The organism is Streptomyces griseoaurantiacus, from assembly GCF_036189845.1.
Classification (GTDB): Bacteria; Actinomycetota; Actinomycetes; order Streptomycetales; family Streptomycetaceae; genus Streptomyces; species Streptomyces griseoaurantiacus.
On the sequence record NZ_CP108326.1, the window covers coordinates 904,610 to 962,280 of the forward strand.

45 protein-coding genes and 2 pseudogenes (2 of these 47 running past the window's edge) are annotated in these 57,671 nt (G+C 69.2%); 25 read left to right on the plus strand and 22 right to left on the minus strand.

Going from position 1 to position 57,671, the window contains the following annotated elements; translation table 11 throughout:
• Nucleotides 1-537, minus strand: the 5' portion of a protein-coding gene (locus OHB09_RS04120; protein ID WP_319349931.1) for a DUF6397 family protein. 501 nt of this gene lie to the left of the window's left edge; only the first 537 of its 1,038 coding nucleotides appear in the window; the start codon lies at nt 535-537; its stop codon lies beyond the left edge, outside the window.
• A gap of 270 nt (nt 538-807) precedes the next feature.
• Complete coding sequence (locus OHB09_RS04125; protein ID WP_006144301.1) at nt 808-1,221, minus strand: roadblock/LC7 domain-containing protein; 414 nt, start codon at nt 1,219-1,221, stop codon at nt 808-810.
• A gap of 211 nt (nt 1,222-1,432) precedes the next feature.
• Between OHB09_RS04125 and OHB09_RS04130 the strand changes: the two genes are divergently transcribed.
• Together OHB09_RS04130 and OHB09_RS04135 are read left to right on the plus strand one after the other, a co-directional pair.
• Nucleotides 1,433-2,032 carry a class I SAM-dependent methyltransferase gene (locus tag OHB09_RS04130; RefSeq protein ID WP_191852642.1) on the plus strand — a complete coding sequence of 200 codons (600 nt, stop codon included), beginning with the start codon at nt 1,433-1,435 and terminating at the stop codon, nt 2,030-2,032.
• A gap of 119 nt (nt 2,033-2,151) precedes the next feature.
• Complete coding sequence (locus tag OHB09_RS04135; RefSeq protein ID WP_191852643.1) at nt 2,152-3,090, plus strand: hypothetical protein; 939 nt, start codon at nt 2,152-2,154, stop codon at nt 3,088-3,090.
• 234 nt (nt 3,091-3,324) lie between these two features.
• Here the strand turns inward: OHB09_RS04135 and OHB09_RS04140 are convergent, their stop codons facing one another.
• Together OHB09_RS04140 and xylA are read right to left on the minus strand one after the other, a co-directional pair.
• Nucleotides 3,325-3,507 (minus strand): hypothetical protein, encoded by a 183-nt coding sequence (locus tag OHB09_RS04140; RefSeq protein ID WP_006144296.1) that lies wholly within the window; start codon nt 3,505-3,507, stop codon nt 3,325-3,327.
• 453 nt (nt 3,508-3,960) lie between these two features.
• Nucleotides 3,961-5,127, minus strand: a complete 1,167-nt coding sequence (xylA, locus tag OHB09_RS04145) for a xylose isomerase (RefSeq protein ID WP_093590037.1) — start codon at nt 5,125-5,127, stop codon at nt 3,961-3,963.
• 206 nt (nt 5,128-5,333) lie between these two features.
• Here xylA and xylB point away from each other — a divergent pair, with 206 nt between their 5' ends.
• The 6 genes from xylB to exaC all read left to right on the plus strand — a co-directional run bounded on the left by xylB (nt 5,334) and on the right by exaC (nt 12,604).
• Nucleotides 5,334-6,773: a xylulokinase gene (gene xylB, locus OHB09_RS04150; RefSeq protein WP_328921625.1), complete on the plus strand. Its 1,440-nt coding sequence runs from the start codon at nt 5,334-5,336 to the stop codon at nt 6,771-6,773.
• A gap of 82 nt (nt 6,774-6,855) precedes the next feature.
• Nucleotides 6,856-8,064 carry an ROK family transcriptional regulator gene (locus OHB09_RS04155; protein WP_191852645.1) on the plus strand — a complete coding sequence of 403 codons (1,209 nt, stop codon included), beginning with the start codon at nt 6,856-6,858 and terminating at the stop codon, nt 8,062-8,064.
• Nucleotides 8,065-8,296: 232 nt separating this feature from the next.
• Nucleotides 8,297-8,896 carry an N-acetylmuramoyl-L-alanine amidase gene (locus OHB09_RS04160; RefSeq protein ID WP_191852646.1) on the plus strand — a complete coding sequence of 200 codons (600 nt, stop codon included), beginning with the start codon at nt 8,297-8,299 and terminating at the stop codon, nt 8,894-8,896.
• A gap of 154 nt (nt 8,897-9,050) precedes the next feature.
• The gene (locus tag OHB09_RS04165; RefSeq protein WP_328729906.1) at nt 9,051-10,325 is read left to right on the plus strand and encodes a GAF domain-containing protein; all 1,275 of its coding nucleotides are present in this window, start codon (nt 9,051-9,053) and stop codon (nt 10,323-10,325) included.
• 79 nt (nt 10,326-10,404) lie between these two features.
• Nucleotides 10,405-10,899 (plus strand): hypothetical protein, encoded by a 495-nt coding sequence (locus OHB09_RS04170; RefSeq protein WP_319119391.1) that lies wholly within the window; start codon nt 10,405-10,407, stop codon nt 10,897-10,899.
• 181 nt (nt 10,900-11,080) lie between these two features.
• On the plus strand, nt 11,081-12,604 hold the full coding sequence (gene exaC, locus OHB09_RS04175; protein ID WP_319119392.1) for an acetaldehyde dehydrogenase ExaC: 1,524 nt from the start codon (nt 11,081-11,083) through the stop codon (nt 12,602-12,604).
• A 162-nt stretch (nt 12,605-12,766) separates the two neighbouring features.
• Here the strand turns inward: exaC and OHB09_RS04180 are convergent, their stop codons facing one another.
• From OHB09_RS04180 to OHB09_RS04190, 3 genes are all read right to left on the minus strand, one after another.
• Nucleotides 12,767-13,006 carry an integrase gene (locus OHB09_RS04180; RefSeq protein WP_328729903.1) on the minus strand — a complete coding sequence of 80 codons (240 nt, stop codon included), beginning with the start codon at nt 13,004-13,006 and terminating at the stop codon, nt 12,767-12,769.
• The gene (locus tag OHB09_RS04185) at nt 13,003-14,184 is read right to left on the minus strand and encodes an ISAs1 family transposase (protein WP_450272426.1); all 1,182 of its coding nucleotides are present in this window, start codon (nt 14,182-14,184) and stop codon (nt 13,003-13,005) included. The genes OHB09_RS04180 and OHB09_RS04185 overlap by 4 nt, the downstream gene beginning before the upstream one ends.
• A 427-nt stretch (nt 14,185-14,611) precedes the next feature.
• Complete coding sequence (locus tag OHB09_RS04190) at nt 14,612-15,127, minus strand: hypothetical protein (RefSeq protein WP_319119394.1); 516 nt, start codon at nt 15,125-15,127, stop codon at nt 14,612-14,614.
• 1,390 nt (nt 15,128-16,517) lie between these two features.
• Here OHB09_RS04190 and OHB09_RS04195 point away from each other — a divergent pair.
• From OHB09_RS04195 to OHB09_RS04215, 5 genes are all read left to right on the plus strand, one after another.
• Nucleotides 16,518-17,705: a hypothetical protein gene (locus OHB09_RS04195; RefSeq protein WP_319119395.1), complete on the plus strand. Its 1,188-nt coding sequence runs from the start codon at nt 16,518-16,520 to the stop codon at nt 17,703-17,705.
• A 236-nt stretch (nt 17,706-17,941) separates the two neighbouring features.
• Nucleotides 17,942-18,655: a hypothetical protein gene (locus OHB09_RS04200; RefSeq protein WP_328729897.1), complete on the plus strand. Its 714-nt coding sequence runs from the start codon at nt 17,942-17,944 to the stop codon at nt 18,653-18,655.
• Nucleotides 18,656-18,940: 285 nt separating this feature from the next.
• Entirely contained in the window at nt 18,941-19,783 is an 843-nt protein-coding gene (locus OHB09_RS04205) for a vWA domain-containing protein (RefSeq protein WP_055704885.1), read from the plus strand.
• 25 nt (nt 19,784-19,808) lie between these two features.
• Complete coding sequence (locus tag OHB09_RS04210) at nt 19,809-20,663, plus strand: hypothetical protein (protein WP_319119612.1); 855 nt, start codon at nt 19,809-19,811, stop codon at nt 20,661-20,663.
• Nucleotides 20,664-20,995: 332 nt separating this feature from the next.
• Complete coding sequence (locus OHB09_RS04215; protein ID WP_319119611.1) at nt 20,996-22,909, plus strand: hypothetical protein; 1,914 nt, start codon at nt 20,996-20,998, stop codon at nt 22,907-22,909.
• Between the two features lie 433 nt (nt 22,910-23,342).
• Here the strand turns inward: OHB09_RS04215 and OHB09_RS04220 are convergent, their stop codons facing one another.
• The 5 genes from OHB09_RS04220 to OHB09_RS04240 all read right to left on the minus strand — a co-directional run bounded on the left by OHB09_RS04220 (nt 23,343) and on the right by OHB09_RS04240 (nt 29,726).
• Complete coding sequence (locus tag OHB09_RS04220) at nt 23,343-25,226, minus strand: UvrD-helicase domain-containing protein (protein ID WP_319119610.1); 1,884 nt, start codon at nt 25,224-25,226, stop codon at nt 23,343-23,345.
• Nucleotides 25,226-27,496: an ATP-dependent nuclease gene (locus tag OHB09_RS04225; protein ID WP_319126354.1), complete on the minus strand. Its 2,271-nt coding sequence runs from the start codon at nt 27,494-27,496 to the stop codon at nt 25,226-25,228. The genes OHB09_RS04220 and OHB09_RS04225 overlap by 1 nt, the downstream gene beginning before the upstream one ends.
• Nucleotides 27,497-28,094: 598 nt before the next feature.
• Complete coding sequence (locus OHB09_RS04230) at nt 28,095-28,796, minus strand: restriction endonuclease (protein ID WP_406255579.1); 702 nt, start codon at nt 28,794-28,796, stop codon at nt 28,095-28,097.
• 43 nt (nt 28,797-28,839) lie between these two features.
• On the minus strand, nt 28,840-29,514 hold the full coding sequence (locus OHB09_RS04235; protein ID WP_319117288.1) for a restriction endonuclease: 675 nt from the start codon (nt 29,512-29,514) through the stop codon (nt 28,840-28,842).
• Nucleotides 29,514-29,726 (minus strand): hypothetical protein, encoded by a 213-nt coding sequence (locus tag OHB09_RS04240; RefSeq protein WP_319117289.1) that lies wholly within the window; start codon nt 29,724-29,726, stop codon nt 29,514-29,516. Before OHB09_RS04240 ends, OHB09_RS04235 begins: the two co-directional genes overlap by 1 nt.
• Nucleotides 29,727-30,283: 557 nt before the next feature.
• Between OHB09_RS04240 and OHB09_RS04245 the strand changes: the two genes are divergently transcribed.
• Complete coding sequence (locus OHB09_RS04245) at nt 30,284-31,660, plus strand: IS1380 family transposase (RefSeq protein WP_328729893.1); 1,377 nt, start codon at nt 30,284-30,286, stop codon at nt 31,658-31,660.
• A gap of 451 nt (nt 31,661-32,111) precedes the next feature.
• Here OHB09_RS04245 and OHB09_RS04250 read toward each other — a convergent pair.
• The 3 genes and pseudogenes from OHB09_RS04250 to OHB09_RS04260 all read right to left on the minus strand — a co-directional run.
• A pseudogene (locus OHB09_RS04250) lies at nt 32,112-32,621 on the minus strand (ATP-binding protein); the annotation flags it as partial.
• A 38-nt stretch (nt 32,622-32,659) separates the two neighbouring features.
• Nucleotides 32,660-37,576, minus strand: coding sequence for a trypsin-like serine peptidase (locus OHB09_RS04255; protein ID WP_319117293.1), 4,917 nt, complete (start codon nt 37,574-37,576; stop codon nt 32,660-32,662).
• 43 nt (nt 37,577-37,619) lie between these two features.
• The gene (locus OHB09_RS04260) at nt 37,620-37,973 is read right to left on the minus strand and encodes a trypco2 family protein (RefSeq protein WP_069919158.1); all 354 of its coding nucleotides are present in this window, start codon (nt 37,971-37,973) and stop codon (nt 37,620-37,622) included.
• A 426-nt stretch (nt 37,974-38,399) separates the two neighbouring features.
• Between OHB09_RS04260 and OHB09_RS04265 the strand changes: the two genes are divergently transcribed.
• Complete coding sequence (locus OHB09_RS04265) at nt 38,400-38,714, plus strand: hypothetical protein (RefSeq protein ID WP_319117295.1); 315 nt, start codon at nt 38,400-38,402, stop codon at nt 38,712-38,714.
• Between the two features lie 106 nt (nt 38,715-38,820).
• Here the strand turns inward: OHB09_RS04265 and OHB09_RS04270 are convergent.
• Nucleotides 38,821-39,357, minus strand: a pseudogene (locus OHB09_RS04270) (transposase); the annotation flags it as partial.
• Between the two features lie 679 nt (nt 39,358-40,036).
• Here OHB09_RS04270 and OHB09_RS04275 point away from each other — a divergent pair.
• Nucleotides 40,037-40,246 carry a hypothetical protein gene (locus OHB09_RS04275; protein WP_328921626.1) on the plus strand — a complete coding sequence of 70 codons (210 nt, stop codon included), beginning with the start codon at nt 40,037-40,039 and terminating at the stop codon, nt 40,244-40,246.
• A 280-nt stretch (nt 40,247-40,526) separates the two neighbouring features.
• On the opposite strand, the gene OHB09_RS04280 is transcribed toward OHB09_RS04275, so the two are convergent.
• Nucleotides 40,527-40,910 carry a hypothetical protein gene (locus OHB09_RS04280; protein ID WP_191889629.1) on the minus strand — a complete coding sequence of 128 codons (384 nt, stop codon included), beginning with the start codon at nt 40,908-40,910 and terminating at the stop codon, nt 40,527-40,529.
• Nucleotides 40,911-41,090: 180 nt separating this feature from the next.
• Entirely contained in the window at nt 41,091-42,533 is a 1,443-nt protein-coding gene (locus OHB09_RS04285) for a DEAD/DEAH box helicase (RefSeq protein ID WP_407077308.1), read from the minus strand.
• Nucleotides 42,534-43,205: 672 nt separating this feature from the next.
• Between OHB09_RS04285 and OHB09_RS04290 the strand changes: the two genes are divergently transcribed.
• Nucleotides 43,206-44,171, plus strand: a complete 966-nt coding sequence (locus tag OHB09_RS04290) for a glycoside hydrolase family 6 protein (RefSeq protein ID WP_006144284.1) — start codon at nt 43,206-43,208, stop codon at nt 44,169-44,171.
• 129 nt (nt 44,172-44,300) lie between these two features.
• On the opposite strand, the gene OHB09_RS04295 is transcribed toward OHB09_RS04290, so the two are convergent.
• On the minus strand, nt 44,301-45,323 hold the full coding sequence (locus OHB09_RS04295) for a LacI family DNA-binding transcriptional regulator (protein ID WP_167795113.1): 1,023 nt from the start codon (nt 45,321-45,323) through the stop codon (nt 44,301-44,303).
• Nucleotides 45,324-45,838: 515 nt separating this feature from the next.
• On the opposite strand from OHB09_RS04295, the gene OHB09_RS04300 reads away from it, so the two are divergent.
• From OHB09_RS04300 to OHB09_RS04315, 4 genes are read left to right on the plus strand one after another with little or no spacing between them, the layout of a single operon-like run.
• Nucleotides 45,839-47,146 (plus strand): extracellular solute-binding protein, encoded by a 1,308-nt coding sequence (locus OHB09_RS04300; RefSeq protein WP_328922990.1) that lies wholly within the window; start codon nt 45,839-45,841, stop codon nt 47,144-47,146.
• The gene (locus OHB09_RS04305; protein ID WP_006144281.1) at nt 47,143-48,045 is read left to right on the plus strand and encodes a carbohydrate ABC transporter permease; all 903 of its coding nucleotides are present in this window, start codon (nt 47,143-47,145) and stop codon (nt 48,043-48,045) included. Before OHB09_RS04300 ends, OHB09_RS04305 begins: the two co-directional genes overlap by 4 nt.
• Nucleotide 48,046: 1 nt before the next feature.
• On the plus strand, nt 48,047-48,943 hold the full coding sequence (locus OHB09_RS04310) for a carbohydrate ABC transporter permease (RefSeq protein WP_006144280.1): 897 nt from the start codon (nt 48,047-48,049) through the stop codon (nt 48,941-48,943).
• Nucleotides 48,944-49,000: 57 nt separating this feature from the next.
• Complete coding sequence (locus OHB09_RS04315) at nt 49,001-51,382, plus strand: beta-xylosidase/alpha-l-arabinosidase (RefSeq protein WP_006144279.1); 2,382 nt, start codon at nt 49,001-49,003, stop codon at nt 51,380-51,382.
• Nucleotides 51,383-51,431: 49 nt separating this feature from the next.
• Here OHB09_RS04315 and OHB09_RS04320 read toward each other — a convergent pair whose 3' ends face one another.
• Together OHB09_RS04320 and OHB09_RS04325 are read right to left on the minus strand one after the other, a co-directional pair.
• Nucleotides 51,432-52,619, minus strand: a complete 1,188-nt coding sequence (locus tag OHB09_RS04320) for a fumarylacetoacetate hydrolase family protein (RefSeq protein ID WP_191852651.1) — start codon at nt 52,617-52,619, stop codon at nt 51,432-51,434.
• Nucleotides 52,620-52,665: 46 nt separating this feature from the next.
• Complete coding sequence (locus OHB09_RS04325) at nt 52,666-54,402, minus strand: IlvD/Edd family dehydratase (protein ID WP_167795694.1); 1,737 nt, start codon at nt 54,400-54,402, stop codon at nt 52,666-52,668.
• A 119-nt stretch (nt 54,403-54,521) separates the two neighbouring features.
• Between OHB09_RS04325 and OHB09_RS04330 the strand changes: the two genes are divergently transcribed.
• Nucleotides 54,522-55,265, plus strand: a complete 744-nt coding sequence (locus OHB09_RS04330) for a FadR/GntR family transcriptional regulator (RefSeq protein WP_093590008.1) — start codon at nt 54,522-54,524, stop codon at nt 55,263-55,265.
• 187 nt (nt 55,266-55,452) lie between these two features.
• Here the strand turns inward: OHB09_RS04330 and OHB09_RS04335 are convergent, their stop codons facing one another.
• On the minus strand, nt 55,453-55,725 hold the full coding sequence (locus tag OHB09_RS04335) for a DUF5302 domain-containing protein (protein ID WP_191889626.1): 273 nt from the start codon (nt 55,723-55,725) through the stop codon (nt 55,453-55,455).
• 357 nt (nt 55,726-56,082) lie between these two features.
• Here OHB09_RS04335 and OHB09_RS04340 point away from each other — a divergent pair, with 357 nt between their 5' ends.
• From OHB09_RS04340 to OHB09_RS04350, 3 genes are all read left to right on the plus strand, one after another.
• The gene (locus OHB09_RS04340; RefSeq protein WP_006144273.1) at nt 56,083-56,367 is read left to right on the plus strand and encodes a hypothetical protein; all 285 of its coding nucleotides are present in this window, start codon (nt 56,083-56,085) and stop codon (nt 56,365-56,367) included.
• Complete coding sequence (locus OHB09_RS04345) at nt 56,360-57,412, plus strand: polyprenyl synthetase family protein (protein ID WP_328921627.1); 1,053 nt, start codon at nt 56,360-56,362, stop codon at nt 57,410-57,412. Before OHB09_RS04340 ends, OHB09_RS04345 begins: the two co-directional genes overlap by 8 nt.
• Before the next feature lie 116 nt (nt 57,413-57,528).
• Nucleotides 57,529-57,671, plus strand: partial view of an oxygenase MpaB family protein gene (locus OHB09_RS04350; RefSeq protein ID WP_006144271.1) — the 5' end (the start) only. The gene runs 1,018 nt beyond the window's last position; 143 of the gene's 1,161 nt are visible here — the first part of the coding sequence; its start codon is at nt 57,529-57,531; its stop codon lies beyond the right edge, outside the window.

The following is a 57,671-nucleotide window of genomic DNA, read 5'->3' on the forward strand; positions in this document are numbered from 1 at the left end:
GTTGCGGGGCCGCAGGTCGAGGCCGGCCTCCAGCTGGTCGCGCAGTCCCTGCGGGGTGCAGCCGGTCAGCAGCGGGGCGTTGCTCGCGTCGGTCGCGAAGCGCTGAACCTCCTCCGCCAGGTAGAGCCAGACCACGGCCCGGTAGCGGTTGAGGTGGAAGGTCACGGGAACGACCAGCCCCAGGCGGGCGAAGCGGGTGAAGCGGGCGGTCGTCACTCCCATCAGTTCGGCGCCCTCCTGGGTGCCGAGGGTGCGCACCCGCTCCCGCACGTTCTCGGGGAATCCCTCGTCGGCGCGCAGCCGCTCGATCTCCTCCTGGGCCACCCGGCGGCCCCCGTTCCCGTCTTTCTCGCCGGGCACCGTGCGGATGCGTCCGAGGTCCACCGCGAGATCGAACTCGGTCCTTCGCAGCCGCAGTTCGCGTGCGGCCCGGGCGAACGTGAGGGTCGTGCCCGGCGGTGCGACGTGCCTCCCTTCCGGGGGCGCCGACGGGGCCTGGGCGGACAGGGTGTACAGGGTCGTGGTCTTGCCGGACATGGTGGTTCTCCCCCGTGGAGCGGTGCTCGCGCCGGTGTGCGCTCGCCTCGGGAAAAACCGTAGCCGCATTCGCGCATCATCGGGCGGCCTGTGGATAAGTCCCCGGCACACGACATTCACGCAGGTGGGAGGGGTCAAGGGGCGAGAGTCGGGAACGGGCACGGACTCCCGGAAAGCGGTGCTGACGACCACCGGTCGAAGGCTGAGGCTGATGATTGAGGACTCATGCGGCCCCCGCCCGAGGTGCGACGGCCGACGGCCGACAGGCGCTCAGAAGCCCGTGGTGGGCGGGCGCTCCGGTCCTCGTGCGTCGACGTCGAGGTGTTCTCCGACCCGGTTGACCAGCAGTGCCATCTCGTAGGCGAGTCGGCCCACGTCGGCCTCGGCGGCACTCAGGACGCAGAGGCAGCTGCTCTCGCCGGCCGCGGTCACGAAGAGGACGGCGTCGTCGAACTCGATCACGGTCTGCCGGACGCCACCCGCGCCGAAGTACCGGCCCGATCCCTTGGCCAGACTGTGCAGTCCCGAGGAGACGGCCGCCAGGTGCTCGGCGTCCTCTCTGCGTAAGCCCGTGCTCGTGCTGGTCACCAGCCCGTCGTTGGAGAGGACCAGTGCGTGCCTCACGTGCTCGACACGTTGGGTCAGGTCGTCGAGCAGCCAGCCGAGCCCTTTGTTGTGCGCCATGATGCGTCTCCCCCCGTCCGGCTACCCCGCTCCGAGGGCCGCCCGGCCAGCCTTCCCCACGGGCGGCGCACGGGCAAGCAGGATCCGGGTACGGCGCGGAAGATGACCGAGGACCGACGGCTTCCGAGTGGCGGGACGGGCACGGTGGGACGCGGGGGCCGGGGGCGGGAGGGTCCGTGTGTCCGCCCCGCGGTGCGGGATCATGCCGTGCATGAGTGACGATCACACACGTGTACGGGAGTTCTTCACCGCCCGGGCCGGCGACTGGGACCAGCGGTTCCCGGACGACGGTCCCGCGTACGCCGCCGCCGTCGCCGATCTCGGGCTGCGGGCCGGTGACCGGGTCCTGGACGCGGGATGTGGCACGGGACGGGCTCTGCCGCCGCTGAGGGCCGCGGTGGGTGACGCGGGGACGGTGGTGGGCGCCGATCTGACCCCCGCCATGCTCGAGGCCGCCGTACGTGCCGGACGGGACCGGGCCGGTCGGCTGCTGCTCGCCGATGTGGCGAGGCTGCCGTTGCGCGACGCCTCGTTCGACGCCGTGTTCGCCGCGGGCCTCGTCTCGCACCTGCCCGATCCGGCCGGAAATCTACGGGAGTTGGCGCGTGTGGTGCGCTCCGGTGGTCTCCTCGCGCTGTTCCATCCGATCGGCCGGGCGGCGCTCGCCGCGCGGCAGGGCCGCACTCTCACCCCCGGGGATCTGCGCGCCGAGGCGAATCTGGGACCGCTGCTCGTGCGTTCCGGGTGGCGGATGACGGCGTACGTGGACGAGGACGCCCGGTTCCTCGCGCTGGCCGTGCGTCAACCCTGAGCAGGAGCGGAACGACGGCACACTCGCAGGTCCGGGTGTGCTTCGCACTCGTGACAATCGGGCCGCGAGCGCACTAGGGTGCGCGGTGCGCCGAGGGGCGAGCGGAGAGGAGGATGGCAATGGCCGGGACGGATGAGGACGTCGTGACTGTCGATGACGATGCGCTGTATGTGCTGACGGCGATCCTGTTGACGCCTGCGAACTTCCCCAGTGTGCTGGGCGACGACTATCCGGCGGCCTGTTCGGCTCTGGGGCTGGCGCCTCTCGCCGACGGGTACGGTCTCGTGCTCGGTCAGGACAGTGAGGGCGCGCGATGGACGGTCGTCGTCGACGACGTGTCACTGGTGGCCGTGGCCATCTCCTCCTGGGACTGCGGGATGGAGTACGACCTGTCGCCGGACGAGCGGTCGGTCGTCACCGCGCTGCCCGGCTGGCCCCTCGCGGTCGCCGTGTCCGCGCCCGGGGTGCCCGCGCCGCACGATCCGGCGCCCGAGCTGACGGACCGGCCGCCGCTGACCCCGCCCGACACCACTGTCTGGGGGCCCGCGCAGCGCCGGTTGGGTGCCGATGAGATCGCTCTGCAGTGGGCGGCCTGGCGGGCACAGATCGACGACGACTTCTCGGCGCAGCCGGGCGCGGACGGGAGCGCGGCGGCCGACGGCTCCGGTACGGCCGGAGGAGCTCCGGGTGCCGGAGAGGACGCCGGGGCCGAGGCTGCTGGAGCCGGCCGGGGTGACGCCGGTACGGACACATCCGCCGGGAGCGAGGGGCAGGGGGCGCCGGGAAGCAGGTCCCGGGAGATCCGCCGCGTCCTCGCCGAGGCGCGTGGCTATGTGGACAATCCCCCGCCGCTGGGCCGGGTGCGCTCCGCCTTCGCTTCCGACAGCGCACGTACGCTGCGAGCCGACGGTCCGGGCTGGTCCCTGGTCGCCCGCACCGACGACATGGCGTTCCTGCTGCTGGACGACGAGCCGGGCGAGATCGTCCCGGTGGGGCGCGGCCCGGAATTGCCGGGGCTCCTGGAGGCTCTGGACAGGATGGCGGTTCGTCCGGCCTGAGGGCGGGCCGGTGGACGGTGAGGGCTCCGGATCGACGCGCCAAGCACGTCGCACGACAGCCTCCAGCCGCACCCGCACCCGCCGCCGAGCCGCGCGGCAACCCCGAGCCGCCCCACGCCTCCGCGGGCTGCCCGGCCAGATCCGCACCGTGGGGCAGTCCGTGGCGTCCCGGCCGGGGCGGCTCGGGCCAGTGGCGTGCCGGCCGGGGAACCACGAACGCTTTCGGGGTGCCGGTCAGCGTCCGAGTTCCTTGCGGGACACCCGCCGCAGCCGGCGACGCTGCGAGGGGTCCAGGGCCAGGTAGGCGGCCGTCGGTATCCCCAGGACGATCAGCAGGGCGGCCCACCAGGGCAGCCAGATCCACAGAATGAGGCCGACGAGCACTCCGCCCACGGCGATCTTCGCGTTCCTCGACATGTGTCGCCTCCTGCGCGGCAGCTGCCGCTCCGTGTCCGGACTCCGCCCCGGCGACCGCCGGGACCCCCTCCGGAACTGCCTTCGGCCGTGTGTGCCGGCTCCTGGTAAGAAGTCTGCTCCGGTTCTCTGTGCAAAGAACGGGTGCGGGCCTCGCACGGTTCCTTCCGCGACCCTGACGCATCCCTGATCGCACCCTGAGGACGCCCCTGAGGGCAACCCTTGAGCCCGTACTCCCAGTCTCCGACGCGCAGCTCCCCCAGCCGTGGCCTTCGGGGAAGTGCGGGACGCCCCCGCTCAGGGCCCGCGGTGCCCTCGGCACCGGCGGAGCGCCCCGCCGTCCCGTCGTCGGCCGCTTGGGCCCAGCGGCCTTCGGACACGGGTCGGGGCGGCCCGACGCACCCACACGTCGGACCGCCCCGTTCCCCCGTTCCCCCGCACTCGGCGCGTCGGCGGTCAGCCGCGCGCGCCCAGCAGGTGGTCCATGGCCAGCTGGTCCAGCCGCTCGAAGGCCATGCCGCGGGCGGCGGCGCCGTCCACGTCGAACTCCTCGAAGGCGCTCCGGTCGGCGAGCAGTGCCTGGAGGCCGTCGGCCGCGGTCTGCTGCGCCAGCTCGTCCAGCCGCGAGGCACGCAGGGCCTCCTGGACCTCCGGGTCCGCACGGAAGGCGGCCGCGCGCTCCTTGAGGATCAGGTAGTTGCGCATGCATCCGGCGGCGGACGCCCACACGCCGTCGAGGTCCTCGGTCCGCGGCGGCTTGAAGTCGAAGTGCCGCGGGCCCTCGTAACCGGCGCTCTCCAGGAGGTCGACCAGCCAGAAGGCGGAACGCAGGTCGCCGGCGCCGAAGCGCAGGTCCTGGTCGTACTTGATGCCGGACTGACCGTTGAGGTCGATGTGGAAGAGCTTGCCCGACCACAGGGCCTGCGCGATGCCGTGCGGGAAGTTCAGGCCCGCCATCTGCTCGTGGCCGACCTCGGGGTTGACGCCGTACATCTCCGGGCGCTCCAGGCGCTCGATGAAGGCGAGGGCGTGGCCCACGGTGGGCAGCAGGATGTCGCCGCGGGGCTCGTTCGGCTTGGGCTCGATGGCGAAACGGAGGTCGTAGCCCTGGGAGACGACGTACTCGCCGAGGAGGTCGAAGGCCTCCTTCATGCGGTCGAGGGCGACACGCACGTCCTTGGCGGCGCCGGACTCGGCGCCCTCACGGCCGCCCCAGGCCACGTAGGTCTTCGCGCCCAGCTCGGCCGCCAGGTCGATGTTGCGGATCGTCTTGCGCAGGGCGTAGCGGCGCACGTCCCGGTCGTTGGCGGTGAAGGCGCCGTCCTTGAAGACCGGGTGCGTGAAGAGGTTGGTGGTGGCCATCGGCACCTTCATGCCGGTGGCGTCCAGCGCCTGCCGGAAGCGCTTGATGTGGGACTCGCGCTCGGTGTCGCTGGACCCGAAGGGGATCAGGTCGTCGTCGTGGAAGGTGACTCCGTGGGCCCCGAGCTCGGCGAGGCGCTGCACGGACTCGACCGGGTCGAGGGCGCGGCGGGTCGCGTCCCCGAAGGGGTCCCGTCCCTGCCAGCCGACGGTCCACAGGCCGAAGGTGAACCTGTCCTCGGGGGTGGGCTGGTAGTTCATGCCACGGCTCCTTGCTTGCTGGGGACTATTCGTCATGGCGCTTTACAAATTAGTATGCGATCGCAGCTCTGGGAAGACACCCGGGGGTGCCGTCTCCGGCGAAGGGGTCCGAAGACGTACGACGCACCCGGACCGGCAGCGGTCCGGGACACGCGAAAAGCCAGGTCAGGTCGGCTCCCGCGAGCCGCGGGAAGAGGGAGAACCCGATGTCAGCAGCCGAGGGTCCGCTCGTCGTCGGTGTGGACACATCCACCCAGTCCACCAAGGCGCTGGTCGTCGACGCATCGACCGGGCGGGTGGTCGCGAGCGGTCAGGCGCCGCACACCGTCTCGTCCGGGGCGGGCCGAGAGAGCGACCCGCGGCAGTGGTGGGACGCGCTGGGCGAGGCGCTGCGCCAGTGCGGGGACGCGGCGCGCGAGGCGGCCGCGGTGTCGATCGGAGGCCAGCAGCACGGCCTCGTGACACTGGACGCCCAGGGCGAGCCGGTGCGTCCGGCGATGCTGTGGAACGACGTCCGTTCGGCCGCCCAGGCGCGCCGCCTGGTGGACGAGCTCGGCGGCCCGAAGGCGTGGGCGGAACGGACCGGAAGCGTCCCCGGCGCCTCTTTCACGGTCACCAAGTGGGCCTGGCTCATGGAGCACGAGCCGGAGGCCGCCGCGGCCACCGCGGCGGTACGCCTGCCGCACGACTACCTCACCGAGCGCCTCACGGGCGAGGGCACCACCGATCGCGGCGACGCCTCGGGCACGGGCTGGTGGGCCTCGGCCACGGAGGACTACGACGAGGAGATCCTCTCCCGCATGGGCCTCGACCCGGCGCTGCTGCCCCGCGTGGTCCGGCCCGGAGAGGTGGCCGGCACCGTGCGCGACGGACACGACCTGCCCTTCGCCAAGGGCACCCTGGTGGCCTGCGGTACCGGCGACAACGCGGCGGCCGCGCTGGGCCTCGGCCTGCGCCCCGGCACCCCCGTGCTGAGCCTGGGCACCTCCGGAACGGTGTACGCCGTCTCCACGCGCCGCCCCGCCGACCCGACCGGCACGGTGGCGGGCTTCGCCGACGCCCGCGGCGACTGGCTGCCACTGGCGTGCACACTCAACTGCACGCTCGCCGTGGACCGCGTCGCGGCCCTGCTCGGCCTGGACCGCGAGGCCGTCGAGCCGGGCACCGGCGTCACCCTGCTGCCCTACCTGGACGGCGAGCGCACCCCGGCACTCCCCCACGCCTCCGGACTGCTGCACGGCCTGCGGCACGACACGACACCCGGACAGCTGCTCCAAGCGGCGTACGACGGTGCCGTCCACGCGCTGCTGGGGGCTCTGGACCTGGTCCTGGACGAGGACGCGGACCGGGACACCCCGCTGCTCCTCATCGGCGGCGGTGCCCGGGGCACGGCGTGGCAGCAGACGGTGCGTCGGCTGTCGGGCCGCCCGGTGCAGGTGCCGGAGGCCAAGGAACTCGTGGCGCTCGGCGCTGCCGCGCAGGCGGCCGGGCTGCTGACGGGCGAGGACCCGGCGGCGGTCGCCCGGCGCTGGGACACCGCGCGGGGGCCCGTGCTGGAGTCCGTGGAGCGGGACGAGGCGACGATGGAACGGATCACCGGGGTACTCTCCGACGCGGCCGCGCTGCTGGAGAGGGAGTCGCGCTGAGCGACCGGGGGCTGCGGTTCCGCCCGGTCCGCGTGTGTGGGCCGGGCGTGACCTGCGAGCCGACGAAAATGACGGGGGAGGCATGACCGCACCGCTGCACGAGGCCCATCCGACCAGTCCCGGCCGCCGGCTGCCGGACACGCAGGCGGGCATGCGCCGGCGCAACCTGGCGCGCGTGATGCACGCCGTCGGCGCGGACGGGCCGCTGTCGCGCGCTGCCATCGCCTCGCGCATCGGTCTGACCCGTGCCGCCGTGTCCACACTGGTCGACGAGCTCATCCGGACCGGGCTCCTCGAGGAGCTGGGCCCGGAACGGCCCGGCAGGGTGGGCCGCCCCGGTTCCGCCCTGACGGTCAGCGGGCGCGGGCCGGCCGGCATCGGAGCGGAGATCGGCGTCGACCACCTCGCCGTGTGCGCGGTCGACCTGCGTGGCGAGGTGCGGGCCCGGGCCGTACGGCACGGCACCAATCGCGGTCGCCCCGCCGAGCCGGTGCTCGAGGAACTGACCGCGCTGGTGGGGCAGGTCGTCGCCGAGGCCGAACGGGAGGGGCTGTGGGCGGCCGGTCTGGCGGTCGCCGTACCGGGCCTGGTCGCTCCCGACGCCCGGACGGTCGTCCGCGCCCCCAACCTCGGCTGGCGGGAGCTCGACCTCGCCCCGCTGCTTCCCACCGGGCTGCCGCTGACCGTCGACAACGAGGCCAACTTCGGCTCTCTCGCGGAGCTCTGGCTCGGCGACGACGCACCCCGCAACTTCCTGCACGTCTCCGCCGAGATCGGTATCGGTGGCGCCCTCGTCGTGGACGGACGCCTGCTGCGGGGGACGCGGGGGTTCGCCGGGGAACTGGGGCACGTCCCGGTGCGCCCCGAGGGCCCCGCCTGTGTCTGCGGCGGACGCGGTTGCCTGGAGCAGTACGCGGGTGAGGAGGCGGTACTGCGTGCGGCGGGGCTGGAGCCGCGGGAGGACCGGGTCGGGCTGCTCGGCGAGCGTGCCGCCGCGGGCGACGCCGAGGTGCGGCGGGCACTGCGCGGGGCGGGCACGGCGCTCGGCATCGCGCTGACCGGCGCGGTCAATCTCCTCGACCCCGAGGCGGTCGTGCTCGGCGGGGCGCTGTCCGGCCTCGCGCCCTGGCTGCTGCCCTCGCTGGAGCAGGAGCTGGAACGTCGTACGGCCGGGTCGGCGTGCCCGGTGACCGTGTCCCGGCTCGGTCCGCAGGGCCCCCTCCTCGGCGCGGCGCACTCGGTGGCGCGGGCGGTCCTCGACGATCCGGCTGCCGTCGCGGAACGCGGATAGCCCAGGGCCCGGAGGCAAGTTCCCTGGCCGAAGGCGCACTCCCTCACTCGTGTGAGTGAGGGAGATATCCACAATTCGTGGGTTGTCCACGGATTCTCGTGCCGTTCCGCTGTCCTCCCCACAACCGCCGTACCGTGATTCCCGCGAGGCGCACAGGCTCGACGGGGCCCACCAGCTGAGCCTCACGCCCCGCGCACCGCACCCTTCACCCCTCACGGAAAGGGACCCGATCATGGAACGAGGCGTCTCCCCCGTCGGCCGGCGGCTGTTACTGAAAAGCGCCGCACTCGCCGCCGTCGCCTACCCACTGCTCCCCGCCACGCCGGCGGGCGCGCGAGTCCGCGCCGTCGACTATCCGGGCGCCGAATGGGTGGCCGCGAGCAGCTCCAACTACACCGCGTCCAGCCGCCCGACGAGCTACCCGGTCGACTATGTGGTCGTCCATGTCACCCAGGAGACCTACGCCGACACCCTGAAGATCTTTCAGGACCCGAAGAAGCAGGTGTCCGCGCACTACCTCGTGCGCTCGGCCGACGGGCACGTGGCGCAGTGCGTACGGGAGCACGACATCGCCTGGCACGCGGGGAACTGGGACTACAACACCCGCAGCATCGGCATCGAGCACGAGGGGTGGGTGGACCAGCCCGCATACTTCACCGATGCGCTGTACGAGCGGTCGGCCAGGCTCACGGCCGCACTGTGCGACACCTACGGCATTCCCAAGGACCGCTCGCACATCCTCGGGCACACCGAGGTGCCGGGCGCGGACCACACCGACCCCGGAGCCCACTGGGACTGGACGCGCTACATAAGGCTCGTCAACAACGCCTGACCCGCCGCCGTCCGCCCGGCGGTGCCGGTTCACGCCCGTACGCACGGATACCCGCCGGAACGGTTGTCGGCTTCCGGTCCCGGAGTGACGATGTGCCCAGCCCCACGCCGCACATCGCGCCGCAGCGCACCGCACCGCCTTCCGGGAGGCCGACGTGACCGATCCCTGGGTGGCCCTCGAACCGGGCGCCGACCCCGCCGAGCGGGTCCGGGCACTGCGGCGGGCCCATGAGACGTTCACCCGGGCCGGCACGGTGCCGCGACCCGTGCGGGCGGTGGTCGCCGACTCATGGCGCCGATCGGCACGGGCCGGGGTCGGGCCGGACGGCACGGCGGACGTGGAGCTGTCCGGGACGGATCTCGGCGCCTACCGGGCGGAGCATCCGCTGGCGGCGGTGATGCCCCTGTTCCGGGAGCTGCTGGGATCGTTCGCGGCGGACGGCGAACACCTCCTGGCGGTGTGCGACGCGCAGGGAAGACTGCTGTGGGTCGAGGGACATCCGGCGACCCGGCGGCGCGCGGACGGGATGAACTTCGTCCCGGGCGCCCGCTGGGCGGAGAGCGCCGTCGGCACGAATGCCCCGGGGACGGCGGTTGCCCTCGACCGGCCCGTGCAGGTCTTCGCCGCCGAGCACTTCAGCCGCCGGGTGCAGCCGTGGACGTGCGCGGCGGCGCCGGTGCACGATCCACGGACGGGGCGGGTGCTCGGCGCGGTCGACATCACCGGCGGCAACGGGCTGGCGCACCCGCACAGCCTGGGCTTCGTACAGGCCGTGGCCCGGGCGGCGGAATCACAACTGTCGCTGCTCCGGCCGCCGGGACAACCGGCCGCGGACACGCTCGAGTTGTCGGTGCTGGGCCGGGACGAGGCGCGGCTGCGGGTGAGGGGGCAGACGCTGCGGCTCAGTCGGCGGCACAGTGAGATCGTCGTCCTCCTGGCCCGCCATCCGGAAGGGCTCACCGGGGACGAGTTGCTGTGCGCACTGTACGAGGACGAGTCGGTGACGCCGGTGACGCTGCGCGCCGAACTGGCCAGGCTGCGCCGGGTCCTGGGGCCGGGACTGCTGGCTTCGCGACCGTACCGGCTGACGGCGGTGGTCGAGTCCGACGTCACCGTCGTGGAACGCCGGCTGGAGACGGGAGCGGTAGCCGACGCGGCCCTCGCCTACGTCGGACCGCTGCTGCCCGCCTCGCAGGCACCGGCGGTCGTCCGGCTGCGGCGGCTGCTCGCCGACGGGCTGCGCACGGCGTTGCTGGCCCGACACGATCCGGACCTGCTCGCCGGCTGGGCCCACGCCACGTGGGGCGAGGACGACCTGGAGGTCTGGCGCGCACTGGCGACGCTGCGCCCCACGCCGACGGTCCACGCCCACCTCCGTCAACTGGAGACGGAACTGCGGGCGCCGGGGGAATGGGGAGGGGTGGGGTGAGGGGGGCGGGGGGTGCTTCCACGTGGTTCGTCACGGACATCGGGCTGCGTTTGGGTGGCGGGGCAGGCAGCATGACGGGATGCCGGATCCGTTGTGGGACGACGTCAGGAACTTCTTCGACCCTGACTTGATGGGCGCTCTGCCGGATGTGTCCGTTACGGGCACCTCGGTGGAGGACTGGCAAGCGGTGTTCGATCTGGTCCGGTCGAGCGGTTGGGCGTGGGAGTACACGGAGGGCGGCGTCACCGGGCCGCTGCCCTCCGCGGTGGAGTTGCTGACGCGACCCGCCGATGCAGAGACGGTCGATCTGCGGGTCTGGCCGGCCCCGGGCGTGCTGGCGATCTTCTGTCCGACGGTCGCGGAGGAGATCGACTTCGATGTCAACCTGCGCGAGTTGCAGGGCCAGGAAGGAGTGGATGTCCTGTGTCGGTTCCTGGCCGTGGTGGGCCGCCGGCTGGGCAAACCGGTGGTCATGACGCCCGAAGGCGACTACGGAAACCCGGTGCTCGGGTTCGATCCCACTGTGGACCGCGTTGTGTTGATGATGGACCCGCAAGTCATTCGACTCATCTGACCGCAGCGGCCGGCCGTGACTCGTAAAAGTTTCCGTCACGGGCCATTGCGAACACCACGCGAAGGGCATTACGGGGGACGGCCCCACCCCCGCCGCAACCTCCCTGCAACCTCTTCCTCCCTAGCCTCCCTTCGGGAGCCGCCCGGTGGTGGGTGGTGCTTCGTTCGGGAGGTTGAGCGGTATGACCCGTTATTCGGCGCCGGGGACCGAGGGCGCGATCGTCTCCTACGAGGGGCGTTACGACCACTTCATCGGCGGTGAATACGTGCCGCCGGCCAGGGGGCGGTACTTCGAGAACCCGAGCCCGGTGAACGGGCAGCCGTTCACGGAGATCGCACGGGGCACCGCCGAGGACGTCGAGCGGGCGCTGGACGCGGCCCACGCCGCGGCTCCCGCCTGGGGCCGCACGTCCGTGACCGAACGGTCCGGCATCCTGCTGCGCATCGCCGACCGGATGGAGGCGAACCTGGAGCGGCTGGCGGTCGCGGAGAGCTGGGAGAACGGCAAGCCGGTGCGGGAGACGCTGGCCGCGGACATTCCGCTGGCCATCGACCACTTCCGCTACTTCGCGGGGGCGATCCGGGCGCAGGAGGGTTCGCTCGGGGAGGTCGACGACGACACGGTGGCGTACCACTTCCACGAGCCGCTGGGCGTCGTCGCCCAGATCATCCCGTGGAACTTCCCGATCCTGATGGCGACCTGGAAGCTCGCCCCGGCGCTGGCCGCCGGCAACGCGGTGGTGCTGAAGCCCGCGGAGCAGACCCCGGCGTCGATCCACTACTGGCTGAGCCTGGTCTCCGACCTGCTGCCGCCGGGTGTGCTGAACATCGTGAACGGTTTCGGGGTCGAGGCGGGCAAGCCGCTGGCGTCCAGTCCCCGGGTGGCGAAGGTGGCGTTCACGGGCGAGACGACGACCGGCCGACTGATCATGCAGTACGCCTCGGAGAACATCACTCCGGTGACGCTCGAGCTGGGCGGCAAGTCGCCGAACGTCTTCTTCGACGACGTCTCTTCCGCGCGCGACGACTTCCTCGACAAGGCGCTCGAGGGCTTCACGATGTTCGCGCTCAACCAGGGCGAGGTGTGCACGTGCCCGTCACGCGCGCTGGTGCAGCGCGGGCACTACGCCGAGTTCATGGAGGCGGCGGTGGCGCGTACCGAGCGGATCACCACGGGGCATCCGCTGGACACCGACACCATGATCGGCGCGCAGGCGTCGAACGACCAGTTGGAGAAGATCCTCTCCTATCTGGACATCGGCCGTCAGGAGGGGGCCCGGGTCCTGACCGGCGGTGAACGCATCGAACACGACGGTGAGTTGAAGGGCGGGTACTACGTCCAGCCGACGATCTTCGAGGGCGACAACCGGATGCGGGTCTTCCAGGAGGAGATCTTCGGACCGGTGGTGTCGGTGACGTCGTTCGACGGCATCGACGAGGCCATCAAGATCGCCAACGACACGCTGTACGGGCTGGGCGCGGGGGTGTGGACCCGGGACATCAACACGGCGTACCGGGCGGGGCGCGCCATCCAGGCGGGGCGCGTGTGGACCAACTGCTATCACGCGTATCCGGCGCACGCGGCGTTCGGCGGCTACAAAGGCTCCGGCATCGGCCGCGAGACGCACAAGATGATGCTGGAGCACTACCAGCAGACGAAGAATCTTCTGGTGTCGTACTCGCCGAAGAGGCTGGGCTTCTTCTAGACACATGCGAAAAGGCGCCTGACCTGGGTTTTCACCCGTCAGGCGCCCTTCGTGCAACCCGTTCTCGACCGGGCCCGGCTTGCGTGCTAACTCCCAGTTCCTCCCACGACTGCACCCCTCCTGACCAGTGCTTCCGGACCAGTCACGGACCAAACCCCCGGTTCAGCCCTCGGGTACGTCACCCTGACTGACGCGCTGCCACTCGTTCATGGACTGCTCGATGAGACGGTTCGCCTGCTCTCGAAGGCCGTCAAGGAACTTGGCGTAGTGGCGAAAGAGAACCTCGATGCTCTGGCCGGCGCGGCGGGCGCACTCGGCCGGGTCCACTCCGGAGTAGAGCCAGAACGAGATCCCGGCGTGACCAGGGTCTTTGAGAAGTGATCTTGTGTCCGGGTTCGTCATGCCAGCCCGAGGGCGGTGAGGGGCCGTAGGTGGTCACGGGCGGTGTGGCGGAGGGCGGCTGCGATGTTGGTGTGTCCGTCCTGGCGGTGGATACCGATGGCGAGGTTGCGCAGGCCGGCCATGACGCGGGGCAGGCGGCGGGTGCGGGTCTTGGAGGCGTCCTCGTGGAAGGTGCGGTCGCGGACGTGGTGGAGCTGGTTCTCGATGCGCCAGTGGCCACGGATCCAGGTGGCGAGTTCGCTGCCCGTGGCCGCGCCGGGTGGCAGGCTCGTGACCAGGTAGATCCGTTCGATCGTCAGCTTGCCCGTGCCCAGATCGCGTCTCCAGCGCACGACTTGGAGGGCTTGGCGGGCATGGGGGTAGTCGAGGTGGGCGAACGTGGCGGTCTTCAGACGGCGGATCTCGTCGCGGTGGTGGGCCCGTCCGCGTTCGTAGTGGTCCAGGCGGACGTCGCGCCAGGGCAGGCACCGGACGCTCTCGTGGAGAGCGGGGTGGTTCCTTTTCACCACGGCGAGGTAGTGGGCTCCGCGTTTGTGCAGGTAGGTGGCGTGGTCGTGCTGAGTGTGCAGGGCGTCGGCGGTGATGACGGCGCCGGTCAGATCGATGCTGTCCAGGAGTGGAGCGAAGGCCGGGATCTCGTTGCTCTTCCCGTCGATCTGTCGTTGGGCGAGGACCTGGCCGCTGTGCGTCATCGCTGCGATCAGGGCGACGGCCGGCCGTTTCACGGTGCGGGAACCGCGGAGAGTCTTGCCGTCGACGGCGACGATCTTCCGTCCCGAGGCTGGTGCCTTGCGTTCCTGGAGGAAGTGTCCGATGGCGCGGTCCAGTGCGTCACCGTCCGCGGCGGCCAGGACGAGGCGGATGGTCGTGGCATGGGGCGGGCGGATCAGGCCGGTCAGCGGATCGGGCCGGAATCCGAGCAGGGCCAGGACGTGCTGCGGGGCGTCGGTGACCCACTCGCCGATCGCTGTGATCGAGGCGGCGCCGGCCAGAACGGCGGCGGCCGCAGCGGTGAGCAGGGCCGTCCATGGGTGACGGATACCTCGACGGGCCCGTGGGTCAGGCACCGTGGCCAAATAATTCCGCAGGTCAGCGACCGTTCTCAGCGGGGCAGGCCCGGAGGCGTCCCCCAGTTGCTGGAGACATGACGGCATGCGGGAAGATGGGTGCGCAGGCATGGACTCGCTCGGTGGTCATACAGACTCGACACCCACATGATCACCAGCATCCATGCCTGTTCTGCGTCCAGGGTCGCTGCCGACAGAACCTGACAAGACGTCACATCCGGTGCCCGACAGGCGAACCGCCCACCTCAAGACTTCTCAAGGGCCCTGGTTTGACACCGGCGGCCTGTGGCTCCGTAGCATGCCCGTTTAATCAAAGCGCTCGTACGCTGCAAGCCGGGTAGCGGGCAAGCGGATCCCGACGCGGGCCCATTGGGTAGGGCCTTCCGGACTGATCCCGAGAAGCAGGCCCGAACACCGCTCCGACCTGCCTGATCATAGGCTTCTGCAACACCCTTTAGTCGGGCTCTGAGATGGATGAGCGGACTCGATCGCGGGCAACTGGTCGAGCAGTGGATGGCCGTAGCTCCTGGTCGTTGGACTACCAGACGTCGTGTGGCTCTCCCTCAGCGGTGAGGCCGTACATCTTCAACTGCTCGGCCTTGGTCGGCTGGTCCGGGAACAGGTGCTCACCGAGTTCGCCGTGGATGACGATGGTGTAGTCGCCGCTGTCGACAGCGGCGAACAGGGCCTCGCGGGCTTCGTACTCCCTCCCCATGCGACTCAGGAGCTGTCCCCACAAGCGGCGTGCGTCTTGGTGATGAGCCGCTGCAGCTTCCATGAGCGCGAACACCTCGTCGGGAATGCTCTCCAGCGGGGGCAGTCCCTCCTCAGTTGTTTCGAGTCGCTCGTACATCCACAAGGCCAGTTCGTACTGTGCCCAGGGTTGCCGGTCTCTCATGGCCAGAATGTGGGCGATGTCTTCAGCGGTGTGGCGTGCACTGGCAATCTTGTGTAGATGCCGGACGACGATCCGCACGGCCCCGTGCCGGCGCTGACGGCGTGCTCTGCTGAGCAGTGCGAGTGCCTCGCGTCGGCGCTCGGGCCACAGTTCCATGAACAGCTCATCGGACCTCATGACCGCCCTGAACGAGTCCCCACCCGAGCGAAGTCTCCTCGCGGCGAAAACGGGCCTGCCAACGTCCACAAGCTGCCGAAGGCCACGAACAGGACAGCCCGGAAGGGCCAAGCAAGAAGGCCGCCGCGAGGAAGCCCGCCCCAAGCTCGCGACGCGAACAGGGCTGTTGTCAGTGCCGCATGCGATCCTCACCCCGGAAGTGGGCACTTCAGAAGGAGGCCGGGTGGCGACGGGACGTCCGCGGAAGGATCCACGCGATCCGGTGCTGATTATGCGGGATGCCGGGCTCGAACCACTGGAGCCCTATCCAGGAAGTGATAAGCCCTGGCGCTGCCGCCATCAAGCGTGCGGGAGAGAAGTGTCACCGCGACTGGGCAACATTGCCGCGGGCCGGCAGGGCGGCTGCCGGTACTGCGCAGGCACGGCATCGATTCCACCGGAGGCGGCGGTGGCGTTGATGCGCTCGGCCGGCCTGGAACCGCTGGAGCCGTATCCCGGGGCGACACCCCCTTGGCGCTGCCGTCACGTGCCGTGCGGTCGGGAGGTCAAGCCGCGCTACTCGTACATCAAACGCGGAGGGGGACCGTGCCGATGGTGCGCGCCGAACGCGCCGGTCGATCCGGACCAGGCCGCCGCGCTCATGAGGTCGGCGGGTCTGGAACCGTTGGAGCCCTATCCCGGGACCGACATCCCCTGGCGGTGCCGCTGCACAACCTGCGGCACGATCGGGACACCCACTCATGGGTCGGTCAAGGGCGGACAAGGGGGCTGCGGCCCGTGCGGGCGCAAGAACGCCGGGCAGGGCATCAGCCGGGCATGGTCGCGTCGCCGCGAACTGCCCCGCACGGACGGCGACCGGGCCACAATTGAGGCGAAGGACTTCGACCTCGAGCCGCTGGAGTCCTACCCGGGACCGAGCGGGCTGTGGCACTGCCGCCACCTCCCGTGCGGCCGAGACGTCGAGATCAGGTTGAGCAACCTCAGGCGCGGCCTTCGGGCATGCCCGTACTGCCCTCCCTCCCCGGGTGGCCGACGCCGCTGGCCCGCGGACGAAGCCGAGGCCCTCATGCGTGCCGCTGACCTGGAACCGCTCGAACCGTACACCGGGCGTCGTGACAAGGCGTGGCGGTGTCGCTGCAACGGCTGTGGGCGTGAGACGTCACCGAGTCTGGGCGGCATTCTGACGGGCCAGGGCGGCTGTCGGCACTGTGCCGACGTCAGGGCGGCAGCGGGTAGAAAGACCGACCCGGACATCGCGGTGGCTGCCATGCGCGCGGCTGGGCTGGAGCCGCTGGAGCCGTATGCGACCTCGGTGACTGCGTGGCGGTGCCGTTGCACAGCCTGCGGCAACGAGGTCTCCCCGACGCTCATGAAGATCCGTGCTGGTGGAGGATGCAAGTTCTGTGCCACCCACGGCATCGACCTGTCAGGACAGTCGAAGGTCTACGTGATCACCCACCAAGAGTGGAAAGCCGTCAAGATCGGAATCGGTGCCTGCACCGGCTACACCTCTCGCCTCATCCAACACGAACGCCAGGGTTGGCAACTGCATCAGGCCCGTGAATACACCACCGGCGCAGCCGCCTACGACGTCGAACAGGCCGTGCTGGGCCGCCTGCGTCAGGCCGGACTCGTTCCTTTCCTCACGAGCGACGTCATGCCGAACGGCTGGACCGAGACCTGCTCCGCAACCCGCATCACGGCGGCCGAGGTCTGGACCATGGTCGATGAGGAAACACGGAGCGCAGAAAAACCCTATGCGCCCCGAGTTGGCGGCCGACCACGTGCTGCAGTCCTCATCGACGCGGAGGCCGCAGCCGCTGAGATGCGGGCTTGCGGATACGAGCCACTCGTGCCATATCCCGGCCGCACCAACGCGACTTGGCCCTCGCGCTGCACGACCTGCGGGCACGAGGGGCGTCCTACGTTCAACGCCGTCCGTAACGCGGGCCAGCGCTGTCGAATCTGCCGGGCAAAGGAGACCCAGGCGAAACGCGCCGCCACGAACGCGCCGAAGGCCCAAGAAACCATGCGCGCGGCCGGACTCGAACCGCTGGAACCCTACCCGGGCAGCCAAACGCCGTGGCGGTGCCGCTGCACCACATGCGGTCGCGAAACCAGCCCCACCTACTCCAACGTCAACAGCGGTTCGAAGGGCTGCCGGTTCTGTGCCCTCAACTCGGCAACCGACGAGCGTGCGTCCGCCGAAGTGCGGGCGGCCGGGTTGGAGCCGCTGGAGCCGTACCCCGGCCGTACCACGGACCGTTGGCGCTGCCGCTGTTCCTGCGGAAACGAGGTCATGACGCGCCTGTCATCCGTCCGGTCGGGAACCACCGGCTGCAAGAAGTGCCCCCGATCCGGTGGCCGAACCGATCCCGCGACAGCCGCCGCGGAGGCACGCGCCGCCGGGTTCGAGCCGTTGGAGCCCTATCCGGGGAAGACCACCGACCGGTGGCGCTGCCGCTGCAGGTGCAGCACGGCCATCACCCTCACCCTGACCAGCATCAGAGGAGGCCGTACCGCGTGCGGAACGTGCTCCCGAGGCGCGACTCGATAACCGTGGGTCACGATGCACGCCGCCGCTGCACCCAGTAGTTGAGCAAGCCCGGGTTCCGTCGTACGAACCTTCTTTAGGAGACGCTGCCGCCCGACGGCATCCTCGGTATCGGCCCCCTTTGAAGATGCGTTCGGCGGATCATGAGCGCTTCGGCGTCCAGCGATGTGGCCGACGTCCTGTCGACGGTAGTCGACTGTCAGCTGACATGGGCAGGCCGCACAGTCTTCAATGGCGTCATGGCCACGCCGACGCCACCACCCCCGCCCCCGCCCCCGCCCGCCACCCTGGAGACGATCGCGGGTAGCGCCACGCTGGAGGAAGTCCTGGAGTGTCTACGCGCGCGGCGGCCGGTGTTCCACTCCGAGGCCGATCTCCAGCACAGTTTCGCCCTCGCTGTAGGCGAGGTCGCACCGGAGGTCAGGTGCCGTCTCGAGATCCCGGTGCGCGGAAGCAACGCCTCGGAGTACCTGGACCTACTGTGCCTGGGGCCGGCGAGCCGTACGGCAATCGAGTTCAAGTACGTGACCCGACAGTGGTCGGGTACAGCAGGGACGCCTCCCGAGGAGTACGCCTTGCGCGGACACAACGCCCCGGACGTCGCACGTAGGGACTTCCTGCGGGACGTAGCAAGGCTGGAACGCTTCTGCGACCGCGAGGACCAGAACGGGCTGGCCCTGCTCATCACAAACGAGGCGGCCCTGTGGCGCCCCCGGCAACGCAGAATGCCCACCAGGGACGAGGAGTTCCGCATCCACCACGGGCGCGAACTGAGCGGCACCTTGCTGTGGGCCGGCGGTTCCTTCCCGGACAACACCCGAGTGCTGCGCGGCGCCTACACGCTCGCCTGGCGTCAATACACCCAACTGGAGGGTTCAAGTGGCGAGTTCCGCTGCCTTGCGGTGTTCATCACTCCGAGCGCCGCGCAGCCCCAGTGGCCACACGAGGCGTAACCAGCAGACTGCCTCGCATGTCATTGATCATGGGAATCTGCCCTGATGGGAATCTGCCCTGGGTGAAGGCACTAGCCTCGATTCCGGAGACACCGAAAACGTCCTCCACGACGCCGAGCAGCACTTGGATCCAAACGTCGTCGAGCAGACCGTCGGGGGCTCATGCCGGCGGCCGGTGGAACGGCATGTGAGTGTCGATCACTTCCCCGACACCGAGACTGTGAAGGCAGTGTGAAAGCACTGGTCATTCGATATGGTGATCCCCTTCACAGCAAGGGGGGCGCAGTGCCGTACACCGCAGAGATCAGCCGAACCAATCCGGGTTGCTTCATCTTCCTCGTGGACCAGTCCGCCTCCATGAGCGATCCCATGGGCGCCGGTGAGGTCACGCAGCAGAGGGCCGAGGTCGTCTCCGACGCGATCAACCGGCTGCTGACCGAACTGTCCGTCAAGTGTGCCAAAGAGGAAGGCGTACGGGACTACTTCCACGTGGCCGTGATCGGGTACGGACACAATCACGTGGGCTCCGCATTCCAGGGGACGCTGGCCGGGCGCGACCTCGTTCCGCTGAGCGAGGTCGCCAACAACCCCGCGCGGGTGGAGAGCCGTACCAAGAAGGTGCCCGATGGCGCCGGCGGATTGGTCGAGACCTCGGTGCAGTTCCCGGTCTGGATGGACCCGGTGACCAACGGCGGCACGCCCATGACACGCGCCCTCGGCTACGCTGACAGCCTCGTGGCGAACTGGGTCGAGGCGCACCCGAGCGGCTTCCCGCCAATCGTGCTCAACCTAACCGACGGCGAGTCCACCGACGGCGACCCCACCAGCGCCGCCATCGCGCTGGCCTCGCACGCCACCGCCGATGGCGCGGTCCTCCTGTTCAACCTCCACGTGTCCGGCACCGGCGGCACACCGGTCACCTTCCCGGACAGCGATGAGGGGCTGCCAGACACGTACGCACGGCTGCTGTTCCAGATGTCCAGCGTGCTGCCCAGCCACATGCGCTCCTACGCAGCCTCACAGGGGCACCGTGTCAGCGAGACCACCCGGGGCTTCGTCTACAACGCGGACATCACCTCCATCGTGGAGTTCCTCGACATCGGCACCCGCGCCACCGAGCTGCGCTGACCACCGAGACGGAGCTGCGCTGACCATGGAGGACGTTTCGGCTCTGCCGGAATGCCAGCTACTGCGGGTACCCAAGGCGGGCAACACGCTCAAGGAGTGCGAAGACGCGGGACTGTCCTGGTTCGGCGACGCGCGGGCCGACGACGAGGGCCGTACCATCCTCCCGCTGTACGCGGCAGTGTCCGACGGCGCCTCGGAAAGCCTACTCGCGGGCGCCTGGGCGGAGCGCCTCGTCGCGGACGCCGTCGAGTCGATGTCCCTTGGCCGTGACTGGTGGGACGACGTGGACACGTTCGTCATCGACCTCATGGAGCGGTCCGCGCCTCGCTGGGAGGCGTACCTCGAGTGGTACCGGGCGGAGCGTGACGCCCGTGGCCGGCCCATCACCTGGTACGAGCAACCCGGTCTGGAGAAGGGTGCGTTCGCGACCGTGTTGGGGGCGGAGGTTCGAGCCACCGTGCCCGGTAACGGTAGGGCCGATTGGTCTTGGCACGCCTTCGCCCTGGGCGACAGCTGCCTGTTCCATGTGCGGGACGGTGTCGTCCGGCGGGCCTTCCCCCTCGAGGACGTCGAGGGCTTCGGCATCACCCCCCAGCTCCTCGGGAGCCGTAACCACGACACGGCCCTGGTGGCCCAGCGGCTGCAGCTCGCCCACGGCACCCTGGCGCCAGGTGACGAAGTGCTGCTGGCCAGCGACGCGCTGGCCGCCTGGCTGCTGTCCCCTCACCACGGGCACCGCGCCCCAGGCACCGTGCTGGCCACGCTTGCCGAGTTGGGCAATGAGCCCCTCACGGAGTGGGTGGAGGACCAGCGGGTGCGCGGGCTCATGCGCAACGACGACGTGACCCTTATCCGGATACGGGTGAGAACGGAGGCGTGATGGCTGTGTCCTCCGGCGGTCGCCCCACCACCGGAACCGGTGGGGTCCGGAAATTCCCTACGGGCGCAAACTACGCTGAGGCTCTGCAACACCCCGAACTCTGCTTCCGCGATCCTGATCTCCAGCACGGAACCGTCCAGCAGAGTCCTGTCCTTGGGCCCAAGGCGATCTCCGGCAACTTTGCCAGCGTCTTCTCCGTCACCGCGCCGGACGGGGAGCGCTACGCGCTCAAGTGCTTCACCCGGGACACCTCCGCCATCGGTGCCCGTTACACAGCGATCAGCACTGCTCTGCGCGCGCTCGACACGGGCAGCCTCTCTCAACCGTGGCCTGTGCGCTTCGAGTTCTTGGAGCAGGGCGTGCTGGCCCTCGGCGACTGGTTCCCGGTGGTCCGGATGGCGTGGGTGCAGGGCACCGACCTCATGTCGTGGATCGATCGTCACCGCCACGACTCGGCTGCCGTCCACTCCCTCGCCGACCGCTTCCTCGCGATGGTGGGCGACCTGGAGGACCATGGCATCGCCCACGGCGACCTGCAGCACGGCAACATCCTCGTGGCGGACGACAGCACCCTGAGGCTTGTCGACTACGACGGCATGTACGTCCCCGCTCTCAAGGGCGAGGCTGCGACGGAGAACGGCCACCGCAACTACCAGTCGCCGCAACGCGGCGCCGCCGACTTCGGGCCCGCCATGGACCGCTTCTCGGCCTGGCTCATCCACCTCTCCCTGCTCGCCGTCGCTACCGACTCAAGCCTGTGGACTCAGCTTCACGACAGCCAGGGCGAGTACCTGATCCTCTCCGAGCCCGACTTCAAGGACCCGGCAACGTCACTGGCCTGGCCCCTGCTCCTCGGCCACTCCGACCAACGGCTCCGCGCGGAGGCGGACCGCGTCAGGGGCTTCCTCGGGCGACCCTGCTCTGCGCTGCCCCGCCTGACCGCCGACGCGCTCACGCTGCCCGCCCCGCGCCGCAAGGGGAATGGCGGCGCCGCGGCTCCGACGACGACCGGTGGTACGACGAGCGTGGCCGCCCCGGCCACCGCACCTTCGGGGGCCATCCCAGCCTGGCTGGTGGACCGCGTGGCGCCGGCCGCCGCCAGAGCGGTGCCGACCGGCGCTCCGGCCCCCGCCACGGGCTTCACCGGGCGCCGCGCTCGCGACCTGGCGGCCGCCGCCACCGCCGTACTGAGCACCGCCGCCCCCGGCGTGCTCGCGGTCACTGTCGGACAGCCGGAGGGCTACCTGCCTGCCGCACAGGGGTCCGCCCTACTCGTCTCGGCCGCCCTGATCGGCGTGGGCCGGCGGCTCAGGCCGGAGTACCACACCGCCCGCCAACGGGTCCGGGGACTACGCCGCCGGGCCCGCGAACTCAAGGATCCGGCGGGCGCCCACCGGCGGCTGGAGCAGGAGATCCGGAAGCTGGACGCCGCCACGGCCAAGGACGGCGCGGCCACTGACAAGCGCATCCAGACCCTCCAGACCGACCTGCGCGACGGACTGGCCCGCATCACCATGGAGCTGAACCGCCGCACCGACCAGTCCCGCAAGCGCAAGGCGGAGCTGCCCGCCAGAGAGCAGAGCATGATCGCCGCCGCGCTGGAACCCGCGGTGCGCCAGCACGTCGAGGCGAAGCTGCGCGCCACCTCGATCCAGGAAGCGCGGTCACTGCCGAACATGGGCGCCAAAACGGTCGGGGCTCTGGTGCAGGCCGGTATCCGCACCGCGGCCGACTTCACGGGGGTGTCCTACTCCCAAAGCCAGGGTTCCGGGAGCCGTGTCGCCTACTTCGTCCGCCCAGGCGGCCACCACGTCCGCGTGTCCGGCGTGGGCGAAGCGCGGGCGAGCGCCCTCGACGCATGGCGGCGGTCCCTGGAGCAACGGGCCAGGACCTCCGCACCCGCCAAGCTGCCCGGGCCCGCCCTGACGAGGATCCGCGCGGAGATCGCCACGTTGCGGGCGCAGTACGACTGGGAGGTGAAGCAGGCGGAGGGCCAGGCCCAGCAGGACCGGGACGCCCTCCAGAAGCAGATCACCGACGAACGGCAGCGGCTCACGGCCGACCGACAGCAGCGCGCTATGGAGACCCAGCGCAAGCGGGCCGAGCTGTTGCAACGCCAGAAGCAGCTGAGCGGCGCCGAGGCGGAACGAGCGAGAGTGAAGGGCGAACTCAGCACCGCACGGACGGAGACCCGACGCAACCTCGGTGTCCGGAAATACGTCACATTCCTGTTGACGGGCCACTGAACCAGGCCCGAGGCGAGTATGCAGCGTGGGCAGGGCTGGGCGAGAGTTAGGTGCGCGCGGGCAAGGTAGATGGCGGCACCAGGTAATCAGGAGCCCCAGAAACCACGGGTGAGATCTTCACGAACGTGCAGGAAGCGGACCTGGTGCCTCGTTCGCCTCATTACGCAAGTCACGGTCGTAGATGGTTCTTCTCACGCCCGCCCTGGTCCATACGCTAAGGGCTGTCCCGCAATCCCCGGCGGGCGTGCGACGACAGCTACGGCAACTCGCCGCGTTGTCGGAACGTCCGCATACATCCAGTATGCGGACGCCCCTCCGCCTTGCGATGCACCGCATCTGACGCCGCACGCTGATCCAGCAGGCATTACGGGACAGCCCTTAGGCACGGCGGAGGTGCTGTGCGGCAATGCTCCGCCGCTCCAGGGCCGACAGCCTACCCGCGCACTGGCGAGACAGCGTTGTTCATTTCGCGCTCGCCGCATATCACAGAGTCTCCATCGAACCGCAGAGAGATGATCCGTGAGTCGCCCACCCATTTCCGGAGGGTGTCGAGCGCAGCGGGGTCGAGCTTCGTGGTGAAGAGAAGGGCCAAGTGCTCTTTTGCCCGCGAACACGCCACGTAGAAGAGGTTCCGCGCCCTGACGAAGGCTTCCCGCTCCTTCCCCTGCAATCCGTGACGCCGGGAGAAATTCGCCAACATCTCGGGGATCTGGAAGCGAGTGTGCCCCTTGCTGACGACGGCGAGCACCCTGTCGAACTCCTGGCCTTTGACTCCGTGCTGCGTCGCGAAGGGTGTGCCACCGCCCAGGTGGTCATGCAACGCCAGTAGCTGCGCGTACGGAACAGCACGCAGGGCTTCGTACTCTTCCGCTCGCGCCTTGGCCTTGTCGTCGCTTTCGGCCTGCGATTCGCTGTTGGCCAGTGGCACCGACTTACGGTGGCGTTCACGGACCTTTCCTAGTCCATCAAACAGCTGCTGGTTCAGGCAGAGGTCGAGGACGTCGCCAACAGTGCCATCCTCACGGGTCCTCTCGAGCTCTTTCAGGAGGGCCGCCCAGGCGTGCTTGTCGGCGGGGGAGGTCAGAAGCGAGCGTTGGCCGAACGCGTCGAACATCGCGCCGTAGCGCTTGTTCCGGTGATGAAGTAGTGCGGGTTCCAGGACGTCCAGGAAGAAGGCCATGACGTGGTCCTCCTTCTTCACATAGGACTCGTTGCGCCGGAAGGCTTGGTGAAGTCGCTGGTAGCCCAGTTCGCCGGCGATCGTCTCGTGCGTGAGCATGAGGATCTTCGTGCTGGGCGCTGCCGCCCGCCCTCCGTCCAAGCCATCGGATACCTCGGTGTTCCACAGGCGTCGGCGGGCGTCTTCCAGGGCCCAGCTGCGGGCCGCGTGCGCGGCATCCCAGCCTATCTGTCCCTTCCGGTGGTGGGTGAGCCTCGTACCGGCCCAGTCGTTGGTGTGGTAGATGGCGATGCTCCCCTCACCTGCTCCCGGGCTCGTGGTCTGCTCCAGTTCAGGGCGCATCGCGTTCAGGAGATCCACCACAGCGCGCTGCGACCGGCGGTTGCGCCTCCTGACGATCGGTTTCACGCGCGGGTCGTCGATGGTCCCGCACACCTTGTCGTAGATCTGCTGCCAGTGGTCACCGAAGAATCCACAGAGGGGACCACGGAGGCGAGTCTCCTCACCCGGCGTGCCCAACATGGCCTCCACCAGACCGGCAGGGGTGTCTTGATACTCGTCGACGAACACGATGGGGAACCGGTCTGCGGCCAGGGCCCGGAACTTGGGGAGGGCGAAGAACTTGCAAGCCAGGGCAGGGAGGTCGTCGTGCGCCAGTTGAACGTGGAGTGTGTCGTGGTCCACCTTCCGGTAGCCGGTGCTGTAATCGACCGTGTAGCCGTCCAGTGATGTTCGCCCTTCCAGCCTGGACTGCATGGCATCGAGCTCGACGACGTAGCGCAGCATGTACTTGGGGAAGGGAGCGAGCAGTTGCCACAGGAAGCCGTGGATGGTGTCGGCGAAGACGGACGGGCTGCCGTCGGTGCGACTGATGATCTCGTCGCGGGCCACATTGGTGTAGGTGACGCAGGCGACGCGCTGGTCCCGTCGCGGGAGGTACCGGTCTCGGTCGGCGAGGATGCTCTGAAGTGCCTCGATCAGCGAGCTCGTCTTGCCCGCACCGGCGCCGGCCTCCAACTTGAAGTGGCTGCCCTCCCGCAATGCGGTCAGGATCGTCTCCCGTACCGTCTGCGCTTCCGACTCGGCCACGGTGACGACGCGCTTGCCGTGCACCATCTCTTCGGGACGTGCCGTCATCACTCGCCATCCGTCTTCGTCGCCGTCCCGTCCTGTGCCATGAGCCATTCGAGACCGCGCCTGATGTACTTCGGCACCTCCCAGTCGTGTTCGCCAAGGACGTGCTCGAGGGCGAAGTCGACCTTGCTGCCCTTGCCGTCCACCTTGTCGCGGGCTCTCTTTTCCAGGCTCTCGTTCGTGGACGTGGCTCTACGCCGGGAGAAACCGAAGAGAGTCGGGTTGGCCAGTACGAAGGCGTCCTCGAAGGTACGGCCGCATGGATCTCCGGGCTGCTCGGGCACCTGATAGGCGAGGCAAAGGTTGGCGGCTACGGGTGCATCTGCCTCGGCGCGTCTGAGTAGTTCGGCCACTTTGGTCTCGCCCGTCTCGTCGAACCATGCCCGGATGGACTGGTTGGATGTGTGTCCTCCTTCGGACACGGTGCATTTGCGGGTCTTGGGACCGCTTGCGTCGATGGGATCGAGATCAGTGATGATCAGGGTTGGGATGCCCAGGATCCTCAGCAGGGGGTAGAACTTGTGGGCGTACGCGCCGCCTACCTCCATCAACGTCACATACTGATGCGAGCGAGCTGTGTCTGGCTTTCGCGCTGCGAGTTTTTCCTCTGCGGCTGGGACGAAGACACGCTCGCTGGCGCCCTCAACGAGAATCGCCTTGTCCGCGAAATAGAGGTCGGCCCGGGTGAGGGTCAGGTACTTCAGCAGGAATTTCTCGTCGCGCGAAACCTGGGAGAGGTCCTTGATGGCCGTACGAGCCGGCCTCGGCTCGTCTCCGGGCTCGGCAGCCTCTTCCTCTTTGCGGAAGTACCGGATGTTCGAGAAGCGCGCCCGATTGGCTACATGCGCCGAGTGGGTAGTCACCACGAACTGGGCGCTCCAGGGCGATCCATTCTCGCTGCCGGAACCGGTCGCCTCCGCCATGCCGACCGGTTGGGGACTGTTCGCGCGCATCTGGGCATCGAGCCGTGGGAAGAGAGAGGGAAATTGAAGGAGTTGCTGGATGAACACCTCCTGCATCTGCGGATGCAGGTGAGCCTCCGGCTCCTCCAGAAAGACGAGATGAATCCCCAGTTCATTGGACTGGGCAGTGTGTTCGCGGTAGTAGGCGAAGAGCTTGAGGAGCATCATCACCAGGTTGCGCGTTCCGAGGCCGCTGTACGACTCCGGAAACCGCACGCCAGCCGCTCCCGGATAGTGGATACGTGCGAAGTTCCTGAGAAGCCGCCGAGAATCCAGGCGGGCAGCAGTGACGAACTCCTGATTCCCCAGCCCCGGATATCCGAAGGCCGTCAATGCCGGCGCTACCTGGGTGCGGATCTCCTGCAGACTGATGTCGAGATCGCTGGAGGTGTTCGTGAGCATCACGTCGATACGCGTGGCGAGATCCTCCAGCCACTCAACACGCTTGCTGCCCTTCGCTGAGGTAAAGAGCTTCTCGAAGATTGCTCCGATGGGCTGGGCGGCCTCCCGGTCCTCGTCGTCCAGTCCCCGCTGTGCATCGAGGAAGTCCACCTTTAGGAGCTTCTTGACGTCCGCCACGTCGACTGTGCGGACGTTCGCGTCGTCAGTGGGGTCTACCGCCGTCACAGACAGCCCGAAGTGGGCCGGAATGCGTCTGGCGAGCCGCTCAAGAGGCGCAGCGTCCCCGCTGCCGACCAGGTCGCCGAGGAACACGTCCAGGGCGCCGTCCTTCAATGCATAGGTGAGCCTGATCACGACCTCGGAGCAGTCGGGATCGAGGTCCACTACGAAGGAGGCCAGAGGGCCGTACTGTCCACAGTTCGCGTCGTATGCGATATGGAGGGTCAGGGTGACCTTCGGGATCCGACCGCGTGCCTGTTCCTTCTCACCCGCAACGTAGAGGCGGTGCGCGTCAAGGAACTCCGCGTAGCATTCCGCAGAGAAGTCCTCGATGCGCAGCACGCTGTCTTTCTTCGTCAGGAAGAGCTTGAATAATTTGGCCAGCGAGGTCTTTCCCGTGTTGTTGCGGCCGACGCACAATGTCACGTCGTCAGTGAAGGACAGCTCGGTCTCACGCAGCAACCTGAAATTCTGGATTACGGCCTTGGTCAGGCGGGGTGGCGTCTGAGTCTTGTGGCTGGGCAACTCGCTTAAGCCAGCCCGTTGGCCCGGAATGACACCACTCGTACCGGTTTGAGACACCCCAACTCCCTGCCGCGCACTTATGCCTATGAGTGCTTGAACTCGAGCACTCGACGAACGGACGAGCCCCGTACCGCGCTCACGCCTCCTCATGCCCTGGGACTGCATCCTGCCACCGGGAACGCCTCCCGTTTCGCACTTCCCTCATACCTGTCAATCTCGATCACGCGAGATCATCAACAGACACAAAGCAGTCGACTGCTGAAATGTGGGTCTGCGACTGCGGCCTTGCGGGGCAGCCTCAGTACCTACCCCGCCGAGCAGCAAGGTCACGGATCGTCAGGAAGCGCTCTTCAGACGGTGAGCGGCTGGGGTAAGGGCTGTCCCGTAATGCCTGGTGGATCAGCGTGCGGCGTCAGATGCGGTGCATCGCAAGGCGGAGGGGCGTCCGCATACTGGATGTATGCGGACGTTCCGACAACGCGGCGAGGTGCCGTAGCTGTCGTCGCACGCCCGCCGGGGATTGCGGGACAGCCCTTAGGGAGCCCATTGGGGAGGACCGGCATGCCGTAGACCGCGGCGTCATCACAGGAGTGTCGCCTCACGATCTCTCGACCCAAGGCCGCCTCGCCGTGGGGAGCTCTTCGCCGGGAGGGACCCGGGCCGATCTCCATGACAACGCGCCGCACCGGACTGAGCCCGAAAAGGGGCCACCGGCCCCTAGGCGCGATCTCCCGGGACGGACTCAGCTCGGTGTGCGCTGGCGTCAGTGTGTCGTGCTTTGGATGCCGAGGACGTCGTAGAGGTGCTCGCCGTGGGCCCATCGTTTCAATTCCGGGCGGCCCATGAGGATGAGCTGGTGATGCTGGGCGAAGTCGATCGCCGGCTGCGTGAAGCCGTTGAGCGCGATCATGATCGGGAGGTCGGCTCCGTGGTGCGGGCGGGCTGTCCCGTTGAATTTCTGCACGTGGTCTGACCCGACTGGGCTCTGATATTGCTTGCACTGCACGATCAGGAGGCGGTCTTCGTCATCGCGGGCAGTGATGTCCACGCCGAGGTCACCGGCGCCTCCGACCCGCTTGGGACGCTGGAATCCGTCACGGGCCAGGAGATCAGTGCAAGCCTGCTCGAAACCCGTCGCGCTCATCGACGAAAGCTGCTTCATCTTGAAGGTCAGCGCGTCCGCTTCGAGCGCATCGTCAGAGGGAGCGGCGAACGTGTCGTCCGCGTTGGCGCCGAACAGGAATGACAGGATTCTGCCGAGCAGGAGCAGCATGGGCAGTCCGCCGACCACGAAGAGCCCGGTCCACCACGGGTGATCGGCTATCAGCCCCCACAAGTCTACGGTGATCCACTGTCCGACGTCTTCGGTGAGCCACTCCCAGAGCATCTTGCCGACAGCCAGCGCGATGACCGCATACAGCAGGAACTTCAGCAGCGGGTCGAGCGACCCGTCCTCGTCGAACACCACACCCCCAGACATCTTGCGCAGCGATCACGATCTTTGCCAGTCATGCCGCACGCCTGAATCGGCTCGGGCGGGAGCGCGCGGACAATCCGAGGAGCTCGTGCAGAGCGGCACCGTCCTCGGCCCAGCGCCGTAGCTTTTCCCGGTCGATCCAGTGGACGCCGTGCCGGTCGCCCCACGCCATGGCATCCCGGGTGAAGGCCCCGTTGGTGACGACGACAGCGTGATCGGCTTTGTGGACCGGCCCGGCCGTCCCCTTCACCGCGTACATCACAGCTGAGCCCACCTTCCCGCCGACGCGGGTGTGCTTGGCCTGCACCACGATCCGGCCGCGCTGCGGATGGTCACCGATAACGTCGGCGGCCTGGTCGCCGCCGCCACCCACTCTGCGGGCCGGCCAGCCGTCGCGGACCAGCAGATCCCGCAGGGCGTACTCGAAGTGACGGTCGCCCATGGTGTCGAACTCCGCGAGCGTGATCCGCAGAGTGGCCAGCCGCTCCTTCTCCCGACGCCGCATCGTGGTCGCCTGCCTGATCCGCCACGTCGCGACGGCTCCCGTGAGCAGGGCGAGAGCCAGCAGGGCAGGCCAGGCCGCCTTCAGTGTGCCGACCGCCGTGGCCGCCGTCCGCGCCACCAGGACGAGCACAGCCAGGGCGACTACAGCCGCTGCGACCAGTTCCGCGGCACCGCGAGGACGCCGCAGACGTATCCGTCCCATCAGCGGTCGGCCGTCGCGCTGGCCGCCGGCTTCGGATCCGTCGGCGGTGTGGTGGCGGTGGACTCACTGAACCCGAACACCTGTCCCCACAGCCACACGCCGGCCAGTAAGCCGGCAATCATCCAACCGTTCATGCGCTTGGCGCTCCTGGGCTTCGGATTGCGGCGGATGTGTCCGCGTACCCGGTGGAACCCGTCCGGCACCTTCGACATGTTTCCCCCTCCTGTCGGTGGGCCGCGGAGCGCGGCTCTTCCCAACAAAAGGGTGTAGCAGTGGGCACTGACAGCAGCTGATGGGTCATCACGGCGCTACGCCCCGGTCGAGTCGCCATCAGGCCAGGAGGGCCGACACCGTCAGGCCAATTCACGGGGCAGCGAGCCTGAGGCAGCTCAGCTGGGCGAATGCCCTTCTCAGCTCCCAAGCGGTTCACCATGGCCCTTTCCGCCAGCCCTCACGCGGCGCGTGACCGTCCGTCTCTCACCTGCGGAAACAGCCCCGGTCACGCCAAGCGGAGCTCTGCCGACGAATGGCGAAAAGCAGCGGAAGCGCACTCACAGCCATAGTGCGCCGGCGCCGCCCTTTCGTTCCCATACCCAGGGCCAGGCTCGGGTGGCTCGGCGAAGGATTGCCGGCGAGGGCGGCCTTAGCCTCGCGCTTTCATGAAGCGTGGTGTCCGACGGGTGGTCAGACAAACGAAAAGTGCCTCTGACCAGCAAGAATGAGGATTGTCGAGGTCCTTGTTCCTGCCGCCGCCGGAGGCACTTCCCAGGTGAAGAAGCGTATCGGTTCCTATCCGCGTGTCCGCATCGAGGGCGGTGGCCGGGCGGTGGTCTCGCAGGCGGGTGGCGTCCTGCTGGTGGAGACGGCCCGGAAGACAGGGCTGGACCAGGCGATATCGGCGGCTCTGGCACCGTGGCGCAAAGCGCGGGCGGTGCACGATCCGGGGAAGATCCTGCTGGATGTGGCCCTGGCGGTCGCGTTCGGCGGGGACTGCCTGGCCGATGTGGGCATGCTGCGGTCCGAGCCGGCTGTGTTCGGTCCGGTGGCCTCCGATCCCACCGTCTCCCGCCTCATCGATGCCCTCGCCTCGGGCGGGCCGAAGGCCCTGGCGGCGATCCGCACCGCACGGGCCCATGTCCGCGAACACGTCTGGAATCTGGCCGGGCAGGCGGCACCGGACGCCGGCGGACAGGTGATCGTGGACATCGACGGGGTGCTCGTGCTGGCCCACTCCGAGAAGCAGGACGCCGCCGCGACCTGGAAGAAGACCTTCGGACACCACCCGCTGATGGCCTTCGTCGACCACGGCCGGGGCGGCAGCGGAGAGCCGGCCGCCGCTCTGCTGCGGCCCGGCAACGCGGGAAGCAACACCGCCGCCGACCACATCACCACCGCCCAACTCGCCCTGGCCCAGCTGCCCAAGAAGTACCGGCGTGGACGACAGACACTGATCCGGACCGACTCCGGTGGCGGCACCCACGAGTTCGTGGCCTGGCTCGCGAAGCCGGGCCGGTGGCTGTCGTACTCGGTCGGCATGACCATCACCGACGCCATCCACGCCGCGGTGCTCCGTATCCCGGCCACCGCATGGACGGTCGCCGTCGAGCCGGGCGGCGAGATCCGCGACGGCGCCTGGGTGGCCGAACTCGACGGCGACTGCCTCAAGGGCTGGCCGGCGGGGATGCGGCTGATCGTGCGCAAGGAACGCCCTCATCCGGGCGCCCAGTTGCGCTTCACCGACGCCGACGGAATGCGGCTGACCTGCTTCGCCACCAACACCAAGGACATGCCGATCGGCGCCCTCGAACTGCGCCACCGCCAGCGCGCCAGAGCCGAGGACCGCATCCGCGCCGCCCGTGCCACCGGCCTGCGCAACCTCCCCCTGCACGACGCCGCACAGAACCAGATCTGGCTGGAGATCGTCCAGATCGCCCTCGACTTGCTCGCCTGGATGCCGATGCTCGCCCTGACCGGCCCCGCCCGGCTGTGGGAACCCCGACGGCTCCGCCTGCGACTGTTCTCCACCGCCGCCCAGCTCGTCACCACCGGACGCCGCCGCATCCTCCGCCTCGCCCGCCACTGGCCCTGGACCCACCTGATCACCGACGCCCTGGCCCGGCTCGACACCCTCCCGAACCCCGGCTGACCAGCACCTTCCCGTCCCTGCGAACAGCACCCCCTGCCGGAGCCGTGGAACCCGGCGCCCACCCGACGCGACAGCCGGGCCACCGGCATGCTCACCACCGCCCCAACACGCCGAAACGGCCCGCCAGTTGGACTGACGAGCCGTCATGAAATGCCGAGGTTAGGGAAGATGCACCACCGGCTCTCCTGAGGGTTGAGCCAGCAGGTGCCGGCGGGGATGAAGACGTGCCGGATTCGGCGGTGGTCCTCGAGCCAGGTGCGGGTGAACACGCTGTTGTGCGAGGACAGGTTATCCGTGATCACATAGATGTCCCCGATGGGATTGGCAGTCCCGTTTTTTCCTTGCTACGTCTGTCAAGGGACAGTCGGAATTCCCCGCTCGCGGACAGTTGATCTCCCCACTGGTGGACGTTGAAAGTCCCCGGTAAACAGTTGATCTCCCCGCTTGCGGGTCAGCCGAGCGGGACGACGCCTCGTCCGGTGGTCGCCTCGGCGAGGCGGTGGCTGTCGCCCTGCGTGACGACGACGTGGGCGTGATGCAAGAGCCGGTCGACGGTCGCGGTGGCGAGGGTCTTCGGCATGATCTCGTCGAATCCAGACGGATGAAGGTTGCTGCTGACGGCCAGACTTCGACGTTCGTAGGCCGCATCGACCAGACGGTAGAAGCCCTCGGCGGCGTCCGGCGAGACGGGCAGGAGTCCGATGTCGTCAACGATGATCAAATCGGTCCGGGTGATCCGACTGATGGCCTTCGATACGGAGTCGTCGACGCGGTGACGGCGGATCAGAGCCCCGAGGTCCTCGATGGTGAACCAGGCGACCGTCATCCCGGCGTCGACGGCGGACTGGCCGAGAGCCTCGCTGAAGTGCGACTTCCCGGTCCCGGAAGGACCGACGACGCAGAGGTTCTCGCGTCGGTCGACTCATTCCAGGGTCCGCAGCGCCGACTGGGTGGGGACCGGACGAAGACTCAAGAGAGGACGGGCAGGAATCTGAGGCATCACCTGCTGTACGGCGCCAGTCCCTCGTTGCCGGCGACGACCAAGGAGTCGACGAGCATCTGCCATTCATCCAACTTACCGAGCTCCTCGGCCGTTGTGCGAATTTCCTTGAGCCAACTATCCGAAAACCACGACTGCTTGACCGTGACACGCCCATCTTGAATGCACAGGTCAGAGACCCAGGGCACACCGCGGGTGACTTGCACTTCCTCCGGGAGCTTTCGCAGGATGCTGATAAGCGCGTCGACGGGCTTGACCTCGCCTCGAGCGGCAGGCAGCCAATCGTCAATCACCTCAACAAGGTCGTCAGCGCGGACCCAGTCAATGGGTTCACCGACGACCTCGTTGTACAGCCCCTGCGTCCAAGGAAGAGGATCCGGCAGTAGGGCAGCGGCGGCCCAGTCCCCCCAGTGGTGGTCGCGATAGGGGCTCGGGTCATCACTCAGGTAGCCAATGGCATGGCGCAGCAACGACGGCCAGACACCTCGGGCAGCCTCGGCCAAGCGGTCGTTCTCTGCACCTGCCGCGGCAAGACCGTGGAGAAAATTCGACATCAACTGTGCACCTGCGCGAAGGGCATCGAGGTGCTCGAGCAACGGTCTGATGTCGCCGTTCTTCGCGAACCCTTCGAGCAGGGCCCGTGCGGCGATAAGGGTGTGCGTCCCGCGGTCGTCCGCGGACCAGCCCTCGCTCTCTTGCACGACCATGGCGCGTCGCTCGACGTCGAGGAGCGCGGCGAGGAGCGCGGCTGCCTCGTCAGTGCAACAGTGGTCTGTCGACGCGGCTGCGCCGAGGCCGCGAATGGCTGCATCGAGAACCGCGATCCTGACGGAGTCACCCGGTAGTTCCTGGAGGCGTTCGGCAACGTCGCCAGCAATCTGGATATTCGGCCGTCTTTGGCCGCTTTGGTCCCACGGACCGATTTCTGCGCCACGGGCGGTCTCAAGCAACCAGTTCAATGCGGTCGGGTGGATGCAAGGGTTGAAGTGGCATGGGCCCCTCCAGACGACATCGCATCCACGTGCCAGGTACAGCCGGGTCTCCATAGGCGCCTTGCCTGCCATCGCAAGACCGGCTTCGGCAACATCTTCGATCGAGCCACCAGCCGCTTCCAGCGGTGCGGCCAGGGCGGGTGTGAGGAACGCCGGCACGGCTTGAGCCACCGCTCGGTCGGCGCCAAGATCGAAGAACTGGCCCTCGTGGTGTTGGCCCTCGGTCTCCTGGAACGACAATGCGATGCCGATGACAAGATCGGTTGCGAATTGTGCTTCGTCGCCAAGCGCCTCCATATCACCAGCAGCGGCTCGTTCGATCGCTGCTCGAGTGACGTGGGCAACGGCGTCCAAATCCCGGGGCGGCATTTGATCTCCGTCGGACTCCAGCAGGGCACGGCCTGCCGCCAGATCCGCGGCGATCTCTGCCGATGGGGGCGGCACGTACTCGGTGTCGTGCTTGACCGATCCCCAATACCGGTTCTTCAGCCGCGTGCTGGTCTGCAGGGCTTCCTGGTAAGCCGTGTGCGCTTCTTGTGCGGCTCGCAGCTCAGGCGGCGGCTCGACCTCGATGTGGACTGCATCGCCGTGCTGTTTAACCCGGTATTGATCCGAATCCAGACTGGCAGCCCAGTTCTTCGTAAGCTCTTGGCTGTATCCCAAACGGTCGCCATTCTCGACAAGCTGTTTGGCGACTTTCTTCAAATCCTGGACACGCCCCTGCCCACCATGCACCATAAGCCACATGGCTACCTCGCGCGGTGTCCAACGGCGACGTTCGAGGTTCGCGAGCCCTTCGGTTGTTGCACGCAGCCCTGAATACTCACTCGTCGTGCGACCGAACTCCAAGTCCCACACAACCGGTTCGGCGAGGAACAGGTCGAGTTCGGTGCCGACTTTCTCGATGTGGCGCGCGAGCAGACCAAATAGCATCCCCGGAACCGCGAGGTTCTCGCAGCCATGCAGGAGTACCTCAACGACCCTTTTTGTTGACACGCCCTGACTCAACCACATATCGGCAAGGCGCTCCATCGCCTGGAGCGCGCTCATCGCCGAATATGGGCCGACCGACGTACCCCGGTACCAGCTCCAAACATGACTGTCGCCGACATACAAGCGGGAAGTGCCATGTATGTTCAGAATCGCACCGCGGTCTTCTCCCTCTCCATTCTCCGCCTCACCATCGGCACCCTCGCCGCCACCATCAAAAGGATCAGTAAATACATAGGGCGGGCTAGGCCGCGACAACATTGCTACGCGCGCCCGCGCACCGCTATTCAGGATGCCATTCAACACCCGCACCGAGGTCGGCACTGATGCTGTCTGGAATAGCTGCCAGAACCCACCGAAGTAGTACTGGAAGAAAGGTACTCCGAAACCTCTCCAGCGCCCCTGATGCCCTCGGACACCCTCATCTCGGTGCCAGCTTGTTTCGTCGTCGATGTAGTAGGCCATCATCAACGCCGCCAATAGCTCCGGGTCCTTCTGCGCCAAGGCTCGGGCACTCAATGGCGCGTCCGCGGCCGGAGCCAGGAACGCTGGTGCATCGTCCGCGATGGCCCGAAGGCACGCTTCGATGGCATCATCAATGTCCGGACCGAGCAAGGCCAACGTTTCGACGAAATTCTCCCTCGTCAGGTGGTAGTCCAGCTCACGTCGGCGTCGACGGCGTTGCAAGATTCGTCCGGACGGCACGTCCGCTCCGGTTTTGCGTAGAGAAAACGAGTTCCAGTAGGCAAGGAGACGGCCTCGAAGGCGGATTCGCAGCTCGTCGCCGGCCGGAATGTTTGCCAGGGACAGAGCTTGCAGCCAGTCCGCGAGCAGTTCGAACGACTCTTCCGACACATCCCAGGGCTTTTTTTCATCGAGAAGAATCTGGACAACAGGGTTAGTGATGAGATGGTCGACCAGCCCGTTGACCTTATGCCTCTGCTGAACAACTCGAACCACGTCGCCGAGCACCAGGTCGACCGACTGATCCTCGCACGCGGACTTTAGGCATTCGTACGCGAATGGCGTCTCCAAAACCGCCTCTACCGGAACGTCAGACCACCGGGGGCCGTGCGCTACCGCGAATACCTGCAAGCGTGAGTGCAGTTCGATGAACATCCGAACGGGTCGAGTGTCTGGTGCTTTCAGTAGCCCCTTGCAGGCAAGTGTGGCGGCCGACAGTGCCCACCGGGGCGCCCCCGCTGCCTGCAGCAACTCGGTCGGGCTCTGACTACGGACGAGAAGGATGGCGGTCGCGTACCGCCGGACTTCGTCGTGCGCGAAGTCCGGCTGGTTCCGGTACCGGCTCGCCGGCGCGAGCAGATGATCACGGCGCAGCGCGTCGACTGCTGCGGCATCGACGCCTGCGAGGGGCCGATGCCCCTCGGGCAGCTTCATGGTCGCTGCGGCTACCGCAAGCAGTGTCTGTTCGCGTGCCTCCGCCGATCCGACACCGGGCCGTCCGTCGCCGCGAACAACCCTGCTCCACACGAGATCAAGGCATTCCCACTCACCCAGCGCGCTGTCCGGCTCCGTCCCGGTCCGAGCCAGAAGGTCCAGCACGACAGGTCTGCGCAGCAGCGAGTTCGCAGGCAGGTCTCGCAGGACTGCACGCAGAAGCTGAAAATGTCCCGAGACGACCGAGATATCCTCATCTCCCAGCGGCGACATCTCGAAAGACGAAACGGACTTCGCGAACCCCAGCTCGACCTGCTCCCGTACGTAACCCAGTGCCACGTCAGACGTGACCGCGACGAGCCCAACACCGGCCGCAGCCGCTGCCAGCACCAGATCGCTCAAGAGGCCAGCGGACCGCTCCAGAGCAGCATCAGCCGCGTCGATGACCAAGACCCGAGACGGTGCCGATGCCTCTGCGAGCACGTCCTCCAGCGACATCCCAAGGGCAGCTCGCAGCTCCAAGCTGGACTGCGGCAAACTCCGGAAGTTCACCACCACCCCTTGGAACCCGGCAGGGTCTACGGCTTCCAGCTCGGCGACGGCCGACAGCGTCAGCGCACTCTTGCCGATGCCCGACTCGCCGGATACCAACAGAGCCGAAGCACGAGTACCGGCCTCGCGCAGGGCCTCAGCGAGTTGCTCGCGGCGGTCGGCGAATGAGATCACGACCGGACCACCGGATGACTCATCACCGATGGCGGTCCGAACGCCGGACGTAGCGAGCTTGCGTTGTTCAGCGAGCACCGACCACGCGTGTCGGCTTCGTGTCGCGGTCGCCTCGTCGGCGGTGACGTCGTCGGCTGTGTTCCGGGTGCTGGGGAAGCCATGCTCGGTCAGCAGGGTGGTGAATCCTGGGTCGGTGAGGAGCAGGTAGATGGGTTCGGCGGTGAGGCGTCGTTCGCCCATGCCGGTGCCGTATTCGACGGCGACGCCGACGAGGTGTCCGTTGGTGAAGATGGCGGTGCCGGAGGCGCCGGCCCAAGGACGTTCCTTCTGCTGTGTGGCGGCGGGCCAGACGCGGCAGTCGAGGACCCAGCGTCTGCCAGCGGTGGTCAGGGGGGCGAGTTCGCCGCGGAGGCTCTCGTACTGGACGCCGCCGCCCGAGAGGGTGGAGAACGCCGGAACCCCGATCCCGGCATAGGCCAGCGGAGCATCGCCCTGGGGTCGGCCCCAGGGCACGGCCGTCGTGTGGCCTTCGTCTGCGTCCTGGTCCAGAAGCAGCAGCGCGACGTCCGGCACCCCGGCGCTATCCGGGTCGAGGTCCGGGGCTGGCCAGATGACCGTCGCGGTGCGTTTGCGAAGCCCGGAGTCCGCGCGAGGATGCCCGACCCAGACGGTCGCACCGGACGCGCGGACACCGTCGTCGTGGACGACGTGGAGCGCGGTCAGCACCAGCCGGGGCCCGATGAGATACCCCGAACCCGACCCGCCCACCGGCTGGTCAGGCTTGATGTACGTCGTTCTCTGCGCGTCCACTGTCGTTCTCCCGCTACGCCCGCGCCTCCACGTTTGTAACTACTCAGGCGTCGCCGCCAGGCGGGACATCAGCCCTCGGCTCCCCGCCAGGCGTCTCGTGCCGGCGGATGCGAGCGGGCTGTCCGCCCAGGGCCTCGTCGCGGACGTTCAGCGTCAACGTCAACGTCTGCCGCTGCGTGCTCCCACCCCCACCTCCGGCCTCCACTGCACCCTTGGTGCCGAAGGCGCCGACTTCGACGTTGACCTTGCCGTTGCCGTCCTTGCGGAACTCGACCTCAAGACAGAGTTCGGCCTGCTCGACCTCGAACCTGAACTGCTCGTTGCCACCGGTATCAGCGGCTTTGTACAGCTCTTCGCGGAGTTCTGCCAGCGCCTCGGACAGCGTTACCTTTGCCACGATTCCCCCTCCAACGGCCCTGCGGACGGTGTGCTCGACCGGCCTGAAGCGCAGCTTTCCTGACGAGACCCCGCCTGCGCATGGGAACCGCGAAATCCCAGACCACACCACCGAGGCTGCTTCGCCATGGTACGGAACGTCGGTCTGGAATGTACTGGGAAGGCACAGTTCGGAGCAGGGAAGAATCTGTAGCGCCATACGGCCCAGGTGTGTCCAGTCAGGCCCACCCCCCGTACTAGGCTCGCCAGCCCCATCTCTGGTAGCGCTCCCACCTGCCAAGGTCTGAAGGAGGCCACAAAGCAGGACTCTGCAGGCTGCTGAGTGACTTTCAGGCCAGGTGTCCGTCACCATCCGCTTGAGATGGTTGGGGCTGCACTGCGCCCCACAGCCAGAATCGACAGACTGCTGAGGGTGGAGGAGGGGACAGTGCCGGATTTCGGGACGGTGCTCGGCGGTATCGCCCGCGGGGTCGCGGCGGTCGGCCGGTTGGCGTGGGCCGTGGCGACCTCGCCGACGACCGCGAGCGAGTACGACGCTGAAATGCAGATAGACCGGCTGTCGCAGTTCATCCAAGACGAGGTGCCAGAAGAACTGCACGGCCGGGCATGGGGCCTGGTTGTCGACGAGCTGCGTCGAGTCGACACGGAAATCGAGCGGATGGTGGAGGAAGCCAAGGTCGAAGAACAGGCAGCCACCGACGAAGACTCACATCCAGGGAGCGGTGGGCCAGGAAGAGGCTAGCGTTCTGGCCGAGGCGGCCCGTATGGCGAACCCAGCCCGGGGGTGCTGCGTCGCCGACGGGGAGGAGGCCCTGGCGGTGACGCGTAGTGGCCAAGGCGGCGGCGTCCTCAGCCGTTCTGCCTGGCACCGAGCCGCCCCGCATGCCGTGTGGATCCTGCAGACGGGATGAGCGTGTCGAGGATGCGCTGGTAATCGGCACATCTTCGTCCTCCTGCCCGGTTTGTTCGCCGCAGCCACCCCCTTTGACCTGGCCTTCTCCGCCTCGGCGGCAGCCTTCTCCGAAGCGGTGAGGACCTCCTCGTCCAGGTGCATCCCGGCCGCGTCATGATGGGCCCGGACGGTGGTGGAGTCGATGCTGACCAGGGACAGGTCCACCTCGCCCCGCTTCGCGGCCTCCACGACCAGGCCCTCCATCAAGGCCTCGAAGACTCCGGCGTCACGCCACTGTCGGAACCGGTTGTGGACCGTCGACCAGGCGCCGAACTCCGCCGGCATCTCCCGCCACTGCCCGCCCGTCTTGAACCGCCAGATCACGCCCTCGAACTGCTGCCGCAGCCGCTCGGGGTATGGGGCCGTAGTCGCCGATCGGAAGGTACGGCCCGATGAACTCCCACTCCACATCCGTCAGTTGCACTCGCATCACCCAAGAAGGTCTACCCGTTCAGGCCCCGCCGCGCAGATTGATCACGACCCAATACGCTCCCTCACTCCTGCCGAGCAGAACAACCACGCCTCTCCGGTAGCGGCACGATGGGCGCGTGCACACGACGCTCTGGAGCGGGCGATCAAGCGCGACCTACAGGATGAACCGTGAGTGGTCAGGCTGGCCGATCAACTGCACTACACGGGGCGCGGGCTGGTGACCGGCATCGCTGCTTCCATGGCCGAGCCGGTGGTCGTGACCTACGACGGACGCGAGGGGATCGATCTGCCGTGGCCGGCACAGTACCTCCTCTGGACCCAATATCCAGGCGGTGCCCGCCAAGCCGGCCCCAGCCGACACCGCCTGACGACAGTCCCCGGCTCTTCACCCTCCTCGACGGTCTCTCGCGCCGCTCCCTGCGAGTGATCGGCGACACCGAATGGCACGACTCGCCGGCCGTGTACCAAGAAGCCATCGACAACGCTCCCAAGGCCGCGTTTTCGCCCGACGCCCACTGCTGGTGGAACACCAGAGCAGCCGGCCGGCTCCCCCACCTCCTGTCCATCGCACGCGCAGACGCCGCCTCCGCACAACAACAGGCACAGCGCGCCCAGGCACCTTGGTGGTAAGACGACTACAGCCTCGGGCCCAGCCGGCGAGCGCAGCAGACGTGCAGCACATGGATCACTCCCAGAACTTCCCATCCCACGCCAGCTTCTCCGTCAGGGACCAGACAGGACCAAGATCCGGACCAATTCCGGACCAGCCCCCGCCTCGGGGCCGCACCAACCCCCGTTTCCCCTGGTCAGCGTGGGTACAGCTGCTGTACTACCAGCAGACGAAGAACCTGCTGGTCTCGTACGCGCCGAAGAAGCTGGGCTTCTTCTAGACATACATGAGAAGGCGCCTGACCCACCCGGCCCGGGGCCACCCGTCGGGCGCCTTCGCTCAGCCCCTCGGCCCAGCCTGGCTCGGGCGCTGACTCGCGCTTCCCCTCCACGACCGCGGCCCTTTGACACGTCGGCCACTGCCACGGCCTCCGCCCAACGCCTCCGCCTCCGTCCAACACCTGCGCCTGCGCCTGCGCCTGCGCCTGCGCAAGACGGTCCGACGTCCGTCCGGTCGCTCCGAGTGACGTGACAGGGCGTCAGCGTCATGCGCTCCCGTGGCTAGCCGAAGATGAGTTCGACGTCCTCGTTCACACAGAACCGCAGGACAGTGACCAATTGGCTGACGTCTTCGATGTGCCGTCGGTGGGCGGGGTCGTTGTCGTCGGTGAGATCGTCGTTGAGAAGTGCTTCGAGCCGGGGCAACATGCCCGCGCATTGGGTGGGCGCGAGGTCGGGGCCGTCGTCGTCGGGGTGGTGGAGCAGTGGTGCCAACGTGGTCGAGACGCTGTGCCACCGGCGATCTCCGCCGAAGCCGTCCATCTCGTCGAGTGCGAACCCCTCAGCGCGGGCCGGCCACTCCCTGAACATGCCGAAGCCCGTGTAGGACCAGGAGACGTCGGGGCTCGTCACATCGCCGTCGCCCGGGAAGAGCGTCAGTCCCACGTCGTCTCCCTCGCTCAGTGTCAGGACGAGACGCAGGTAGGGGAAGTGGCAACTGCGTTACTCCCCGGATGCTCGTGCGCTCGCGGCAGTGGAGCCGAAGGGGACGGCTCGGTTCACTGGTGAGCCACGATGCGCCACTCCCCCTTGTCCGGCTGAGGTGTTGCCCGAGGTGCGCCGGGCTCAGCCGCCGCGTCGTATCCGGGCCGCCTTGCGGGCCTCCGCGAGTGTGCGAGCCTCGTTGGTCTTGCGGGACTTTCTGCCGCCGGTGCCGGCGGTCCTGGTGTCGTCCTTGGCGCTGCCCAGGCCTCGGAAGGGCTTGTTGTGGTTCTTGGGGCCCGTCGCGGCCGCTGTGCGGTCGAGGGGCTTGCCGGAGGGGGTCCTGGCGCCGGTGATCCGGCTCAGTACCGCCTCACCGGACCGCACCTTGGTGACCTCGGGGGTGACGCCGGCGTCCGTCATGACCTGGCTGGTCTCGCGGCGCTGTCCGGACAGGACGAGGGTCACGACGGTGCCGGAGCGGCCGGCGCGTGCCGTGCGGCCCGCGCGGTGCAGGTAGTCCTTCGGGTCGGTGGCCGGGTCGACGTTGATCACGAGGTCGAGGTCGTCGATGTGCAGGCCGCGCGCGGCGACGTTCGTGGCCACCAGGGCGGTGATCCCCCCGTCCTTGAACCGGGCCAGGGTCCCGGTGCGCTGAGGCTGGGACTTGCCGCTGTGCAGGGCGGCGGCGGCCACGCCGTTGGCCCGCAGGTGCCGTGTGAGCTGGTCGACGCCGTGCTTGGTGTCCAGGAACAGCAGGACGCGGCCGTCCCGGGCGGCGATCTCCGTGGTGACGGCGTACCGGTCGGGGCCGTGGACGAGGAAGACGTGGTGGTCGATCGCGGCGACGGCGCCGGACGAGGGGTCCACGGAGTGGACGGCGGGCTCGCGCAGGTAGACCCGCACCAGGTGGTCCACGTCGCGGTCGAGGGTGGCGGAGAACAGCATCCGCTGCCCGTCACCGCGCACCTGGTCCAGGACTCCGGTGACCTGCGGCAGGAAGCCCAGGTCGCTCATCCGGTCGGCCTCGTCCACGACGGCGATGCGCACGCGTCCCAGGCGGCAGCCGTTGCGCTCGACGAGGTCGTGGAGCCGGCCCGGGGTGGCGACGACGATCTCGGCGCCGTCCCGGAGCGCGGCGGCCTGCCGTCCGAGGGACACTCCCCCGACGACGGTCGCCAGGCGCAGCCCCAGCGCCTCGGCGTAGGGGGTGAGGGCCTCGCCGACCTGCTGTGCGAGTTCCCTGGTCGGCACGAGCACGAGGGCCAGCGGCTCCTTGGGCTGTGCGCGCCGTCCGGCGGTCCGGGCGAGCATGCCCAGGCCGAAGGCGAGGGTCTTGCCGGATCCGGTGCGGCCGCGGCCGAGGACGTCCCGCCCGGCGAGTGCGTCCGGCAGTGCCGCGGCCTGGATGGGGAAGGGCACGGTCACGCCGTGGTCGTCGAGCACCCGCAGCAGCGCGGGCGGCAGTCCCAGCTCCGCGAAGGACGGCGTGGTGCTCGTCACCGAAACGGCCTGCGGTGTCGTCGCGGACCCGAGGTCCTGGGGTCCGGCGCCGGCACGTGCCGGATCGTTGGCTGAATCGCTCAAGGGGGGTTCTTCTCCGAAGGGACCGGGGGCCGTACCGAAGGAGGCGCGGCGGGGACGCGTCACCGGTCGGGGCACCCCCTCGGGGCACCGGGACAGCGACTGCAAACGGACGACGTTAGCACGGACTCGCCGTCCGCGTTTCCCTGGCCGTGTTCCTCCGGCCCCGGACGGAAAAGGAGGAAGGCCCGCGTTCCCGCATTCCCGTCCCCTGCTCGCCCAGCCCGCGGCTCGGCGCTTTCCCGTCACGCTTTTCACGCTTCGCCTTGACCTCCACCCCCACCTTCAAGCTTCACTTTCACGCCTTTCCCTCACGCCTCTCCGTCAGGTGCGTGAAAGGGGGCAGGTCAGCGGCGGTGACGGGGCCGTCATGGTCACGCGTTCGGTACCTGTTTCGGCTCCCATTCGGCGGGGCCGGAAATCGCGCGTAATGCGGTCCATTACCGCCTCCCGACGTCGGCGCGCAATGGTGTGAAGCCGGAGCCCGTCGAATGTTTCGGTGATCCGGAAGAGTGCTGCGCGGAGGGTTGACGAGGCGCGAGGGCTTTCTATCATCCAAGGTGCCACATCATGGGAGCGCTCCCAAGGCTCGTCGTACCACCGCACTTCCCCCCAGCGCGTCACACGTTCGGGACGAGCGTGCGACGCACCCCGCGATGAGAACGAGGTCCTGTCATGCGCCGCAGACTCCGCGCCCTGGCCGCAGCACTGCTCGCCCTGCCGCTCGCGTTCGCCGCCGCACCCTCCGCCCACGCCGCCGATCCGACCACCATGACCAATGGGTTCTATGTGGATCCCGGCTCCAGCGCGAAGAACTGGGTGGCCGCCAATCCGGGTGACGGCCGGGCCGGTGCGATCAACTCCTCGATCGCCAACACCCCCATGGCCCGCTGGTTCGGTTCCTGGAGCGGGACGATCGGCACCGCGACGGGCGCCTACGTCGGGGCGGCGGACAACCAGGACAAGCTGCCGATCCTGGTCGCCTACAACATCTACAACCGCGACTACTGCGGCGGGCACTCCGCCGGAGGGGCCTCTTCGCCGTCCGCGTACGCCGACTGGATCGCCCAGTTCGCCGGCGGGATCGCGAGCCGCCCGGCCGTCGTCGTCCTGGAGCCGGACTCCCTCGGGGACTACGGCTGCATGAACCAGGGGCAGATCGACGAGCGCGAGGCCATGCTCAGCGGCGCCCTCGGCCAGTTCGCCCGGCAGGCCCCCAACACCTGGGTCTACATGGACGCCGGCAACCCGGGGTGGACCGACGCGGCAACGATGGCCCGGCGCCTCCACGAGGCGGGCCTCCGTCAGGCGCACGGCTTCTCGCTCAACGTCTCGAACTACTTCACCACCGCCGAGAACACCGCCTACGGCAATGCCGTGAACCGCGAACTGAGCGCCCGCTACGGCTACACCAAGCCGTTCGTCGTGGACACCAGTCGCAATGGCAACGGAGCGAACGGGCAGTGGTGCAATCCCTCGGGCCGCCGCATCGGCACGCCCACTCAGAAGGGAGGGGGCGCCGAGATGCTGCTGTGGATCAAGACCCCGGGTGAGTCGGACGGCAACTGCGGCGTCGGATCCGGCTCCTCCGCCGGGCAGTTCCTGCCCGAGGTGGCCTACAAGATGGTCTACGGCTACTGAGGCATGGTCCACGGCCACCGAGGCACGGGCCTCCGCCCGGTCGTGACGACGCCCGGCCTCCCGCCGGTCGGCCCGCCGCACCGCGGCCGGCCGACCGGCGGACGTCCTCGCGGCCACGGCTCCTCGCGGCTACGGCTCCTCGCGGGGCGGTGCCGTGGAGGTGCGGACGACGAGGGCGGTGGCGAGTTCGATGTGATGGGACTCGATCGTCTCGCCGTTGGCCAGCCGGAGGGCGGTGCGCAGGGCCGCGCCGCCCATCTCCCGCAGCGGCTGGCGCACGGTGGTCAGAGGTGGTGAGGCCATCTCGGCCAGGCTGGTGTCGTCGAAGCCGACCACGCTGAGGTCCTCGGGCACGCGCATGCCCCGGGCGCGGGCGGCCTCGATGACGCCGACGGCGATGTCGTCGTTGCCCGCGAAGACCGCCGTGGGTGGTTCCGGGAGGTCCAGGAGCCCGGCGGCGCCGTGCAGCCCCGTCGCGTAGGTGAATTCGCCGGGGCGGACGTAACTCTCGGGCACCTTCGCCCCCTCCGCCTCCATGGCCGCGCGGTAGCCGTGCATGCGGGCCTGGTTGCAGACGGCCATGCTGGGCCCGCCGAGGTAGGCGATCCGGCGGTGGCCCAAGGAGAGCAGGTGCCGGGTTGCGGTCAGGCCGCCGGCGAAGTTGGTCGCCCCGACGCTGTGGACGCGGCTGTCCGGAAGGTGCAGGGGGTCGAGGACGACCAGGGGCAGTCCGGACCGGGCGAGTTCGTTCAGGTGTGCGGCGGTGTACACACTGGTGACCGCGATGACGGCGCGGCGTCCGGCGGCGACCAGGTCCCGGGCCCAGTGCGGGGCGTGGGTGGCCTTGCTGACCACCACGGTGGCGCCGAGTTCGGCGGCGGAGTCGATGATGCCTTCGAGGGTCTCGGCGACGTACGACCTGAGGCCGCCCTGGAACTGGACCTCAATGGTGGGGATGTCGACGGGTTCGGCCTCGGAGTGGCGGAACACGGGCGCGAGGTACTGGTGCTGGTGCAGGAGTTCCTGCACGCGCGTGCGGGTGTGCGGGGCCACGTCCCCGCGGCCGTTGACCACCTTGGACACGGTCGCGACGGATACTCCGGCCGCTCGGGCGATGTCCGCCAAAGTGGTGCGCCTGGCGTTCGGTCGCATCGGTTCCTCTCCGCTGTACGTCCACCCGTGCCGGTGATCCGCTCCTGTGCGTCCACCCCTGTGGCGATCCGCCGGCCGAGCCGGCGGCGGGGGTGCAACCGACCAACCGTACGGCAAGCCCGCCCCGGGCCCGCCGGGGAGGCCCAGGCCGGCTCCGGTGTGCGCCACCCGGGCCTCCCCGGCCGCTCCGGTCGCCCCGGCCGGGCGTCCAGGGCCTCCGCAACCGCGGGTGCGGCCCGTCGGAACCGGAGGTGCGGCCTGTCGGCGCCCCGGCATCGTAACCCACCCTCTACCAGCATGTTTCGAAAAGTTTCGGACTTGAATGGAAGCTCTCGCGGGGTGATTTGTGAGGATAAAAACCGGTTGACACAAGGAGATAACGCCACTGCACACGTCTTGACAGGGCTTCGGCCCGAAACCTAATTTGCACGCACAGAGCTCGGGCAAGGCTGTTTCGAAAACCTTTCACCATGACTCACGAGAAGCCGCTGGCTCTCGAGTGCGGAGAAAAAGACATGGCGATCTCCCGACGTACCCTCCTTGGTCTGGCCGCCGGCGTACCGGTCTCCGCGGCACTGGCGGGCTGCGGCTCCTCCGGTCCCGGATCGGGCACGGGGGCCACGTACTGGTACCTCAACGGTCAGCCGCAGGAAGGCGTGCGAGCCGGGGCGGTGGACGCGTTCAACAAGGCCAACTCCAAGACGCAGATCAAGGACACGACCTTCCAGAACGACGCCTACAAGACGAAGATCAAGACCGCCATCGGCGCCGGCAAGGCACCCACCATCATCTGGGGCTGGGGCGGCGGCACGCTGCGCACCTACGTGGAGGCGGGGCAGGTCGAGGACCTCACCTCGTGGTTCGACCAGCACTCCGACGTCAAGAAGCGGCTGTTCCCCTCCTCCTTCGGCGCGGCGACCGTCGACGGCAAGATCTACGCGATGCCGTGCGAGACGGTGCAGCCGATCATCCTCTTCTACAACAGGAGGGTCTTCGAGAAGATCGGCGCGGAACCGCCGAAGTCGTGGGACGACATCATGTCGCTGGTCCCCAAGTTCCTCGCGAAGGACATAGCGCCGTTCTCCCTGGGCGGTCAGTCACGCTGGACGAACATGATGTGGCTGGAATTCCTGTTCGACCGCATCGGCGGTGCGGAGCTGTTCCAGTCGATCATCGAGGGCGAGAAGAACGCCTGGTCCCAGCCGGATGCCATCAAGGCGCTGACCAAGGTGCAGGATCTGGTCAGGGCACACGGGTTCGTCAAGGGCTTCTCGTCGATCACCGCGGACTCCAATGCCGACCAGGCGCTGCTGTACACGGACAAGGCCGCGATGATGCTGCACGGCGCCTGGTCGTACGGCATCCAGAAGAACGACGGCAAGAAGTTCGTGCCCAGCGGGGCGCTGGGGTACATGACCTTCCCGCCGGTGGAGGGCGGCAAGGGCGATCCGAGCGACACGGTCGGCAACCCCGCCCAGTACCTGTCGATCTCCTCGAAGGCGAGCGCCGAGCAGAAGAAGGTGGCCAAGGACTACTTCGCCACGGGCGTCCTCCAGGACGAGGAGGTGAAGAAGTGGATCGACAACGGGTCGGTGCCGATCCGGCTGGGCACGGAGAAGCTGCTGGCCTCCTCCGAGAGTGCCGACTTCCTGAAGTTCACCTATGACATCGCCAGCAAGGCGAAGGTGTTCGCGCAGTCCTGGGACCAGGCGCTCAGCCCGACGGCGGCCGAGACGCTGCTGGACAACATCGTGAAGCTGTTCCAGCTGTCGGTCTCACCGAAGCAGTTCGCCGACAACCTCAACGCGGTCACCAGCAAATGAGCGCGGTCACCAGCCGTCCACCGCGTCACGAACAGCGCAACGTCCTGCCGTGGCTGGTGATGCCGGCCCTGCTGATGTTCCTCGGCTTCGCCGTGCTCCCGCTCGTCGGGGTGTTCGCGCTGAGCTTCACCACGTGGGACGGCATCGGCGCCATCCACGCCACGGGACTGACCAGTTGGCGCAAGGTGCTGAGCGATCCCGGCCTGCCGCACGCCCTGTGGGTGACCTTCCTGGTGATGGCCGTGTCCTGGGCGGTCCAGACACCGGCGAGCATCCTGATCGGCGTGTTCCTGGCGGGCCGCCAGCGTTACCGGGCGGTGCTGGGCGTGGTGTACTTCATCCCGCTCATGCTCAGCTCCGCCGCGATCGCCATCGCGTACAAGGCACTGCTGAACCCGAACTTCGGTCTCGGAGCCGGGCTCGACATCGATCTGCTCAGCCAGGACTGGCTGGGTCGGCCCGGGCTGGCGTTCGGAGTGATCATCTTCGTCGTGTCCTGGCAGTTCGTCCCGTTCCACTCCCTGATCTACCAGGGCGGTGTGCAGCAGATCCCGAAGTCGCTGTACGAAGCCGCGCAGTTGGACGGGGCGGGGCGGGTCCGGCAGTTCTTCAGCATCACGCTGCCGCAGCTGAAGTACACGATCATCACCTCGTCGACTCTGATGGTGGTCGGGTCGCTGACCTTCTTCGACCTGATCTTCGTGCTGACCGAGGGCGGACCCGGCGACGCCACCCGGGTCCTGGCACTGGACATGTACAAGCGCGGGTTCCAGGCGAGCCTGATGGGACCGGCCAGCGTCATCGCGGTCATCCTGGTCCTGGTGGGTCTGCTCCTGGCCCTGCTGCTGCGCCGGCTCGGCGGCCGGGACGCCGGGGCGAGCCAACTCGAGGGAGTCTGACGTGACCACCACGCTGCCCGAGCAGCGACGCCCGCAGAAGTCCGCCCCTCGCGAGCGGCAGCCCGTCTCCTCCCGGCCCCGCCGCCGGCTCAACTGGCTCGGCGGTGGCGCGGGCTGGCTGTGGCTGATCGTCGTCGCCGTACCCCTGTACTGGTCCTTCATCACCAGTTTCAAGCAGCAGAGCAACTACTACGACAGCAATCCGCTGGTGCCCTCCGGGGATCCGACCCTGGACAACTACCGGATGGTCGTCGAGTCGGACTTCCTCCGCTACTTCCTGAACAGTGTCGTGGTCACCGCCGGCGCCGTGATTCCGGCGGTGCTGGTGTCCTTCATGGCCGCCTACGCGATCGTGCGCGGATGGCGCATGCGCTTCCTCCGCGCGGTCAACGGCCTGTTCCTGATGGGCCTGGCCATTCCGCTGCAGGCGACGATCATCCCGATCTATCTGATCATCATCAAGCTGCATCTGTACGACAACCTGCTGGCGCTGATCCTTCCGTCGATCGCCTTCGCCATCCCGCTGTCCGTGCTGGTGCTCGCCAACTTCATCCGTGACGTGCCCAAGGAGCTGTTCGACTCGATGCGGGTCGACGGTGCCACCGAGTGGACGACCCTGTGGCGGCTGGCGGCGCCGCTCACCCGGCCGGCGATCGTCACCGTGTCCATCTTCAACGCACTGACGATCTGGAACGGGTTCCTGCTGCCGCTGGTCCTCACCCAGAGTCCCGAGCAGCGGACGCTGCCGCTCGCGCTGTGGAACTTCCAGGGCCAGTACGGGGTCAACGTTCCCGCCGTTCTCGCGGCCGTCGTCCTCACCACCCTGCCCGTCCTGATCCTGTACGCGTTCGGCCGCCGCCAGTTGCTGAGCGGTCTGACCGCCGGATTCAGTCGTTGACCCGTCGTGCCCCGTCGTGCCCGTGCCCGCCGAGGGGCTGACGGGCGTGGGAGGAAAGTGAACGCCGACATGGCTGTGCAGAACACCCCCGACCTCTCCCTGTGGAACGATCCCGCCGTCCCCGTGGCCGAGAGGGTCGACGCCCTGATCGGGGCGATGACCCTCGAGGAGAAGATCGCCCAGCTCTTCGGAGTGTGGGTGGGTGCCTCCGACCAGGGCGGCGAGGTGGCCCCCCATCAGCACGACATGGAGGAGGCCGTCGACCTCGACGCGCTGCTGCCGAACGGACTGGGCCAGTTGACCCGGCCGTTCGGCACGGTCCCGGTCGATCCCGCCCTGGGCGCGCTGTCCCTCGCCCGCACCCAGCGGCGCATCGCCGCGACGAACCGCTTCGGCATCCCCGCCCTCGCGCACGACGAGTGCCTGGCCGGTTTCGCCGCCTGGGGGGCGACGGCCTATCCGGTGCCCCTGTCGTGGGGGGCCGCCTTCGATCCGGACACGGTCCGGCGGATGGCCGCCGCCATCGGACGTGACATGCGCGGTGTGGGCGTCCACCAGGGCCTCGCGCCCGTGCTGGACGTGGTGCGCGACGCCCGCTGGGGACGGGTGGAGGAGACCATCGGCGAGGACCCCTACCTCGTCGGGACCGTCGCCACCGCCTATGTGCAAGGGCTGGAGTCCGCCGGGATCGTCGCCACCCTCAAGCACTTCGTCGGCTACTCGGCCTCCCGCGCCGGTCGCAACCTCGCCCCCTCCTCCGTGGGCCCGCGCGAACGCGCCGACGTGCTGCTGCCCCCGTTCGAGATGGCGATCCGCGAGGGCGGCGTCCGCTCGGTGATGAACGCCTACACCGACATCGACGGCGTGCCCTCCGCGGCCGACGAGGAACTGCTCACCGGGCTGCTGCGGGACACCTGGGGCTTCGAGGGGACCGTCGTCGCCGACTACTTCGCCATCGCCTTCCTGAAGACCCTCCACGGGCTCGCGGGCGACTGGGCGGAGGCGGCCGGCGCGGCCCTGCGAGCGGGCGTCGACGTCGAACTGCCCAACGTCAAGACGTACGGCGCGCCCCTGCTGGACGCCGTCGCCGACGGCCGCGTACCGGAGGCACTGGTCGACCGTGCGGTGCGCCGGGTCCTCTCCCAGAAGGCGGCGCTCGGCCTGCTCGACGCGGACTGGAACCCGGTTCCGGCCGCGCTGGACGGGACGGACCCGGACGATCCCGCCACCCTGCGCGGCCGGATCGACCTGGACGGTCCGGAGAACCGCGCGCTGGCCCGGACGCTCGCCGAGAAGGCGGTCGTACTGCTGAGCAACGACGGCACCCTGCCGCTGGAGCGGCCGCGCCGGATCGCCCTGATCGGCCCCAACGCCGACGAGCCGGTCGCGGTGCTGGGCTGCTACTCCTTCCCGCAGCACATCGGTGTCCGCCACCCCGGGACCCCGCTGGGCATCGAACTGCCCACGCTGCGGGACACGCTGGCCGCGGAGTTCCCCGAGGCCGAGCTCACGGTCGTCCGCGGCACGGGCGTGGACGACGGGGACCTCTCCGGCCTGCCCGAGGCCGTGCGCGCGGCCCGGGAGGCCGACGTCGCCGTGGTGGTGCTCGGCGACCGCGCCGGGCTGTTCGGCCGGGGCACCAGCGGCGAGGGCTGCGACGTGGGGACGCTCGCGCTGCCCGGCGCCCAGCAGCAGTTGCTCGACGCCCTGCTCGACGGGGGGACACCCGTGGTCACGGTCCTCCTCGCGGGGCGCCCGTACGCCCTCGGCCGGGCCGTCGGTGAGTCCGCGGCGATCGTGCAGTCCTTCTTCCCGGGCGAGGAGGGCACGCACGCGATCGCCGGGGTGCTCAGCGGCCGCGTCAACCCCTCGGGGCGGCTTCCGGTGAGCGTGCCGCGTGATCCGGGTTCGCAGCCGTCCACGTATCTGGGGGCGCGGCTCGCCCACGTCAGCGGGGTGTCCAGCATCGACCCGACGCCGGCGTTCGCGTTCGGGCACGGGCTGTCGTACACACGGTTCGACTGGGCGGACCTGGTGGTGGAGGCCGGTCAGGCGGACACCGACGGCGAGTTCGCCCTGTCCTTCACCGTGCGCAACGCCGGGGACCGGCAGGGCGTCGAGGTCGTCCAGCTGTATCTGCACGACCCGGTGGCCTCCGTGGTGCAGCCGGTGCAGCGTCTGATCGCCTACACGCGCGTGGACCTGGAGCCGGGCGAGGTCCGGCGGGTGCGGATCACGGTGCCCGCCGACCTGGCGTCCTTCACGGGGCGCGACGGGCGGCGCGTGGTCGAACCGGGCGTTCTGGAGCTGCGCCTGGCCGCGTCCAGCGCGGATCCGCGGCTGACGGCCGAGGTGACGCTGACCGGGGCGGAGCGGCACGTGGACCACACGCGGCGGCTGCACGCCACGGTCGTGCAGGAGGCGGCCGCCCGGGTGTGACCCGGGCGGGCCCCCGTCCTCCCGGGACGCCTCCTGGGGGCCCGTTCCGTCAGAGCAGGCCGCGCCGGGCGAGGTTGCGCATCAGCGCGCCCACGCCGAACGTCCACGGCGCGGCCTGCTCGCTGCGGACGACGGTGTTGACCAGGGCGCCCAGCCGCGGGCTGGAGATCCGTACGACGTCGCCGTACTCGTGGGTGAAGCCGGCGCCGGGGGCGTGCCGGTCCTCGGTGGGCGCGAACAGGGTGCCGGTGAACAGGACGAAGCCGTCCGGGTACTGGTGGTGCGGGCCGCGGGTGGCGGCCACCAGGTCGCTCACGTCGCGGCTGATCTCGCGCAGGGAGCTGCTGCCGTGCAGGACGTAGCCGTCCGTGCCCTCGACGCACAGGTCGACGTCGAGGGCGCGGACGGCGTCGAGGCCGAAGTCCTCGTCGAGGAGGCGGACGAAGGGGCCGAGGGCGCAGGAGGCGTTGTTGTCCTTGGCGCGGGAGAGCAGCAGGGCGCTGCGTCCCTCGATGTCGCGGAGGTTGACGTCGTTGCCGAGGGTGGCGCCGCGCACCCGGCCGCGGGAGTCCACGACGAGGACGACCTCGGGTTCGGGGTTGTTCCACACCGAGGCGCCGAGCACCCCGACCTCGGCGCCGGTGCCCACGGCGGACAGGACGGGGGCCTTGGTGAAGACCTCCGGGTCGGGGCCGATGCCGACTTCCAGGTACTGCGACCACAGCCCTTCGGCGAGGAGCGCCTGCTTGGCCCGTTCGGCCTCCGGTGACCCGGGGCGGATGCCGTCGAGGGCGCCGCCCACCACGCGGGCGACGCGTTCGCGTACGCGTGCGGCCTGTGCGGGGTCGCCGCCGGTGCGTTCCTCGATCACGCGTTCCAGCAGGCTGCGGGCGAAGGTGACGCCGGCTGCCTTGATCACCTGGAGGTCGACGGGGGCGAGCAGGTGGGGGAGGTCGGGGCGGTCGGCCGGGGCGTCGAGCAGGGCGTCCAGGCGCCAGGTGCGGGTGCCCTCGGCCTCGCGGACGAGTGCCGCGGCGTCCTCGCGTTCCATGAGGTCGGCGACGGTCGGGGCGAGGGCGGTGAGGTCGACGACGTGCTCGCCGCGGACCGCGGCCACGCACGGTCCGCCGCTGTCCGGGTCGTGCACGCGGGCGACGAGGGCGGCCCGGTCGGCGTCCTCGGGCAGGACGGAGGCGGGGCTGAGGCGCGGGCGGGGGCGTGCGGCTTCCGGTTCCACGATCGGTGCTCTCCTGGGTCTCGGTGGCGTGCGGTCGTCCCCCCGGTCAGTGCGAGTCGCGGGGGACCTCGTGTCCGCGGCTTCCGCGCAGGAAGCCGAAGTCGGCGCCCTTGTCGGCCTGTTCGACGTGCTGGGTGTAGAGCCAGGTGTAGCCGCTCTCGTACCGCTCGGCGGGCGCCCGCCATTCCTCGCGGCGCCGGGCGAGTTCGGCGTCGTCGACGTCGAGGTGCAGGCTGCGGTTGGGCACGTCGAGGACGACGGCGTCGCCGTCGCGCACGAGGGCGAGGGGGCCGCCGACGGCGGCCTCGGGGGCCACGTGCAGGACCACGGTGCCGTAGCCGGTGCCGCTCATCCGGCCGTCGCAGACGCGCACCATGTCGGTGACGCCGGCCTTCAGCAGCTTGGCGGGCAGGGGGACGTTGGAGACCTCGGGCATGCCGGGGTAGCCCTTGGGGCCGGCGTTGCGGATGACGAGGACGGTGTTCTCGTCGACGTCGAGGTCGGGGTCGTCGGCCACCGCGTGGTATGCCTCCGGGGAGTCGAAGACGCGGGCGGGGCCGCGGTGGGTGAGCAGGTGGGGCGAGGCGGCGGACTGCTTGAGGACGGCGCCGTCGGGGCACAGGTTGCCGCGCAGGACGGCGATGCCGGTGCCGGCCGGCTGGAAGGGGGTGTCGAGGGGGGTGATGACGTCGTCGTCGACGCGTTCGGCGCTCGCGGTGTTCTCGGCGACGGTGCGGCCGGTGACGGTGATCTGTTCGCCGTGCAGCAGCCCGCCGGTGAGCAGTTCGGCGAGGACGGCGGGCAGGCCGCCCGCGTAGCAGAAGTCCTCCATGAGGTACTTGCCGCTGGGCATGAGGTTGACCAGGGTCGGCACCGCGCGGACGAGTTCGTCGAAGTCGCCGAGGTCCAGTTCGACGCCGACGCGTCCGGCGAGGGCGGTCAGGTGGATGAGTGCGTTGGTGGAGCCGCCGATGGCCGCGTTGACGCGGATGGCGTTCTCGAACGCCTCCCTGGTGAGGATGTGCGAGGGGCGCAGTTCCTCCTCCACCATCGTCACGATGCGCTGCCCCGCGGCCTGCGCGGTCTCCATGCGCCGGGAGTCGACGGCGGGCCAGGCGGCCGAGCCGGGCAGTTGCATGCCGAGCGCCTCGGCCATGCAGGCCATCGTGGAGGCGGTCCCCATGGTCATGCAGTGGCCTCGGGAGCGGGCCATGCACCCTTCCGCGAAGAAGCACTCCTCCTCGGTCATCCGGCCGGTCTTGAGGTCCTCCTCGAACTTCCACACGTGGGTGCCGGAGCCGACGTCCTGGCCGCGGTACTTACCGTTGAGCATGGGTCCGCCGGTGACCATGACGGCGGGCAGGTCGACGCTGGCGGCGCCCATGAGCATGGCGGGGGTGGTCTTGTCGCAGCCGGACAGGAGTACGACGCCGTCGAGCGGGTTGGCCCGGATCAGCTCCTCGACCTCCATGGCCATGAGGTTGCGGTACAGCATGGCGGTGGGCCGCATGAGGGTCTCGCCGGTGGCCATGGTGGGGAACTGGAGCGGGAAGCCGCCCGCCTGCCACACGCCGCGCTTGACCGCTTCGGCGACGTCCGTCAGGTGGGCGTTGCACGGGGCGAGTTCGGAGGCGCTGGTGGCGATGCCGATGACGGGGCGCCCGTCGAACACCTCGTGGCCGAAGCCCTGGTTGCGCATCCAGGAGCGGTACAGCATTCCGGCGCGGCCCTGGGCCCCGAACCAGGCCTGGCTGCGGCGATTCGTCCGTGGACCGTCGGTCATGTGAACACTCCCGTGGCTCTGGCGACGTGGACCCGGCCCCGTCCGCTTCGCGGTGGGGCATTCTCGGGGGCGGGCCCGGAGGCCGTACCCTGTGGGCCAATCATTAAATGATTCGATGAATGGCGTCCAGGGGGCGAGCGAAGATCGTGGTGCGATTCCTGACCATGCACCAGCGTGTGGTCGACGAGATCGGGCGGCGCGTCGCGGCGGGTGTGTGGGGGCCGGGGGACGCGCTGCCGGTCGAGGACGCGCTCGCGGCCGAGATCGGGGTCAGCCGGGGGGTGGTGCGGGAGGCGGTCAAGGCGCTGGTCGCCAAGGGCATGCTGCACGTGCGTCCGCGCACCGGGACCCGTGTCCTGCCCCCGGAGCACTGGAACCACCTGGACCGTGACGTGCTGCGCTGGCAGCAGGCCGGGGACGCGGCCGCCCTGCTGCGCGACACCGGTGAGCTGCGCCGGATCGTCGAGCCGGAGGCGGCGCGACTGGCCGCCGAGCGGGCCGGCGCCGAGGAGGTGCGCGTACTGCACGAGGCCCTCGCGGCCATGGAGGCCGCTGCGGCGGACCCGGGCCTGGGCGGTTACGTCGAGGCGGACATCGCCTTCCACCGGGCGCTGCTGGACGCCAGCGGGAACCGTCTGCTCGGTTCGCTGGGCCGGGCCGTCGACATCGCGCTGGAGCACAGCTTCCTCGTCAGCACGCAGGCACCCGGCGCGGTGGACGCCTCGCTGCCGGGCCACCGGGCCGTCGTGCGGGCGGTCGAGACGCGCGATCCCGCGGCCGCGGCGGCCGCCGTCCTGGCCATCATCGAGGCCGCCGACCAGGAGATCGCCCAGTCCCCCGGCATGCCGGGGGACTCGGTCTGAACGGTCGGGGCACCGCCCACGAGACCCCGGGGGGACGGACGCCGTCAGGAGCGGAAGAGGCCGGGCGGGCTTCACCGGGCCGCTCCCCCCGGCCCGCCCGGGCCGCCGCCCCGCGAAGAGGCGCCCGACCCCGGTCCTCCGCCGTCGGGCGCCTGGTCGCGGCGCCCGTTCAGGCGCCCTCCACTGCTCAGCCGCCGCTCTTGCGGCGGAAGGAACGCTGACTCGCGGCGGGGCCGTGTGCCGCGCGCACCTTCGCCGCGTCGGGATTGCCGCCGGTCTCGGCGGCGTTCGCCTGGGTACCGCGCTTGCGCTCCAGCGCCTCGCGGAACTTGCGCTTGAGGTCGTAGTTGCCGTCGCTGTCCGGCGCGAGCGGGGCGGCCTCGGGGGCGGCGGCCTCGGCGGCGGCCTCGGGGGTGGCGGCCTGCTCCGAACCTTCCGGGGACACGTTCTCTGCGGTCATGGTGACCTCCTGCGGCTCGGGGGTGGGAAGCACAGCTTGTCATGCCGGGGCGACCGGTGCGGAGCGCCGGCCGGGGCAGCCGCTGCGACGTACGCAGGCGGTCGATGCCGGACCTCCGCACACGGCACCCCACGCCCCCGCCGCTCCCCCGTCACCGCCCCCGCCGCTCCCCCGTCACCGCGCCTGCCGGGTACCGGCCCGGGAGCTCGCCGGAGCCGTAGGGCCTCCCGACATGCGTTCCCCCTTGTCACTCGTTGAGGTAACCGGGGGTCGGGCGCACCACACGCGCCGCATGATCGGCACGTGGCGCCGGAGAACCGCGCCCGGACCGATCCGTGACTGCAGGAGGTCAGCGGCATGACGCCCACTGCGCGACCGCACCAGCCCCGCGACGAACGCGTCGTCCTTCTGGCGGCGGGCCTGGCCGAACTGGCTGTGAGCACCGTGGGCTCGGTCGCCGGAAAGATGCGGGGGTTGCTGCGTCGTTCGGACGGGGCCGACCTCGCGCGGGACGCGGAACGGGACCTGATGGCCCGCGGCCGGCTCCTGCTGGACCGGTTCGCGACCGCGCCCCCCGCCCACCTCGAAGTGCTGGCCCAGCACGTACTGGTTCGGCGGCCGGGCTCCGGCGACGATGTCTGACCGCTGGGAGCCGGCGGCTTTCCAGGCACGTGTGGACGGCATCGTGCACACGTTCCTGGACGAGGAGAGCCGGCAACTGCTGCGGATCGACCAGGCCCTGCGTCCGGTGGCCGAGCAGTTGCGGCGGGCCGCCGCGCACGGCAAACGGCTGCGGGCGGCGTTCTGCTACTGGGGCTGGCGCGCGGCGGGGCAGCCCGACAGTGAGGCACTGCTGCGGGCGGCCGCCTCGCTCGAGCTGGTTCATGCCGCGGCGACCGTCCACGACGATCTCATCGACGACAGCCCACTGCGGCACGGCCTGCCGACCGTCCACGTGGCCCTGCGCTCCGCGCTGACCGGACGGCCGCGCGCCGGTGCCGTCGCGCGCGACCTGGCCATGCTGGTCGGGGACCATCTGATGGCGCTGGCGGGCCGGCTGTTCGCCGACTGCGGTCTGCCGGCCGCCTATCTGGCGCGGGCCCGGACGCTGTGGGGTGACCTCGCCCGGGAGCTGATCGCGGGCGAGTGTCTGGAGATCCTGCACACCGGCGGCCGACCGGACACGGACACCTCGTTGAAGGTGATCCGTTACAAGACCGCCAAGTACACCGTCGAGCAGCCACTGCTCCTCGGCGCCCTGCTCGCCGGGGCCGCGCCGGACCTGCGGGCGGGCTTTTCCGCCTACGGGCTGCCACTGGGTGAGGCCTTCCAGCTCCGGGACGATCTCCTGGGCCTGTTCGGCGATCCCGTGCACACGGGCAAGGCCCCACTGGACGACCTGCGGGGCCGACGTCCCACCGCCCTCCTGGCCCGCGCCTGGCAGGCCGCGCCGCCCGACTCGCGGGAGGAACTGGCCGGGATGCTGGGACGCCCGGACCTGGACGAGGAGGACCTGGTCCGGGTGAGGGCACTACTGGTGGGCCTCGAGGCGCCGAAGCGGGTGGAGGAAATGATCGACACGCGGGTCAGGAAGGCCACCGGCGTCCTGGACGGACTCGCCGTGCCGGCCCCCGCCCGACGGGCCCTGAGCGCCCTCGCACACTCGGCGACCGACCGCCGGCACTGAACCGCCGTCCCGCCGGTCGGGGCGGCGGCCGGCCGTGGGCCCTGACCGCGCTTCCCGGCCGAACAGCCCCCGCCCCGGGTGGTGGCGGGACCCGCAGACGAGGAAGGACCGCTGTCATGCGCTACAACCAGTCGTCGATGGACGCCCTGCGCGAGTCCGGCGACAAACTCGCCGACACCGTCGTGGCCACCCTGTTCGAGCGCGGGGAGGTGGGGAAGTTCAACACCCTGATGCGACACGTCTCCGTCGCCGGCGCCCC

What these genes read in the sequence shown, in the direction of transcription:
- OHB09_RS04335 (WP_191889626.1), bottom strand. Translation starts at nt 55,725, where the DNA reads ATGACCGCAGAGAACGTGTCCCCGGAAGGTTCGGAGCAGGCCGCCACC.
- OHB09_RS04125 (WP_006144301.1), bottom strand. Translation starts at nt 1,221, where the DNA reads ATGGCGCACAACAAAGGGCTCGGCTGGCTGCTCGACGACCTGACCCAA.
- OHB09_RS04300 (WP_328922990.1), top strand. Translation starts at nt 45,839, where the DNA reads ATGGCGATCTCCCGACGTACCCTCCTTGGTCTGGCCGCCGGCGTACCG.
- OHB09_RS04225 (WP_319126354.1), bottom strand. Translation starts at nt 27,496, where the DNA reads ATGCAGTCCCAGGGCATGAGGAGGCGTGAGCGCGGTACGGGGCTCGTC.
- OHB09_RS04295 (WP_167795113.1), bottom strand. Translation starts at nt 45,323, where the DNA reads ATGCGACCGAACGCCAGGCGCACCACTTTGGCGGACATCGCCCGAGCG.
- xylA (WP_093590037.1), bottom strand. Translation starts at nt 5,127, where the DNA reads ATGAACTACCAGCCCACCCCCGAGGACAGGTTCACCTTCGGCCTGTGG.
- OHB09_RS04195 (WP_319119395.1), top strand. Translation starts at nt 16,518, where the DNA reads ATGAAGATCCGTGCTGGTGGAGGATGCAAGTTCTGTGCCACCCACGGC.
- OHB09_RS04210 (WP_319119612.1), top strand. Translation starts at nt 19,809, where the DNA reads ATGGAGGACGTTTCGGCTCTGCCGGAATGCCAGCTACTGCGGGTACCC.
- OHB09_RS04155 (WP_191852645.1), top strand. Translation starts at nt 6,856, where the DNA reads ATGACCGCACCGCTGCACGAGGCCCATCCGACCAGTCCCGGCCGCCGG.
- OHB09_RS04160 (WP_191852646.1), top strand. Translation starts at nt 8,297, where the DNA reads ATGGAACGAGGCGTCTCCCCCGTCGGCCGGCGGCTGTTACTGAAAAGC.
- OHB09_RS04290 (WP_006144284.1), top strand. Translation starts at nt 43,206, where the DNA reads ATGCGCCGCAGACTCCGCGCCCTGGCCGCAGCACTGCTCGCCCTGCCG.
- OHB09_RS04235 (WP_319117288.1), bottom strand. Translation starts at nt 29,514, where the DNA reads ATGGGACGGATACGTCTGCGGCGTCCTCGCGGTGCCGCGGAACTGGTC.
- OHB09_RS04200 (WP_328729897.1), top strand. Translation starts at nt 17,942, where the DNA reads ATGGCCACGCCGACGCCACCACCCCCGCCCCCGCCCCCGCCCGCCACC.
- OHB09_RS04190 (WP_319119394.1), bottom strand. Translation starts at nt 15,127, where the DNA reads ATGGAACTGTGGCCCGAGCGCCGACGCGAGGCACTCGCACTGCTCAGC.
- OHB09_RS04240 (WP_319117289.1), bottom strand. Translation starts at nt 29,726, where the DNA reads ATGTCGAAGGTGCCGGACGGGTTCCACCGGGTACGCGGACACATCCGC.
- OHB09_RS04305 (WP_006144281.1), top strand. Translation starts at nt 47,143, where the DNA reads ATGAGCGCGGTCACCAGCCGTCCACCGCGTCACGAACAGCGCAACGTC.
- OHB09_RS04185 (WP_450272426.1), bottom strand. Translation starts at nt 14,184, where the DNA reads ATGCCTGCGCACCCATCTTCCCGCATGCCGTCATGTCTCCAGCAACTG.
- OHB09_RS04220 (WP_319119610.1), bottom strand. Translation starts at nt 25,226, where the DNA reads ATGACGGCACGTCCCGAAGAGATGGTGCACGGCAAGCGCGTCGTCACC.
- OHB09_RS04345 (WP_328921627.1), top strand. Translation starts at nt 56,360, where the DNA reads ATGTCTGACCGCTGGGAGCCGGCGGCTTTCCAGGCACGTGTGGACGGC.
- OHB09_RS04180 (WP_328729903.1), bottom strand. Translation starts at nt 13,006, where the DNA reads ATGACGAACCCGGACACAAGATCACTTCTCAAAGACCCTGGTCACGCC.
- xylB (WP_328921625.1), top strand. Translation starts at nt 5,334, where the DNA reads ATGTCAGCAGCCGAGGGTCCGCTCGTCGTCGGTGTGGACACATCCACC.
- OHB09_RS04130 (WP_191852642.1), top strand. Translation starts at nt 1,433, where the DNA reads ATGAGTGACGATCACACACGTGTACGGGAGTTCTTCACCGCCCGGGCC.
- OHB09_RS04170 (WP_319119391.1), top strand. Translation starts at nt 10,405, where the DNA reads ATGCCGGATCCGTTGTGGGACGACGTCAGGAACTTCTTCGACCCTGAC.
- OHB09_RS04275 (WP_328921626.1), top strand. Translation starts at nt 40,037, where the DNA reads ATGGATCACTCCCAGAACTTCCCATCCCACGCCAGCTTCTCCGTCAGG.
- OHB09_RS04135 (WP_191852643.1), top strand. Translation starts at nt 2,152, where the DNA reads ATGGCCGGGACGGATGAGGACGTCGTGACTGTCGATGACGATGCGCTG.
- OHB09_RS04325 (WP_167795694.1), bottom strand. Translation starts at nt 54,402, where the DNA reads ATGACCGACGGTCCACGGACGAATCGCCGCAGCCAGGCCTGGTTCGGG.
- OHB09_RS04340 (WP_006144273.1), top strand. Translation starts at nt 56,083, where the DNA reads ATGACGCCCACTGCGCGACCGCACCAGCCCCGCGACGAACGCGTCGTC.
- OHB09_RS04140 (WP_006144296.1), bottom strand. Translation starts at nt 3,507, where the DNA reads ATGTCGAGGAACGCGAAGATCGCCGTGGGCGGAGTGCTCGTCGGCCTC.
- OHB09_RS04330 (WP_093590008.1), top strand. Translation starts at nt 54,522, where the DNA reads ATGGCGTCCAGGGGGCGAGCGAAGATCGTGGTGCGATTCCTGACCATG.
- exaC (WP_319119392.1), top strand. Translation starts at nt 11,081, where the DNA reads ATGACCCGTTATTCGGCGCCGGGGACCGAGGGCGCGATCGTCTCCTAC.